Raw genomic sequence first — 57671 nt, forward strand, 5'->3', positions numbered from 1 at the left:
TCATCCTCTGACCATCTTAACGAATTTAATGTTACTGCCAACTCTTTTGATAGCCATTGAGAGATCAATTCGATATTGCTTTATGCCATGTTTTTACTCTGCTGATGTTTTGATACTGTTCAGTAAATTATACTGGGGATATTTATGGCAAAAATTATATTATCTCTTACAGTTAGTACAGACGATCTGACCAAAAGTATAAGTGGATATAGTTATGGCATTGTCAGATACGAAAAAGATTATCCTCTGGCTATTTAAGCAAAATAATTCCTCAAAATAATATACAGGAGCCACCTATGATTGATTTACGTAGTGATACTGTTACCCAACCTAGCGAGGCTATGCGTAAGGCCATGGCATTAGCGGAGGTGGGCGATGATGTTTATGGTGATGATCCTAATGTTAACCAGCTTGAACACGAAGGCGCTGTACTGGCTGGTAAGGAAGCTGCGCTGTTTCTGCCTACTGGTACACAAGCTAATTTAGTGGCGTTGCTCACCCATTGCCAGCGAGGTGATGAATATATTGTGGGTCAGAAAGCACATAACTACCTGTATGAAGCGGGTGGTGCTGCCGTATTGGGCGGTATACAGCCGCAACCGATTGATATGGAGGCGGATGGAACATTGCCTCTGGATGTTGTCGCCAGTGTTATCAAGCCAGACGATGTTCATTTCGCCCGGACCCGCTTACTCAGCATAGAAAATACATTCGATGGTAAGGTACTACCACTTGCATATTTGCAGCAGGCCAGAGTCTTTACGCAGGAGAAAGGCTTGGCATTGCACGTTGATGGGGCGCGTATTCTCAATGCGGCTGTGGCGTTAGATGTGCCACTGAGTACTCTTTCTCAGTATTGCGACACTCTGACCATCTGTCTGTCCAAGGGGTTGGGCGCGCCAGTGGGTTCTTTATTGTGTGGTGATGCAGAATACATCAGGCAGGCACGGCGTTGGCGTAAAATGACTGGGGGTGGAATGCGTCAGACGGGAATATTAGCTGCCGCAGCGCGTTATGCATTGCAGCATAATGTTCAACGGTTACGCGAGGACCATGATAATGCCCAGTGGCTTGCTGAACAATTGAGTGCGCTGGGTGTGGAAGTTTTGGCGCCTGGGGCACAGACTAATATGGTATTTTTACGCATACCAGCGCATGAAGCCGCGCAGTTGGGACCTTGGATGAAAGAACGCGGTGTGATTTTGAGCGTAGGTTCTGTCACCCGCTTAGTGACACACCTTGATGTTTCCCGTGCTGATCTTGAGCGATTGATTACGTTATGGCGTGAGTTTCTTACTGTTGCTGAATCTGATAAGCGTGAGAATGTGACGGAAACTCGTGCTATTTATGGTTAAGATTCTGGTTATAAGCAGTTAAGTAAAGTCAGCTCTGAGGCACGTAGATTCAAATGGGTTTTTGGGGAAGGAGTAGGTAATTAACACTACTGCTACGTTTAGCAAAAAGCCTCCTGAACTGCGTGCCTTGAGTGTTTCATAGTCCTGATTGAGCAGGCTCTTAATAAGTTTATTAGCGCTTATCAACGAGGCAGGGCGGGATTTCACTTTGTTTTCCTTACCATATTTAATTCATTTATCAGCGGTTTTAAGCTCCATTTATTTTATATTGATTTAAACCTGCCATAATCATTTAAAATCATGAATAAAGAGGTATTAAAGCTTTTATATCAATGGCAGATTTAACTCAGTAAATGCAATTTTTCATAAGGATAGTTAATGTCATTTAATCGAAAATCATTAACCATTAATAGCGAGTTGAAAAGAAATTTGCACGTAAAAGAATACTATCTGAATAGATAAGTATTCAGGTGTTTTCTCATTCGTTATTTAACACGGGTCCTGTGGAAGACCCCCCAGATCTGTAAACTTTGTGAATGCTACGAGTTGTCAGTGCACTTAAATGTGTTCAAAACACGGTAGATTGTCGCTTCTCCTAGCTTGAACGCCTTTGCCAACTGACCAATCGTAGTTCCAGACTGACGGCGGAGATAAATGTCCTTTCGTATGGTCTCTGTTAATTTAGCGGGACGCCCGAATCTGACACCATTCTCTTTCGCTTTTGAGAGTGTTTTCCAATAGCTGTAAAAAAGTATACTTTTTGATAGATTTAAATTTGATCAAGTCGTTCGATTCGTTTATATTGTTTGAATCATACCATTATTCAATGAGGGGATTGTCATGGATGCTCTTTCTGCCAATAAAGCCAAAACTCAGTTTGGCGACATGCTACTCAAAGCACAACGTGCCCCAATCCAAATAAATAAAAACGGAAAACCTGTCGCGGTGGTTATCTCAATGGATGAGTACGAAAGTCTTGAAACACTCCGATTAAAATTATTACAGTCAAGAGCGGCGCAGGCCTGCGTTGATATTGAAACCGGTAACACCGCCGATGGCGAAGCCTTCTTGAATGAACTGCGATCAGGTCAGTACGATTAGAACTTAACATATTGAAGAGAAAAAAATGACTGTAGCCGGGCTGAGTGCAGAACAATTACAGCGGGTGAAGCATATTCACGACTGTGTTACCCGTTTTCCTCTTACCGAAATCGGCGATGCGCAATGACTGAAAACGTGTTACGACTATATGGATATATTCAAACAGGTGATAGACAGTGCATCAACTGCCCAATTGGATGATATCTGCCAGCAATACACCGGGTTTTTCCGATTCGGCAAACTGATGGAAATGCTGGCTCAGGGTATTGTTGAGGGCATTATCGACGTTTCCAGGGATCATTAACCATAATGGACATACCAAACTACCGCTTAACGCCTGATGCACAGGCCGATCTTATTGAAATCCGCCGTTTTACTGTACAGCAATGGGGTAAGATGCAATCGGAAAAATACCTGTCAGAACTTCAACAAACCTTTCGTTTGCTGGCTGTTACCCCTGCTCTGGGGAGAGGCAGGCCGGACGTGGGAGCGGAAGTATTGAGTTTCCCTCATGTCAGTCATGTTATTTATTACATAATCCATGAACAGCAACCCGTTATATTTGGTGTACTGCACAAACGAATGGTGCCCGTAAATCATCTGGGCGGACGCGGGATGATTTGACTGTTTGGCCTCACTGAATCCGGGACTCACAATGGAAAATATCAAGCGTATTCACTTATTATCCAGTACAGAAATCGAAGAACTCTATGCCCGTCCCGAATTCAATGATCACGAACAAAACCTGTATTTTTCCTTAAGTCTGGCAGAACGGGCTGCTCTCGAACAGTTCCGTAATACCCAGACCCGTATCCATTTCATCCTGCAACTGGGCTATTTCAAGGCTAAACAACAGTTTTTCAACCTGTCACTTGATGATGTCAGCCATGATGTTCAGTATATTGTGGCCACTTATTATAGCGATACTGATGTGGCCCTGTTCAAAGGCACACTCTCCCGCAAATATATGCGCAGTCAGCGACAGGCAATACTCTCGCTCTTTGGTTACCGAAACTGGTCTCCTCAATATACGGCTGAAATAGAATCTCATCTCGCCTATTTGTTGCGTTACTATCCCAAAGGGCACAATGCGTTTCGTCAACTACTGGCGTACTTTGGGTATCAAAAGTTGATGATTCCGTCCTACCGAATACTACAGGATATGTTCAGCCACGCATCTCCAGCCCGGCTACACGGGTTACCAGAGATGGCTTTACTGGCGCTTCCATGCCGTCATTGCAGAGTATTGAGGCGTAATACTTGCCTGTTGCCGTGCGAGTGATTGTGATGCTTTTCACTTCCCCGTTAATTTCACGATGCAGCCGGGCTTCTACCGGCGGTAATTTCGGTATTTTGATTGCACCGTCAAGCACTTTTACCCCGACACAATGATAGCTGGATTGCTTACCGTGCTTACGTTTAAATGCCGGGAAACGCGCTTTCAACTTCGGATTAAAGAAGTTATCAAACGCGGTATTCAGGTTAATCACCGCCTGCTGCAAGGTAATAGAATCATATTCTTTAAGCCAGACATATTTACGGGATTTTTTTGCCACTGCCAGCAAAAGCTTCAGGTCTTTACGCGGGTTTAAATTTACGCCGTAACGCTGATAAGCGTGTTTTTTGATGTGCAGAGCCTTGTTGTACGCGAAACGGACCGCACCGAACTGGGCGTTAAGATACTCCGCCTGCTCTGATGTGGGGGAGATGCGTATTTTGGTGGCTCTTAACATATTCAGCGCTCATTGATAGAGTGTATTCATTTTAGCCTGTTTTACAGGCAGATATCAATTCAGTCAGGATACGTCGCAGTAGCCAGCCCTAAAGCCCTTTGGGCTTTTCTCCTGGTATCCCCGTCCGCACTGGGCAAGGGTTTACGGCGGTTTTTGCTAACTCTTTTAACTTCCGGGTAATGGTATTTCGTCCCCAACCCAACAGCCGTGCAGCATCCTGCTTATGTCCTTGGGTATGTTTAAGCGCGCAGTTAAGTAAAGTACGTTCTAGCAATGGTAAGGCTTCAGATAGCAGATTCTGTTGACCTTTCTCCAACGCATTTGTTGCCCAGTGAGCGAGTAACTGCGGCCAGTTTTCCGGCATTGTTGTTGTCAATACTGCCATGCTGGTTTCAGGGTGATGGGTTTCAAATAATTCAGATGGCAAATCTTGTACTAATACTTCCTGGCTTGCTGCCATCACAGTCAGCCAGCGGCAGATGTTTTCTAACTGGCGAACATTGCCCGGCCAGGATAAGCGCATTAAAGCAATTTCTGCGTTGGGGTGGAGAATTTTTGCTTCTACGCCCAGCTCTTTGGCAGTCTGTTGCAGGAAATGACGGGTCAGACGAGGGATATCTTCCACTCTGTCACGCAGGGGAGGTAACTGCATACGAATAACATTCAAACGGTGGTACAGATCTTCACGGAATAGGCCTTTTTCTACTAAACGTTCTAAATCCTGATGAGTCGCAGCAATAATCCGCACATCCACTTTCACGGGGGCATAGCCGCCAACCCGGTAAAACTGGCCTTCAGCCAATACCCGTAACAGGCGGGTCTGAATGTCTAATGGCATATCACCAATTTCATCAAGAAATAACGAACCACGATTGGCCTGTTCAAATCGGCCATGACGTACTTGATTGGCGCCGGTAAAAGCCCCTTTCTCATGACCAAACAACTCTGATTCAATCAGATCGTTGGGAATCGCTGCCATATTGAGTGCAATAAATGGTTCATGGGCTCTTGGGCTGTGGCGGTGCAGGGCATGGGCCACCAGCTCTTTACCTGTGCCGGATTCGCCATTAATCAACACACTGATCGAGGAGCGGGAAAGGCGGCCAATGATGCGGTAAACATCTTGCATAGCCGGCGCTTCACCTATCATGTCGGAAACCGGTGTAATGACCTGTGGATTTTTAGCGGGTTGATTCTGTTCGCGGGAGTGGCTAAGTGCCCGTTCCAGCAGTGCGACAGCTTCATCAATATCAAAGGGTTTTGGTAAGTAATCAAAAGCACCTTGTTGATAGGCACTGACTGCGGCATCCAGATCAGAATGGGCGGTCATAATGATGACCGGCAGCAACGGGTGACTCTGCTTGATATTATTCAGCAGGTGTAAGCCGTTCATTCCCGGCATACGGATATCAGAAATCAGGACATCCGGTGTGTTTTGGGTCAGTGCGGTCAGTACACTGTCAGCGTCTGCGAAACTGATGCATTCCGTCCCCGTGTTACTTAGCGCCCGTTCAAGTACCCAGCGGATTGAGTTGTCATCATCAACGATCCAGATTTTTCCTCGTTGCATAGCTATCCTCTATTTCTTGATCGGTAAGTAGATGGAAAATTCTGTGTGCCCCGGCCAACTGGTAAATTCTATTTTTCCAAGGTGCTGATCTATCAAATTGCGGGCAATGGATAGACCAAGACCAGTTCCGCCTTCATGAGCACTGACCATCGGGTAAAACAGGGTGTCCTGAATCTGTGGCGGGATACCCGGCCCGTTGTCTGCCACATCTATTCTAGCGGCCAGACGATAGCGCTTACCATGCAGGGTGATTTGGAAAGCGGTACGGGTACGCAGGGTAATAGTGCCACCCTGTGGGCCCAGAGCTTGTAAGGCGTTACGAGTGATGTTCAGCAGCACTTGCTCAATCTGATCAGGATAGTGAGCCAGTTCCGGCAGACTCGGATCGTAATCTTTTATCAGGGTTACGTTATCCGGCATCTCCAGCGAGACTAATTGATAGACCCGTTCAGCAACATAATGAATGCTTTGTTTAATTTGTTCGCCCGGATGTTGTGGGCCAAGTAATCTGTCTACCAGATGACGCAATCGGTCCGCTTGTTCAATAATCACCTGGGTGTATTCCTGCAAAGCAGGATTGGGCAGCGCTCTTGAAAGTAATTGCGCGGCTCCCCTCAGCCCACCGAGGGGATTTTTAATTTCATGTGCCAGCCCCCGAACCAATTCCCGTGCCGCTATCTGCTGGGCTTGTTGTACCTGCTCTTGGCTTAACCGGCGTTGACTATCCATAGGCGCCAGTTCCAGCAAAATGAACTGCTCGGAAATGGGTTGGGCACTGAGCGACATAATGTGAGAGCGATTATTAACCACTAGCGTCACTTCGTTGTCCGTAAAACTCTGACCGCTGACTAAACTGGAGCGCATCAGCGCTGTATCCAGTGAAAAGTAACTGAACAGTACTGGAAGAGGTGTACCTAATAGTTTACGGGCACTCTGAGCTAATAGTTGCAGCGCTGCATGGTTGGCATAGCGGATCACGAGATCGGTATCCAGCACCAGTACGCTGTTAATCAGTGAGTTTAATATTTGCCCAGTATCGGGTAGATTTTCCGTTTTCATTCACACTCCCGCACCTTTTTGGTGCACTGTATCATATTCGAGCGTAAAACCCAGCCAAAGCCTGAACTCAGAGAATAGGAAAAAGGCCCATCCGAAGATGGGCTAAAGGTTTCACGGCAACAAAAAATGATCAGCGGAAACGGCGCTAGTAATTACACGCTGTAATACAGTTCAAACTCCAGTGGATGTGGTGTCAGGCGGACACGTTCCATTTCACTGTTTTTCAATTCAATATAAGCATCAATGGCGTCATCGGTGAAGACACCACCACGGGTCAGGAACTCGCGGTCAGTATCCAATGCTGCCAATGCTTCATCTAGGGAAGACGCGACGGTTGGGATCTCTTTGGCTTCTTCCGGTGGCAGGTCATACAGGTTTTTATCCATCGCATCACCCGGATGGATTTTATTGATGATACCGTCAAGGCCAGCCATCAACTGAGCGGCAAAGGCCAAATAAGGGTTAGCTGCCGGGTCAGGGAAACGTACTTCAATACGGCGGGCCTTGGTGCTGGCGACAACCGGAATACGGATGGATGCAGAACGGTTACGGGCAGAGTAGGCCAGCATAACCGGTGCTTCATAGCCCGGAACCAGACGTTTATAGGAGTTGGTTGTCGGGTTGGTAAATGCGTTTAGTGCACGGGCATGTTTGATAATACCGCCAATGTAGAACAGCGCCAGTTCAGACAGACCACCGTATTTGTCACCGGCAAACAGGTTGGTGCCGTTTTTGGACAGGGACATATGACAGTGCATGCCGGAGCCGTTATCACCAACCAGTGGTTTTGGCATGAAGGTGGCGGTTTTGCCAAAATTGTGCGCCACATTATGTACGACGTATTTGTAAATCTGGGTTTCGTCAGCCTTTTTGGTCATGGTGTTGAAGCGGGTTGCGATTTCATTTTGACCGGCAGTGCCAACTTCATGATGGTGAGCTTCCACAACCAGTCCCATCGCTTCCATCGTCAGGCACATGGCTGAACGTAAATCCTGAGAAGAATCAACTGGAGGCAGCGGGGCGTAACCGCCTTTTACCGCAGGCCGGTGGCCTTTGTTACCCCCTTCGTATCGAGTTCCAGAGTTCCATGCTGCTTCAATATCATCAATATGGTAGTAGGAACCGGACATAGAACTGCCGAAGCGTATGTCGTCAAACAGGAAAAACTCAGGTTCAGGCCCACACAGGACGGTATCTGCAATGCCGCTTGAGCGCAAAAAATCTTCAGCGCGTTTGCAGATGGAGCGTGGATCACGTTCATAGCCTTGCATCGTGCCGGGTTCCAGAATGTCGCAACGGAGGATCAGAGTGGCATCATCAAAGAACGGATCAAGCATGGCTGTATTTGGATCTGGCATCAGCACCATGTCGGATTCGTTAATACCTTTCCAACCGTGAATTGAAGATCCGTCGAACATTTTTCCATCTTCAAAGAAGTCCGCATCAACCTGATGAGCAGGAATGGTCATATGTTGTTCTTTGCCTTTGGTATCAGTGAAACGTAAATCAATAAACTTCACCTGATGCTCTTCAATCATGGTTAAAACATGTTCAGCGGACATACTCGGTTTCTCCTGGTTTGTGTCGGTCTTGATAAAATGGTTTTAGATTAAGACTTAAAGAAAACACAGTTACATTGTTTTACCTTAACAAGGCTATTTACGCGTTTGCAAACTTGTCGTTGTAAAAAACAATCTTATTAGATGAGAAAAACAATTGCGAAAAGCGTGCCAACTTTCTGACACCTTGCAATATACTGTGTTATGGGTATCCCTATGGGGAGATACTTTAATATTCAGTAAAATCGCACTGTATTGGTGCGATTGTGTTACTGTCCTGCACTCTGTTGGTGCATTTTTATCAATAGTGCATCTTTTATAGGCGTGAAAGGGATCACACTTCCATTGGTATCAAGTTGTTAAGAACAGATTCTTGTGATCCTGTTTAGTCCCTCGACCAATGTGTGTACAATAGCGCGCTATTTCTAAATGCCTGAGGCAAAGTTTGTGATCGAAAAATTGCGTAATATCGCCATTATCGCGCATGTTGACCATGGTAAAACGACCTTGGTTGACAAGCTGCTGCAACAATCCGGTACTTTCGGTGACCGTGCGACAGCGACAGAACGTGTGATGGACTCCAATGACTTGGAGAAAGAGCGTGGAATTACTATCCTCGCAAAAAATACCGCCATTAAATGGAATGACTACCGTATTAATATCGTAGACACTCCGGGACATGCCGATTTCGGCGGTGAAGTAGAACGTGTTATGTCTATGGTTGACAGTGTACTGTTGCTGGTTGATGCCATGGATGGGCCTATGCCTCAGACCCGTTTTGTAACGCAGAAAGCGTTCGCTCATGGTTTAAAACCTATTGTTGTTATCAACAAAGTTGACCGTCCTGGCGCGCGTCCTGATTGGGTTGTCGATCAGGTGTTTGACCTGTTTGTGAACCTGGGCGCGACTGACGAACAACTGGATTTCCCAATTATCTATGCATCTGCATTGATGGGAATCGCTGGCATTGATCATGCTGATATGGCCGAAGATATGACGCCGTTGTATCAAGCAATTGTCGATCATGTAGAACCACCTAAAGTTGACCTTAATGGTTCATTCCAGATGCAGATTTCTCAGCTGGACTACAACAACTATGTTGGTGTTATCGGTATTGGTCGTATTAAGCGCGGTACGGTTAAACCAAACCAGAACGTGACGATTGTTGATAGCGAAGGTAAAACCCGGAACGGCAAAATTGGTAAAGTTCTGGGCCATTTGGGCCTGGAGCGTATTGAGAGTGAGCAAGCGGAAGCGGGTGACATCGTTGCGATTACCGGTTTAGGTGAGCTGAATATCTCCGATACCCTGTGTGACACCAGCGTTGTTGAAGCCCTGCCACCACTGGCTGTTGATGAGCCGACGGTAAGCATGTTCTTCTGTGTTAACACCTCTCCTTTCTGTGGTCGTGAAGGTAAATATGTCACTTCACGTCAGATCCTTGAGCGCCTGAAGAAAGAGCTGGTTCACAACGTCGCACTGCGTGTCGACGAAACTGAAGATCCAGATGCGTTCCGTGTTTCTGGCCGTGGTGAACTGCACTTATCTGTTCTGATTGAGAACATGCGCCGTGAAGGTTTTGAACTGGCGGTATCCCGTCCGAAAGTTATCTTCCGTGAGATCGATGGCCGTAAGCAAGAGCCATTCGAGCAGGTGACTCTGGATATTGAAGAGCAGCATCAGGGTAATGTGATGCAGGCGCTGGGTGAGCGTAAAGCTGATCTGCGCGATATGTTGCCAGACGGTAAAGGCCGTGTGCGCCTTGATTACATTATTCCAAGCCGTGGTTTGATTGGTTTCCGGACTGAGTTCCTGACTATGACCTCGGGTACTGGCCTGTTGTACGCAACATTCAGCCACTATGATGATATTCGTGCAGGTGAAATCGGTCGCCGTCAGAACGGTGTCATGATTTCCAATGGTCAGGGTAAAGCGGTTGCTTATGCGCTTTACAGCTTGCAGGATCGTGGTAAGTTGTTCCTCGGTCATGGTGCGGAAGTGTATGAAGGCCAGGTGATCGGCATTCACTCCCGTTCCAATGACCTGACAGTTAACTGCCTGACAGGTAAGAAACTGACAAACGTCCGTGCGTCTGGTACTGACGAAGCGACAACCTTGTCTCCACATATTAAGAAAACCTTGGAACAGGCTCTGGAGTTTATTGATGATGACGAGCTGGTAGAAGTGACTCCTGTGTCGATTCGCCTGCGTAAACGCCATCTGACAGAAAACGACCGTCGTCGTGCGCATCGCAGTAAAGAGGCGTAATCTTTCCTGCCATGCAAATGCTTAGGGCGCCAATGGCGCCCTGAGTTTTTTAGGATTTATTTATTCAGTTAAATATATCTGAGATTATTTACCCAGCAATTGATAATACGTTGGGTTGTCATCACATTGCCCGCCGCCACACTCCAAAATGGTAGAGATCAAATTTGCTGTAATCAATACGACAAATATACCAATAATAATCTGAACGAAAACAGACTTACTTTCCTTTTCTTCGGTCGTTTTTTCCAGACTTTTCAATATCAGCATGACTGATATGGCGATAATAGCGATAACTGAGGAGATGAGAGCCCAAGTATAAAAATGTATACCAAAAAGTACAGAGCCATAACCGATATCGCCAGGTGTGATATGTAAAAACACTTGTCGGATTGCAATAATTCCGGTCACGATACTGCCGATAAGCGCAATGCCATAATGCGCGCTTTTTATACCAAAACGGAGATTAAACAGGAAACCAAATCCTATCATGATCATGCCTGTCCGCTGTAGCAGACATAATGGGCAAGGGAGTTCGGAAAGGACCAGCTGATAATAGAAGGCAACGGTAAGTGCGGCACAAATACCAAATAATCCAATGATGTTGAATATCATGCCGTAGCTGATCGTCTGTTTTGTTGATAATACCTGATTCATCAAATTGTCTCCCGTTAAAAAGATAGATTTAGCGAATCAGTCGCATGATGAATAAACCAGGCTATGGTTGTCACCAGAAGAAGGCTCCATAAAGCATAGCTAATTTTATTCTTTCCAACCAGGGTGGTTATGACCGCAAATAATGCGATCAAAAACGGTAAAAACATGTACATGGTTCACTCTCCTATAATGCTAAAAATATTCAAAACCTTCACCTGAGTAGATAGTCTTCTTCAGGGGAGGAATTCATAATACCAAGCTTGATATTGCTTGCTTCGATATAAGCGATCAATCATCCAAAGACCGGTTGACCATAAAGAAACACTTTGGTGCCGTTAATGAGGTCAACTCTCTGCTGGTCTATTCGTACCGTGCTGCAAATAATAATTGTAGTCAATTTTTATTGTATTTTCCATCACCTGGAATAATGAGTGTAATGCCATTTGAAAGCGCTGTTTATGCTTTAATTAGCTGTTTTTTATTTAATAGTTAAGTAGGCAATGATTATGGGAGGTGAATTGCATCCCTGCTTTAAGGTTTTCTCATTTATTATCATTACTGATGGTGTTGTCTTTAAAACGTTTCGCGTTCTGGCTGGTGTTGGGATGCCCTTTCAGGTAAGAAGTCATTGGTTGGGTGTTCATCACTTATAAAGAAGTTTTCCCAGTTGTTTACGACAGGGGAAATGATCCTTTCTTTAACCAATTGCTCTGATTGTAGTGTTTTTAACATTATCAAGGAACCTAACCTCAGTGGAAATTAAAACCCCTCGATGTTTTACCGTGAGGGGTTGTTATTAATGTTTTCTTTAGTTTTTACTCATTTAATGCTTCGGCTTCTATATTATCAGAAGCTGATTGAGAGCGGACTTTCGCAAAGAAGACAATCGTTACAATCACCATTGCCGCCAGGCCGATGATGACAGAGACATTCCAATCCAGAGCAAAACCTTCTGGCGCGAATGCCAGATAGGTGAAGCATACTGCGGTCATAAACATGGCCGGCAGGGTGGTAATCCAGTGGAATTTATCGCGGCGCAGCAGCCAGGCTGATGCAGCCCACAACATAACCATTGCCGTAGTTTGGTTCGCCCAACCGAAGTAGCGCCAGATGATATTAAAATCGGTTTTGGTAATCAGATAACCGACAATAAACATGGGCACACTTAATAACAGGCGCTTGGTCATTTGTTGCTGAGGAATATTCAGGAATTCAGCAATAATAAGGCGGGCAGACCGGAATGCCGTATCGCCGGAAGTAATTGGCAGAATCACCACACCAAGGATAGCCAGAATACCGCCGACAGTGCCCAACAATGAAGTAGAAACTTCATGCACAACCAGAGATGCAGTACCTTGATCAATCACTGCCTGCAATGCGTTAGTGTCTTCATAGAAGCTCAGACCCAGCGTACACCAGATCAGTGCGATAATACCTTCACCAATCATTGCACCGTAGAACACAAAACGGCCATTTTTCTCATTCTGCATACAACGCGCCATCAGCGGGGACTGAGTAGCGTGGAAACCCGAAATCGCGCCACAGGCAATCGTGACAAACAACAACGGCCAAACAGGCAGGTCTTTTGGGTTAAAGTTAGTGGTGAAATCCAATCCTTGTGAGTAGAAGGGCTTATCGCTCATAGACAAACCAACCATCAGTGCGACAGACATAAACAGCAACAACGCACCAAATAGTGGGTAGAGGCGGCCGATGATTTTATCAATAGGGACCAGTGTCGCGAGAATATAGTAAGCAAAGATAACGCCAACCCAGATAGCAATGCTATCCCAGCCGATAGACTCTTTTAGTAAGTTGTTCAGTAAGCCTGCTGGACTCAGAACAAATACTACGCCAACCAGCATCAGCAGAATGACAGCAAAGATATTCATGAAATGCTTCATGGCCTTGCCCAGTTCATTACCGACAATGACGGGTACTGATGCTCCACGTGCACGAACACTGAGCATACCAGAGAAATAATCGTGTACTGCACCGGCAAAGATACAGCCGAATACGATCCACAGCATGGCAAGTGGACCATAGAGGGCACCAAGAATCGGGCCGAAAATAGGGCCGACACCGGCAATATTAAGTAACTGAATTAACCAAACTTTTGGGGTGGACATCGCAACATAGTCGACACCATCTGCCATAGAAAGCGCGGGGGTTTTTCTTTCTGGTCGAATGGTGAATATCTTTTCGACAATTTTGCCGTATATGAAATATCCTGCCAGAAGAAGCCCAATACAAAAGAGGAACCACAACATAAAATAACACCTTACTCTATTTTTTTGATCTGGAGGCTACTTTATCGTTTCATAAGAAAAATACCGTGAAGTAATTCGCTTTTTACTTTTCCGTACTGTTTTCTAATTAAAAATACGATTAAAGTAAAAAGTTATTAATTAACCAGGAGGTGGTCATGCTATATATCTTCGATATGGGTAATGTGATTATTGATATTGATTTTAAAAGAGTTTTAGCTGTCTGGAGTAATTTGAGCGGCACACCTCTTGCGACGTTGACTAAAAGTTTCTCTATGGGCGAAACGTTTGAAAAACATGAGCGTGGTCAAATTACTGATCTGGAGTTCGCTGATACTTTATGTCAGGAAATGAATATTTCACTCAGTTTTGAACAGTTTGCTGCCGGATGGCATGCTATTTTTATTGATATTCGTCCTGAAGTCATTCAGATAATGAATAAATTACGTGAAGCAGGGCATCGGGTTGTGGTGTTATCCAACACAAACCGTTTGCACCTGGATTATTGGCCGCATCATTACCCGGAAATTGCGGTATCGGCTGATTACCTCTATCTGTCCCAGGATTTGGCAATGCGCAAACCTGAACCTGATATTTTCAAATATGTTCTTGAGGCAGAAGGTTTCTCACCGGATCAGGCGGTATTTTTTGATGATGTGCTGGAAAATGTAGAGGTGGCCGGTGCGTTAGGCATAAATAGTGTTCATGTTATTGACCGGCAGACAGTCCCGGACTATTTCAAAACAATCGGTTTTTCTGAACAGAAGAGTAATTGAACTGATAATGGGGGATAGTGCACTGATGCTAATATCTAAGGAAAAGTATGATTGCGTTAATCCAGCGAGTAACACAGGCAAATGTTGTTGTTGAGAACGAAATGATCGGGGCAATTGGTCACGGTCTGCTGGTATTGCTGGGTGTTGAAAAAGAAGATGATCAACAAAAGGCAAAACGATTATGTGAGAAAGTGATAGGGTATCGGATATTCAGTGATGAGCAGGGCAAAATGAATCTGAATGTCCAACAAGTTGGCGGCAGTTTACTGGTTGTTTCCCAGTTTACCCTGGCTGCTGATACTCAAAAGGGAATGCGCCCTGGTTTTTCTGGTGGCGCAAGCCCGGATAAGGCTGATGAATTATATCGCTATTTTGTTGAACGATGCCGCCAAAGTGGTATAAAAACAGAAATCGGGCGGTTTGCTGCCGATATGAAAGTCAGTCTGACAAACGATGGACCAGTTACTTTCTGGTTGCAGGTATAGCCACGAAAAGCAGCCAGTAAAGCGCAATTACCCCCGATTACACATCATGATCAAAAGAAAGGGGCAGTTTCTATGTATCATCTGCGAGTACCTGAAACAGAACAAGAACTGGAAGCATATTATCAATTTCGTTGGGAAATGTTGCGTAAGCCATTGCATCTGCCTGTAGGCTCTGAGAAAGATGGTTATGACACCATGGCTCATCACCAGATGGTTGTGGATGAGAAAGGTAACCCGGTGGCGGTAGGGCGTTTATATATCAATGCGGATAGCGAAGGTGCGATCCGTTTTCTGGCAGTACATCCTCATGTGCAAGGCAAAGGGCTAGGAAAACTGATCGCAATGGCCCTGGAATCCGTTGCCCGTCAGGAAGGTGTGAAACGGGTAGTATGCAGCGCTCGTGAACATGCGGTAGATTTTTTCAGTAAACTGGGGTTCGAAAATCGCGGGCCAATTACCAGCCCGCAAACGACCCCGGTTCGCCATTTTCTGATGATCAAACCTGTTGCGACACTTGATGATATTCTTCACCGGCCAGATTGGTGCAATGAACTGCAAAAAGCTTGGTACAAACATATTCCCCTCAGTGAGAAAATGGGGGTGCGGATTTCTCAATATACCGGCCAGAGTTTTATTACCACGATGCCGGAAGCAGGGAATCAAAATCCTCACCAAACTCTCTTTGCCGGCAGTCTGTTCTCACTGGCAACACTAACTGGTTGGGGGTTGATTTGGTTGTTGTTACAAGAACGCCAACTGGGTGGTGATATTATTCTGGCTGATGCTGATATCCGTTACAAAAAGCCTGTTATTGGCAGGCCAAAATCTGTTGCGGATCTTAAAAATATGAGTGGCGATTTGGCTCGTCTTGCTCAGGGCAGCAAAGCGAGAGTGAAGTTGGAAGTGACTGTTAGCGGTGATCATGGGCTGGGCGCCGTGTTTACCGGCACCTATATGGTGCTGCCAAATGCTTACACGGCGATAGTTTAGCGAAAAACGCCGTAGACCCTCGCCCAGAGCGGGCGGTATGATCCGCCTTCATCATGCTATAGGATACAGACTTTGTGTGTTTATTAATCTGACAATCTTGATTTGTGCCCACAATAGTCCTACGATAAGGGCGCAAAAAGTCAGAAGAGGGGTATACTATGAATACGGCTATATTAAAAGTTCGTGTTCCTGAAGAACTAAAAAATGCGGTAGTGAGAGCTGCTCAGGATAACAGTTTGGATATGTCTAGTTTTGTCCGCCTGGTATTAACCAGAGCGACAAAGGAACGCCACATTCCTAATGCCACAACGCAGGCGGCGATCCGTGAGCTAGAAAGTGGTGGTGGTACAAGTGTAGATACCGTAGATGAATTTTGGGATGAAATTTTTAAATAAAATATGCTCAAAATTCGATATTCATCCGCATTTAAAAAGGATTTAAAACCTTTTCAGCATGATAAATCAGCTCTTTCTGTTATTAATACCGTATTAAAACTGCTTGTCACGGGAAAACCACTTCCCCGTGAATATAAAGATCACTCATTGAAGGGGGATTATATTGGGTATCTGGAATGTCATGGAAAGCCGGATTTCCTATTGATTTATAAGAGAACTGAGCAAGAGGTTTTCTTATATCGGGTTGAAAGTCATGCAAAACTATTTAAGCTGTGATCTCATCCCCAATAGCCCAATTTTTGGGCTATTGGGTGTTTACACGGCTATAGCTTAATAACTGAACAGGTTTCACAGCCCATTGTAGATATCTGCCCTTTATTGATGGTTTGAGTTTCTTTGCCTGATTGTTTATCAGTAGTTTCAAGTGTGCCACTGAGGGTACTTTTCACGTCGTCAGCAGAAAGATCGCCTTGTATCCGCAGAGTGAAATTGCCTTTGCCCTGTAATTTCAACGGAACCCAACCCCATTGATGCAAAATAGCTAAATCTGCATCCATTCCCTGAAAATCTAAAGTAAATGGCTTCTGTGTTTGTTGATCTACTGTGCCTTTAACTTTCAGTAACCCATCATCAACAGAGGCATCTAATTGGTCTAGGATGAGTTTATTTCCCTCTGTGTGTAATTTAAGGTAAGGGCGGTTTAATTCAACTTTGTTGAATGTCGCGCTGGTGGCACTCAGATTTGAAGATCCGCTCCAAATCCCCCATTTGCCATCTTTCAGTAATTCCACATTATGGATATAACCATTAAGAGCGGTAAGTTGGAATGGAAAATCGGGATTAATATCAATCAACAGGCTGTTATTGATCGTCAGCTCGTTAATGGAAAAGCCGGATATCCATTCAGGCAATGATTGTTTCAGTAACTGATGCCAGTTTTGCGGCAAGGTATAAGTTAAACCCGCAACCGTTGCATTTGCGATTTTAAACTGCTTTGTTTGGTGGTTCCATTGAGCTTTGATGTGGAATAATCCCTTTTCCCAGCGGGCAGTAAGATTGGAAATATTAAGCTCATTTCCGGCAAAAATAAGGTGACCAATAGCGTCGGTGACATGAAGATCATTCAGCGTAGTATCCATGACGTTGAAATCAATAATTCCTTCTTTCCCTTGCCAGTTCCCGTTAACTAAACCGACATTTTTTACTGAGGCATCCAGATAGTTAGCAGACCAGCTTTTACCTTCCAGCTTGGTATTAGTGAGGCTCAGATCTTTAATGTTCACTACGGGGAGTTTACTGGCTTTCAGCCATAATTCTTCAAGCGTCATTGACGTCTGCCAGCGAATATCACTGATAAGTAAATTATCCCACTGCCAGCTCCCATCGGGTAGACGTTGCCCATTACCGGATACCGAACCGTGTGCCAATGTTGCACCAAATGAATTGATAATCAGTGTATTCTGTTGGCTATTCCCTTGCATAATCACCTTTTCAAGAGAAATATCATTTAGGTTCAGCTTATCGGCACTGAACTGAAATTTCCCACTCCCTGCCAATCCATCTGATTGAGGGTTCCAGGGAGTGATGCCGCCGGTAATATTTTGCCCTTGGATCTCCCAGTCTGCATTTTCTGACTGAATAGACATTTGATTGAGTTGCAGGATATTGGCGCTAAAAGGTAAGGATTTTTGCTGACCTTTTATTGCTAATTGGCCCTGTTGCAATAACAGACGGTGGAAATGACGTGGGGAAGTGAGTTGCTGCCAACTGAAATCGAATGCCGCAACCTGAGCTTCTAAGGTGAAAGAGTGTTGTTTATTGCTAAGGGCAATATTGCTGAATGTCAGGGTGCCGGGTTGTGACCAGTGATGTTCGATATTGCCAATCTGAACCTGATAATCACTGTTATTACTGAGCCATTGACTCAATTGGTGAGCGCCCCAGTTTGTCTGAATAACGACATAAAGAGTGACTACTGTCAGTATTAGCAGTAATGACAGAGTAACCAGCAATTTTCCTAACCATCTCATCATCAGACTCCAGTTTAATCAGCTTATAGCTTCCTTTTATGCCGTAATTTTTGTGTTCACTCAAGAGATAGTGAATAAAAGTTATGAGCAAGGAGAAATTATTATTTGTAACGCTTGCATAATTGAACGATAAAACAAAAATACCAATAAATAACTATATTAGTTGTGAATTATAATAATTTTATGGGGTTGGGTAAGAAAAAAACAAGGAATTATTAGTTGTTGTTTTATTGTATTAAAATAATTTTCAGATATTAATTTTTACTTCATTGTGTTTTTGTATCTAATAATAAGTTGTTTTTTATTAAGGTATTATGGTGCTTGTCTTAATTTGTGAATAATTGTATTGTGTAATTATTAAGTCTATATCTTATCATATGAAAATATAGCCAATGACATTCGAATGAATTAATGTATTGATGGATGGTTATAAGTGGGATAATGATTTTTTTCGTAATTCCTTCTATTACTTTCTCAGTTTGACTGATGATTGAAATAAGGCTTCATTGTTTACTTTCACTCATCTTCCAGCAAATAAATAACGTAAGGAATCTACTATGTCAGAAAGCATGAAGCAAGAATCGTCGAATGAAAGTAGTATCCGCATAACCCGCCCACTTAATGGAAAGGAGTTTCTGGATGGATTGAATGATGGGCGGGAAATCTGGGCTTATGGTGAACGTATCAACGATATTGCCAATCACCCTGCTTTTCAAAATCCAGCCCGCGCGGTGGCGAAACTTTATGATGCTTTGCATGATCCTGCTCATCATGACGTACTGACTACCCCGACTGATACAGGTAGTAGTGGTGTGACACACCCCTTTTTCCGTGTACCGCGCTCACAGCAGGATTTAATTGCTGATCGTGATGCTATCGCTGCATGGGCTCGCATGAGTTACGGTTGGCTGGGTCGAAGCCCCGACTATAAGGCTTCGTTTCTGACCACAATGGGTGCAACCCCAGAAGCTTATGGTGAATTTGCCGATAATGCGAAAGCCTGGTATGCCCGCTCACAGGAAAATGTGTTCTATTGGAATCACGCGATTATTAACCCGCCAATGGATCGCCATTTGCCCGCTGATGAAATTAGTGATGTTTGCATTCACGTTGAAAAAGAGTGTGATGATGGATTAATTGTAAGCGGCGCTAAAGTCGTTGCTACGGGGTCGGCGATTAATCACTATAACTTTATTGGCCATTATGGTTTACCGATAAAGAAACGGGAATTTGCGTTAGTTTTTACAACGCCGATGAATGCTCCGGGGCTGAAATTAGTCTGCCGTCCTTCTTATTCACTGATGGCTAATAAAATGGGCAGTCCTTTTGATTACCCACTTTCTTCCCGCTTTGATGAAAACGATACCATTATTATTCTGGATAAAGTGAAAGTCCCTTGGGAAAACATATTTATCTATGGTGATGTAGATAAAGTCTCGTCATTTTTTTCCGACTCCGGCTTTTTTACTCGCGCTATGCTGCATGGCGTAACCCGGTTGGCTGTTAAATTTGATTTTCTGTGTGGATTAATTATTAAAGGCGTTGAAACTACGGGTACGCAGGGTTTTCGTGGTGTGCAAACACGTGTTGGCGAGGTACTGGCATGGCGCAATCTGTTTTGGGCTATCAGCGATGCGATGGTTAAATCTCCGCAGCCATGGAGTGGGGATGCCGTATTACCTAATGCTGACTATGGGATGGCCTATCGTTGGTTTATGACGGTAGGTTATCCACGGGTAAAAGAAATTATCGAGCAGGATTTAGGGAGTGCTTTGATTTACGTTAACTCTCATGCCAGCGATTTTGCTAACCCGGAACTTTCTCCTTATCTCAATAAATATATGCGTGGCTCAAACGGTTACAGTGCCATTGAGCGTACAAAGTTAATGAAACTGATTTGGGATTCGATCGGTACTGAATTTGCCAGCAGGCATGAATTATATGAACGCAATTACGCTGGCAACCATGAAACGACAAGAGTCGATCTGCTATTGTCTGCCCAAAAGTCAGGTTTAGCGGATCAATTTAAGGGATTTGCCGAACAGTGTATGAGTGAATACGATCTTGATGGTTGGATCGGTGATGATTTTGTTTGGCCTTCCAGCTGCTAGGAGATAAATCATCATCACGCATGTTAAGTTATTGATATATATGCGTGATGATTGATTATTTGTAGACGGATACCCGATTTTTGAGATTATTTTTCTTGTGGAAACAACAGATTAAGAATGATAGCTGTCAAACCACCAGCGGTAATACCGGAAGAGAGTAACGTTTTCAATCAATTAGGAGAAAACTATAAAATTAGCGGCTGTTGCTCTCACTACCATCTTTACCTCCAAAGGGTACTCCCGCCGACATCAGGCGGGAGGGGAATTTGGACGGGCTTGAAAAGCCCGTAGAATCATCAGCCACGCTGATGTTGAATGTATTGTTTCACCACTTCCAGCGGTGCTCCACCGCATGAACCCGCAAAGTAGGAGCGAGACCAGAGAACTGCCTTTCCGTATGCTTCGCGTAAGTCCAGAAACTCATTACGTAAGCGACGGGAGGTGACTGCTTTCAGCGAGTTAACCAATACCGATAGCTGAACGGTCGGTGGATACTCAATCAGCATATGAACATGATCTAAATCGCCGTGACTCTCTTTAAGTTCTGCGCCGAAGTCACGGCAGATTTCACCTGCATACTGATGAAAGGCGGCAGAGTGTCGCTCGCCAAGAATCTTTCTACGGTATTTGGTCACAAACACGAGATGTACATGCAAAAGAAAGGCGGCATGTCGTGAACGATTAATTTTGTATTTTTGCATTGAAGTTAGCCTAAAGCACAGTAAAATAGAGAACAAACCTACTACACACTGAATGATAATGCTAATACTGAAGGCCTACAAGTTCAGACTAGAGCCAACTGAAGAACAGTCGCCGCGTTTGCGGTAGTTATGCGGGTGTGCTCGTTTTGTCTGGGATCACGGACTTGAGGTAACAAAACACATTCTGGATTCTGGTGGAAAACTTCCCTCCGCGTTTGAACTAAACCGCATGCTCACGGGGTGGAAAAAAACACCGGAATACGCCTTCTTACAGGAAGCTTACACCGATAACCTTCAGCAAAAACTTAAAGACTTACATGGGGCATGGCGGCGTTGCTTCGATAAAACACTGGCAGCGAAAGCGCCTGTATGGAAACGAAAAAATGACGGCAGGGATTCAATCCGGTTCGTCAATTTTGAAAAATATTGTCTCCTTGAAAATCGCCGAGTCAGGTTTCCTTCTGGGCTCGGATGGATAAAGTTCCGGCAATCGCAGGAGGTGAACGGCAAAATCAAAAATGCCACGATCAGCCAGTCAGCGGGTCAGTGGTATGTGTCGTTTCAAGTCGAGATAGAAGCCGCTGAGCCCCACCACGAAAATCGGAAATGTTAATTTTCTTTGTGCTTTTAGGGTGACGGAATTTTCTGGGATTCCGGCGTAGGTGTGCCACGAATGCACCCTGTGGCAAATAAAGGGTGCAATGCTGTGCGAGAGATGAGGGTCGGCCCCTCGGAGGCGGTGTCCAGACGCAGCCTTCAAACTACCCTGAGCTGCTGCCGTTAAGAGCGGTGGTGGTGAGCGTCAGGGAAAAGGCGCAGTCAGATGCGCCATGTATGTGTTGTGAAGATGAACGAGAGTGAACTGTAGATGCAGTGTCGAAAGGAACAAGATGATGTCAAAAACGCGCTTTCTAAGCGGCGTGTGATAAGTCCAGCGGTTATCTGGTTACTGGCTGGGCGGCATCCGGCATATAGACAGCATGAGCACAACACAGGCTCTGGCATGGAACGTGGGAACCTGTCGTCCCGATGTGAAGGGAGCGGCGTCAAGCAGAAAACCGGCAAGCGCCTGAGTACCGATGCGGGGCACAGGGGCAGATGGCTCCGTAGTAGTGATGAGGCGTCTGTAATGGACGTGGAGCGAAGGGGGCCAGTCGTTGGGGTTGTATTACGGGTCAACTGCACAAGTGGGAGGAACCTGTGAGCCAGTCCAAACCGTTTGCGTTTTCCAGACAGGCTGTCTGGAGAGCGTACAAGAAGGTAAAAGCCAACAAAGGCAGCGCTGGAATCGATGGTCAATCGATTGAGGAATTTGAGAAGAACCTCCGGGGAACTTGTACAAACTCTGGAACAGAATGGTCTCGGGCAGTTATATGCCGCCAGCGGTTCGGCGTGTTGAGATACCAAAGGCGACGGGGGGAACGAGACCACTGGGGATACCGACGGTAGCGGATCGCATCGCGCAGATGGTGGTCAAAGACATGCTGGCGCACTGACTGGTTGCTGGACGTGGACATCAAGGGGTTCTTCGATAACATCGATCATGAACTCCTGATGAGAGCGGTGCGCAGGCATACGGATTGCAGAGGGGTGTTGCTCTACATTGAGCGATGGCTAACCGCGTCGGTGTACATGCCGGATGGAACGGGAATTTCCCGTCGTCCGGTTCGAGCGGTACGCCGATGATAGTGTGCCACGAAGGCGCGCATAGGGCGTTAGCCCCGGTGCGCGCCATGCTTCACAAGAGATGGAGGCGGGCCCTCCGGTGTCGGTGTACAGGCGCAGGCACCAAACCCCCCACTGCTGCTGCGTTTAAGAGACGTGGTGGTGAGCGAGAGGGGAAAAGGTCGGGCGTGACCCGATCAGGTAGGGATCGAAGAGACGAACGAAAGTGAACCGTTGATGATGTGTCGAAAGCGTATAGATGATGTCAAAACCACAGTGGAGTCGTTCCTGTGGGATAAGTGCAGGAGGCAACCTGTTTACTGCCTGCGCGGCATCCGGCATAAAAGCGGCGTGAAGTCGATCCAGGCTCTTGTGGGGAACGTGGGAACCTGTCACTCCGATGCAAAGGGAGAAGCGCAAGTGGAGGCCCCATGAGCGCCAGAGTACCAATGCGGAGTACAGGGGCGGAGCAAGCCGTAGTAGCGATGAAGGACCGTAATGGGTCCAGAGCAAAGGGCTTGCCCCATTGCGCTGATAGCGGGGCAGCAACCATCGGCGACGAAGCGGGTGGGAGGACTGCTGCAAAATCGGCAAAGCCATTTCCTGTCAGTAAGCGGCAGGTATGGGAAGCGTATAAGCGAGTGAAAGCCAACCGCGGAGCAGCAGGCATTGACGGACAAACACTGACCGGGTTTGATGAGAATGTGACAGACAATCTCTACAAGCTGTGGAATAGACTGGCTTCCGGCAGTTATATGCCCCCGGCGGTCCGGCGTGTGGAAATTCCCAAAGTTGATGGTGGAGTGCGTCCGCTCGGTATTCCTGCCGTGTCGGACCGGATCGCCCAGACGGTTGTTAAGCAGGTTCTCGAACCTGTGCTGGAACCGCTGTTCCATACGGCCCCGTTTGTCGAAGAATCGTTGGGGTAAGACCTTCGTTAACTTCAGTCCGGCGATAAGAGCCAGGGCAGGGAAAGCAATCCGTCAGGAGGTAAGGAGCTGGAAGCTGCAAAATCGCAGTGACAAGTCACTTTCCGATCTGGCGCATATGTTTAACGCCAAAATCAGAGGCTGGGTAAATTATTACGGTGCATTTTATAAGTCGGCACTGTACCCAACGCTGAGGCAGATCGATCGCAAACTCGTGTTATGGCTGACCCGCAAACATAAGCGTCTCCGTGGCCATAGACGACGAGCCAGCCACTGGCTGGCGAGGGTGGCGCGGAAGGAAACGAAGTTGTTTGCCCACTGGGAGCATTTGAACAGAAACTTACGGTTTAGCTATTGATACGGTATCCAAACCATCGTTCCATCCAGAGTCACCAGCTGCTCATTATGCCGATAGTTCAACAGAGTATTAAAAAGTGGTGTACCGCTGGCAACACCGCTGAGCTAGCGCTAGAGAGGTATGCTCATGCTCCAGTAACCCGGCCAGTTGCAAATGTACCTCTCGCACACTATCCCGTACCGGAGTATCATCCATATCCAACCGCAACGGCAGGGTATTGATAAACAATCCCATGTCACTGTCAGAGCCTTTACCTGCCTGCATGCGCCGCAGGTACGCGATAACACTTGCGCCCAAGCCAGATGACACAACGTCGCCAGACTGACGTTCAGACGCCGGGCTTGATTGCGCAGACGGTCATTCAACTCAGGTGCCAACATCCTATGGGATTCCGCTTTCTGAGATCCATCACGATGCACGTCCGCCAACCCGAACAGCAACGTGGGTTCATCCACCGCCGCCAACATATCGGTAAAGAAACGGGTATGTGCTGCCTGACTCACTCCGAGCCGAGCTTCAGCCACCAGATTACGGAATGGCACCGGCGTAGGTAGGCAGTCCTCCTGTCCTGCAAAATACGCCTGTACTTCATAGTGCATCACTTCCATTGTTTCATGGTCACCGATCAAGTGATGCTGCAATTCCAGTAAAAACCAGCGGCCATCAGTTTCCTGAGCGATGACAAAATGTAGTAGCGGTGCTTGACTTAGGTCGAGACGATGGTGACTCGAATCAAAACGCCGGGTTAACTGGTCAATGACAGAACCGTCAGCCGGATCTAGAGTCAATTCCGTCACGGGCAACTGTGCCCGACGCCAAACCACCTGCGCTGGAACTGATAATCCTTCCCAGATAAAAGCGGTACGCAGGATGTCGTGACGATCAACCACCTGTTGCACCACCGCCAGATAACGGTCCAGCAGAGACCGGTCGGTAAAGACAACTGGATAAAGCAACAGGTACGGGTCGCCTTCCTTTTCCAGCACATGGTGGAACAGGATTCCGTCCTGTAACGGCGACAACGCATAAATATCCTGAATATTGGCAACTCCATCTGGCACCAGCTCGACGATGCGGTCAATGTCAGCCTGAGTCAAATCAATCAACGGCAACATCGGCGGCGTCAGCGCCGTCGTAGTCGGTGTAATGATATTGGCTGGTATCCTCACGGCCTGATGCCGCCCCAACGTTTGGGCCAGTGCTGACAGCACCGGAGACTGGAACAAATCACGCGCCGCCAATGTTAATCCCTGATGACGCAGACGTTCAATCATCCGCACACCAAGCAACGAATGACCACCCAGCGCAAAGAAGCTGTCATGCCGGCTAATCAGCTCAATGCCCAACAACTCACCCCAGAGGGTCGCCAGAGCGATTTCAGCCTCCCCTTGCGGGGCTTCGTAAATCAAAAGGGTAAACGGATAAAAACACAGCCCGGAGCCCCATTGGGTGTCAGGTTAGTGGTAGTCAGACTCAGTGATGATGAAGGCAATATGCTGGCCCGCTGGACATTACTGACTCATGTTGGTGCTGAAATCCCGTGTGATGAAATCGCGCGATGGTATTACTGGCGATGGAATATTGAGTCCTTTTTTAAGTTGATAAAAGGGGCAGGTCATGACATTGAATCGTGGTTGTAACGCAGAGCACCTGCGGTGTTACGCCGGTTACTGGTAGCGAGCATGGCCTGTGTTCTGACAACGTGCAGAGGGAGAAGAAAATACCCGGGCCCGACAATGGATTTGCAGGCTCTCAGGCAGACAGCAAAAACGGGGAAAATGAGAGAGTGCTCCGACTCTTCTTGCGGGATTATCTGTCCTCTTAAACACACTCATGTTGCTATCGGAATATCCACCTGAAGAACTGACCCGATTAGCGGCGGGCATATTAGGTCAGTTCGAAGATGTGTAGATACCTATGCCTGAAAGAAAGGGGCTTCCCGCGAAAAGCATGGTGATAAATCAATTCACTATCTGGTTTTCTCGGGGATATTGTTGCAGCTTGTTCAGGGGATGAAGTGAACATGGAGTGAAATTCCAAACTGACAAAAAACGCATTTTAATGATCAACTGCGCAAAAGCAATCGTTTGCGTAAAAATTCTGTTATTTGTCATGATTCACTCTGGTCACATTTTTATATGTTTTAACTTGTGTTTGTTGCAGATTTTTTTTCTAATCCAGCGTTGCCTGCTTTTGGCGTTTTCTAAAGGATGAGTTTAACGTCGTAATAATTTACATAATTTTAACAATATAGCTGGGGTACATAGATGTATCATCTTGATGTTTATGGCACGCTCGTTGCATCCGCATTAGTACTATTACTAGGGCGTAAACTTGTACAATCGGTTCCATTTCTTGCAAAATACACTATTCCTGAACCTGTTGCGGGTGGCTTGTTAGTTGCTTTTATACTTTTAGTCCTTAAGCAAACGACAGGTTGGGAAATCAGCTTTGATTTGTCTCTTAAAGACCCCTTGATGTTAACTTTCTTCGCCACTATCGGCTTGAACGCGAATCTTTCCAGCCTGAAAGCGGGTGGTAAGGTTCTTTTCACTTTTGTCTTCGTTGTTGTTGGCTTGTTGTTGGTGCAGAACACCGTGGGTATCGCGCTGGCTGAATTGCTGGGCCTGGACCCACTAATGGGCTTACTGGCGGGATCTGTTACCTTATCTGGTGGTCATGGTACGGGAGCCGCTTGGGGTAAACTGTTTAGTGAGCGTTATGGTTTTGAAAATGCGACAGAAGTGGCAATGGCCTGTGCGACTTTCGGTTTGGTGCTGGGTGGTTTGATTGGTGGCCCGGTTGCCCGTTTCTTGGTGAAAAATACAAAAACCCCAGGGTTGAAGGCAGATGATACCGAAGTGCCAACGGCGTTTGAAAAACCTTATACCGGCCGGATGATTACACCGCTGGTCATGTTAGAAACTATCGCATTGATCTCTATCTGTCTGATGGCAGGTAATTTTATTTCTGAGCTTCTGCAAGGTACATGGTTTGAATTACCAACATTCGTCTGTGTGTTATTTATTGGGGTTATCCTCAGCAACAGCCTGTCGGCGTTAGGTTTTTACCGGGTATTTGATCGGGCGGTTTCTGTCTTGGGTAACGTCAGTCTTTCGTTGTTTCTGGCAATGGCGTTGATGAGCCTGAAATTGTGGCAGATGGCATCTCTGGCATTGCCAATGTTGACAATTCTTGCGATACAGGCAGTTGTCATGGCGTTGTATGCAATTTTTGTCACCTATCGTGTGATGGGTAAAAACTATGACGCTGCGGTTCTGGCGGCGGGTCACTGTGGTTTCGGCTTAGGGGCGACACCGACTGCTATTGCGAACATGCAGGCGATTACCGATCGCTTCGGCCCATCTCATGTGGCGTTTCTGGTGGTGCCGATGGTCGGCGCGTTCTTTATCGATATCGTTAACGCGATTGTGATTAAGCTCTATCTGCTGTTACCGGTATTCCCGGCGGTGTAGGGGAAATTAGCAAGATACTGCGCCAGCTATTCAATTGGTGCAGTATTGTGATTGTGTTTCAGCCTTTCCAATTCCTTATCTATGATGTACCTGAATTGGTTTACTCTGACATGGAGTTGTTCCGTAAGGAACACTTTGTTACATTGTTCCTTGTAGCGCAACGAGGAGCGGTAAGGAATGATAAAGAGTTTCAGGCATAAGGGGCTGCGCCAGTTTTTTGAAAAAGGTGTTTCTGTTGGAATTAACCCTCAGCATGTAAACAAACTCCGTCAACGACTTGCTGTTATTAACGATGCAGAGGATGTAGGGGAAATCAATTTTCCTGGATACAACTTACATCCTTTGACGGGAGATAGGAGAGGGCAGTGGGCAATTACTGTTTCTGGGAACTGGCGTATTACATTCGAATTTATCGACGGTGATGCGTATATCGTTAACTATGAGGATTATCACTAATGAAAATGTTCAATCCCCCTCATCCAGGCGAAATTATTGCTGATTCTTTGGAAGAGCTAGGCTTGGGAATTCGTGATCTTGCGCGGGCATTAAATGTTGCTCCGTCTACGGCTCAACGTTTAGTTTCGTGTAAAGCGGCAGTCACGCCAGAAATGGCGGTAAAGTTATCTAAAGTACTTGGTAGTTCTCCACGGTTGTGGTTGAAACTGCAAGAATCTTATAGCCTTGATAAAGCAGAAAAGACGGTTGATATTTCTAAATTGACCCCGTTATTTAAACCGCATGTGTCTCATGTCTAATATTTAGACATATATATGCAGGGGTTATTACCTAATCGATGGTCGGCGCGTTCTTTATCAATATCGTTAACGCGATTGTGATTAAACTCTATCTGCTGTTACCGGTATTCCCGGCGGTGTAGGGGAAATTAGTAAGATACTGCGCCAGCTATTCAGTTGGTGCAGTATTGTGATTGTGTCGCGTCTGTTTCCAGAAGAGGAATCGCTACCAGGCTGTGGGTAATTTTCGCTACATTGGCAGGTAGGATTGCTACACCAAGGTTAGCGGAAACAAAGCAAATCATATTCGCAACTAGGCGGCCACCAAGGGCCGCGCATGTTGCAGCTTGTCAGCCAAAACTCCGGTGTGGTTCCTAAAACCTTTGCCAGTAAAAAGGCAGTTTCCGCAGTCACTCCACGCCGACCACCGCACAGCTCATTGACGGTCTTCCGGCCTACGCCCATAGCTTTTGCCAGTTCGCCTTGGGTGACTTTTCACCGCGAAAGTAATAATCATCCAACCACTGATCCCTGTACTGCTTCGCATCTGCAAAACTGCGCTCTATCGTCTCTGGCGGGAAAGTCAGGGGAGGTGGTCTTTTACTGTGTTTTACTTATAATTTATCGAATTCGAAATAGTAAAAAGGATGAGCAACAATGAAGCTTTTCAACGCCCTGGGATTTCGTTGGGATCGGTCTGCGGTTCCTCTTATTGTTCCGATCTATTCTATTGAGCGGGTATGCTTCCGTTTTCACCGGATGTTGCCAGAATTTGTTTGGGATGCCAGCGTGCTTGAAGGCAATCCTTTTACTTTCCCCGAAGTGAAAACATTGTTGGACGGTGTAACTGTCGGTGGTAGGCAAGTTTCTGATCAGGAGCAAGTACTGAATCTCGCAGAAAGTTCCAGGCGACTGTTATTTATGGTAAAAAAAGGTCAATTTGAGTTGACCAAAGCTACATTTACTGAACTTCACAGCATAGTTGCCCGCAATGAAGCCTTGGAGTGGGGACAGTTCCGTGGAGAAGGGCAGGAGATAAATTACACTCCAGATGTCAGTTTGGGTGAGTATGGTCGGCATACTCCGTTACCTACCGTACCCGATGCACCAGAATTGAACCGCATTTTTCAAGCCGGTATGGCTGCATTGGATGAGTGTCAGCCTTTAGAAAAGGGGGTCGCATTTTTCCTTTTTGGGGCATTACAGCAATTCTTTTTCGACGGTAACAAACGTACTTCGCGTTTCATGATGAACGGTATCTTGATGTCGAATGGCATCGATGCAATCAGCGTGCCTGCGGCAAAACTACATGAGTTCAACGAAAAGATGGTGCGCTTCTACTTGAGCAAAGATGCTTCTGAGATGATGATGTTTCTTATGGATTGTCATCCGGAAGCAGAGCAAATTCGTGCGGCGAATACACGAAATTAGCGATCACTGCGCCTAGCCTGTTTGGGATTCGTCCCGATATGTATTCAATCATGCATTACCATAATGTGTACTTCGGTAACTAGCGCTCAATCCATGTTCTTTCCCCACGCTTGACAATAAAAAAGTCATTTTGTTTTTATCGTCAACGCTTGGTTTTTTGATCTAAAAGAGGTCTCTGCTATGAGTCCGTGGCGGGGATTCCACTTCGTTTACCCTGCCATGTGGTAATTCATCTACCAGCGATTCTATACTCCACTTATAGCAAAGAATTTTTATTGCATTACAAATGTCATGCAATAGAATGCAATACAAATGTCATTACAGGAGATAACGTTATGAGTACTATTCAGATCAGAGTTGATGAAGAACTTAAAAAAAGTGCGTATCAGACATTTGAGAAACTGAACTTATCGCCATCCGATGCGCTGCGTCTCTTTCTGCGCTATGTTGTAGAGAATGAAAAGCTGCCGTTCGCTGAAGTTTCCGTTATGGTGGCAGATCATGATGAAGATGCAGACATCTTAGCAGTGGTACGTGACCGTCTTAAAAATCCCGCTAGACGTATCAGGGTAAACCTTGATGATATTCCAATAAAGTAAAAATAATTCAATGAGTTGTCTGGTTTCTGGCTCTTCTTTACCTTTGCTTTTTTCGCCTGTTGGTATAACGCGATCCCCGAACTGGCATCATAGGTACTGACGACATGAAGTGCTTGAGTCAGCGTACCTGCGGCGAAAATACATGAGTTCAACGAAAAGATGATGCGCTTCTACTTGGGCAAAGATGCTTCTGAGATGATGGCGTTCCTTTTAAGCATCTGATAAAAAAGTTTAGCAGCTTATTTTATTGCGAATTAAATTAAAGTGCCCCACGTTTTATGCTCTTCATTATAGATGGTTATGTGGATCTTGCGTCTGATGCAACACCGCCAACACTTCAATACCCGTCGGAACTTCCCGGTAGTAAATGATGTGGCTCTCTACGGGGAAACTCAGCACACCAAAATAAAGATCCTCACTGCGATCACGACCGGGGGATGGGTGACGATCAAGAATTTTCGTCATAGTCACACGTAACGAAGTTGAATAAGCTTCCGCAACATTCGCCCCCCATCGGCGCATAGAATAGAGTTTGATTGCACGAATATGCTCTCTGGCTTTCTTAGTAAACCGGACACTCATCCCTAAGCCTTACCCTCAAGTTCATCAACCGTCAACGGCGCAAATACATCATCAATACTATGTAATTCGCCACGATCAGCTTGTGCAATAGATTCAGCCAGAACGGCTTTTAAATTCTGTAACTTGAGCTGTGCGAACTGATCATACTCTTCAGGAGAGATAACCACGGCCACACGCTTACCATGCTTACTAATTTCCACAGGCTCACGCTGAACTTTCATAAGCAGATCACCAAACTGGTTCTTAGCTAGTTGTGCGGGAATAATTTCCATACATCACCTACCGTCTAAAATGGCTCGAATAGCTATTATAGCTAAAAGTGCATGGAGCTACCAGTAATCAAAATAGCTAACCGCCAACCAAGATGACTTTTGGGTGCCGCTCGTCAAGTGAAAGAGTTTCTGGCGGGAAAGTCTGGGGAGGTAGTATTCTTAATATAGCGGCAAGCTCCATTTGGTGAACGAAACTTAATTAAAACAAAGTGCTGAATAAAAAACCAGCACTTTGTCAATAATCTGAAATTAATACAACAAAATTTTGGATGATCTAGGCTTACAACTCCTATAATTCTAGGGATTTTCAGAGCGCATTTCAAATGAGTGCACACAATGATGAATTAAAAAATTATCTACGTCGGCGACACAGTGTCAGCAGGTTAGTTGTCCATTTAATCTTTACAACAAAATATCGTCGTCAGCTCCTTGATGGAACGATGATCCAACAAATCCGAGAGGCTTTTTTATCAGCAGCCGCCATGTCAGAATTTTAAATACGCATTTATCTCGTCAGTCAAAAACCAGTGCACTATGGTCACGATCTTATTTTGCATGTAGTGCAAGTGGCGCAACGATTGAAATGTTGAAAACCTATGTCAGATCGCAGGAAACCCCTGGTTATCTCCCCTTATATCGCCGCCCGATTGGGCGACGGTTTACGGGGCAATTGCTAAAGCTGCCATGATATCGGAGTGAATACCCGGCATAACACAGACGATATCCGCAGCTTTTAACTTGCTCTTTGCTACCGTTATCACTGACTTTGTAATAACGACATATTGATCACCTTTAATCTCAATCACTGGCGTTAACGCTTTGACGCGTGAATTTTTATCTGACAGCAGAGCAATTGGCATTATTACCCGTGAATCATAATCGTTTAATAAGCCATTCTGAATGTCGATAATGAAAGGGTATTGCTCCCTCGATTTAGGGGATTTGTTGCGGTAAGCAGCGTACTGAGCCATCAAATAACCCCGTATTCATCATCATCGGTAAATAGCCCTGTACCGCGCTCAAATTCATTGAAAACGTGGATACCGGCTTTGTTTTCAGTTTTCCATAGCTGTTTTCTTTTCTCGCGAACAACATCGGACAACATTTTGTCTAGTGTCGCTGATAAGTTGATCCCTAAATCACGGGCTTCATCTACCACTTTAGCGGTCAAATACACATTTGTACTACGTTTACCGGATTGTTTTCGTTCTACGGTTGAGACGCATTGTCTTTTCATCAGATACCTCATCTATGCGCATAAAACTATAGCAGATAGTGAGCATCATCAAGGGGTTCTAAGCTGAAAGAGCATAGTGAATATGATTAGTTAATCTATTAAGTATTATTTTGTTATTATCGTCCATTAACCAATAGCTGAGAAAAATATAATAATTCAGCTTATCGAGTATTCATTTGAAATCTCATCACTTCCGCTCTCTACGAAATAGTTTGGAACGTAAATCTTAAAAAAACCAAAATAACTCACTTTTTTATAAACAGAAAAGATATTACGCCATCCTTGGTGATTTTTATGCTTTGCTTTACGGTTAATACTTAGTAAATTAAGTTACATGTTTGCGTATTAATAAAAGTAGCAGTAAAGATGTATATCCCCCCTAAATTCTGTTTCCCAAGTCTCATAATTTTAATTTTTACGCTTTATCGATAAAAATAATCAACAACAAACTACCAAAAAATCAATTTAGTATTAACCTATAGGTATCAGTCGATAACTTTTTTCTATTATCTGATTCATCAAATATTGGTGCTAAACACCCAGTCTGGAAATTCTGTCAGCGGAAGTTGATAAAACAACTGATTAATTATAAAGAGGCTGGAAATATCTTTATCAATCAAGCAGAAAAACAAGCATTAGGGGAGAAAGTAGCAAACCGTTGAATATAAATAGCTCAGGAATGGAGATTCCATTCCTGATTATGGTGATTTAATTTTATCTAACACTCAATTAAATCGGATGACAAGCTCTCATTTATTTCTCTTGATGAGGTATATTGGTGCCACTATCTTGTATATAATCATCAAAAATAATAATAAAACTGTTATGAGAAGCAGAATATGATTTTTCAATACCTCTCTGTATTACTGACAATATAAAACCATGCGTATCGGATAGATCCCACACCTTGACATCTTCACAATCAAGAGCTAAATATTCCTCTCTACCTTCCTCTCCACATTTATTAACCGAAACTTTAACCGGTTCAGTTGAGAGATTTTTAACATAAATCATAAATCCTCCACTATATCAATAATGAATATTTGCATTTAATTCAATGGAATACGAAAAAATTAAATTAAAAAAACTAATGCGATAATAAACTTTTTTAGACAGATGGTATCGAATATAAAGAATTTATCCGGCTGCCGTTATTTTCAACTGAGTTATCATAAATAATTATGTAGCCGTTTAATCTTATTGAATATAACAATGTAACACTATTTTTTCGTGCTACTGACATTAAAAAACCGCGCTGATCTGATCTATTCCATTGAGCCACCTCTCCTGGATTAATTTCAAAATATTCGTCATTACCTTCTTCACTACTCCATTTGCTAATTGCAACTTTAACCATATTCTCTGAAAGACTTTTGACATAAATCATATTAACCTCTCCATTATATCAACGTAGATTTATTTAGCTCTAATTTAAAAACATCCTAACATGTACCATAATGAAATATAAGTATAGGATAAAAAAGACCAACAAAACTATTATTTGTGTGACCCCCATCAAGGTTTTATACTTCGAAAAGAAAATATTTAAAATTACATTCATTGGGTTAATAGAAATATGTACTATTTAAATTTAGTAATTCAATATTACATTGATGAGAATTTCCTATCATAGATTTATCTATTGTATTTTCTGGGGATATATTTTAACGCTGGTGCTAATTTAGGAATAATTGTAGTTCTATTTTCCATTCCTTTAGCAATAATACATTAACAATTTAATAGAATAATTAAAAGAAAGCTCTATAGCAGAGCATCTTAATGATTGGATAAAACCAAATATCCCTATTTTTGGCAGAGTTGAAAAACAAAAAAACTGCTCTGATATATACCCTATGGATTTCAAGATGGATCGCGACGGCAAGGGAGCGAATCCCCGGGAGCATAGATAACGATGTGACCGGGGTGAGCGAGTGCAGCCAACAAAGAGGCAACTTGAAAGATGACGGGTATGTTCTCAATCACGCATTACCATAATGTACCCGTTCCGGTAACCAGCGTTCAATCAAGGCACGGGCATGTTCAGGATAGTGTTGGTGAATATGCCGGGCAATACGCTGAACTTCCGGCAACATTCCCTGATCTCTTAGTAAATCAGCTACCTTAAGTTCCGCATTCCCAGTTTGGCGTGTTCCTAATAACTCCCCGGGGCCGCGAATTTCCAGATCTTTTTGTGCGATAACAAAACCATCGTTACTGTCTCTAAGCACTTGCAGGCGAATTCTGGCGGTACTGCTCAGCGGCGTTTTGTAAAGTAGAACACAATGAGAAGCGATAGCGCCACGGCCAACTCGGCCACGTAATTGATGAAGTTGCGCCAAGCCGAGCCGTTCCGGGTTATCAATAACCATCAAACTGGCATTCGGCACATCCACGCCCACTTCGATAACCGTTGTGGCGACCAGAAGCTGTAATTCTCCACATTTGAAAGCCTCCATCACTGCCTGCTTTTCTGCGGCTTTCATTCGGCCATGTACCAACCCGACTTTTAATTCCGGCAAGGCGAGAGTCAGCTCTTCATTGGTGACTTGCGCGGCTTGAGCTTCCAGCACATCGGAATCCTCAATTAGCGTACAAACCCAATAGACTTGTCTATTTTCATCAAGACAGGCATTTTTGATCCGTTTGATAACCTCTTCACGGCGTGTATCCGGGATCGCGACAGTGGTTACTGGTGTCCTTCCCGGTGGCAATTCATCAATAATAGAAGTATCGAGATCGGCATAAGCGGTCATGGCTAAGGTACGGGGAATCGGGGTTGCCGTCATAATCAATTGGTGGGGATGAAAACCCTGTTCACATCCTTTTTCCCACAAAGCCAGACGTTGATGAACACCAAACCGATGTTGCTCATCAATAATCACCAGCGCCAGACCGGAAAACTTCACTTGTTCCTGAAACATGGCATGCGTACCAACAATCATGGCGACCTGACCGCTGGCAATGGCTTCCTGTTGTTTCTGACGCGCTTTCCCCTTTTGCTTACCGGCTAGCCAGCCGATCTGAATCCCCAAAGGTTCCAGCCATTGCCGGAAGGTATTTGCATGCTGTTCTGCCAGTAGTTCAGTCGGTGCCATCAGGGCAACCTGTTTGCCATGAGCAATAACCCGTAACGCAGCCAGAGCAGCAACTAGGGTTTTTCCTGAACCTACATCGCCCTGAATCAATCGCATCATCGGAACATCTTTTGCCAGATCTTGCTCAATTTCCGCTACAACCCGTTGCTGCGCATTAGTTGGAGAAAATGGCAGACGGTTGAGGAATTGCTGTTTTAACTTGTTTTCAGTCGGCAGCGACTGAGCATGATGGTGTTGTGCACCCGCTCTAACTTCTAACATACTCAAATGATGAGCCAGAAGTTCTTCCAGGATCAGACGGCGGTGAGCCGGGTGTTTGCCGGTTTCCAGATCAGCCAGCACAATATCTGGTGTGGGACGGTGCAGAGTATGTAATGCTTGTGGCAGGCTGATCATAGAACGGCTTAACTCTCCCGGCAGGAGTTCGTTGATCACACAGGTATCAAGCAATTGCAGGGCCTGCTCAATCAGCTTACGGAGAGCCGCCTGACGAACACCTTCCGTCATAGGATAAATAGGCGTTAATGTTTCTTGAAGACGTACATTTCCAGCATAATTTTGAATCTTATATTCAGGATGAATAATCTCCGCTCCCTGACTACCTCTTTTGATTTCACCGTAAGCAACAACCTGCTTCCCTTTTGCCAGATTGTTTTTCATTGCCGCAGAGAAATTAAAAAAACGCAGTGTAAGTACACCAGTGCCATCACTGATTTGGCAGGTCATCATCCGGCGGCGGCCAAAAATAACATTGGTATGGAGAATTTCACCGGTGACTGTGGCATGGATACCCGGTAAAAGATCATTAATCGTATAAAGGCGGGTCTGGTCTTCATAACGAAGAGGGAAGTGCAATAGCAGATCCTGCAAGTTGATCAGGCCCATTTTTGCCAGTTTAGCTGCCTGACTTGCTCCGACGCCATGCAGGGAAGTTAAAGGGATGGCATCAAGCAGTTGGCCTTTCATACAATTTCTTCTCTCCATTGATTGCTTGACAGTTCGTCATGTTTCATTAGTTGCGAACCGGTCTTGCTTATTTTCCATAATAATACAGACCGGGTTAATGTAATCAACGTAATATTTTCCTAATAATTGGTTGAAAATCATGTCAATACACTGCGGGTAAGCATCTGTAATCATCAAGGTTATCAACCAAATTTAACAGCACGCTCCCGTAATGATGAAAAAATAATCAAAAAAAGGTGTTTAAATCCTACCTCTCATCTGTATAACCCTCTGTGGCCCCGGTGAACAACATACCATTTGGGCAAATTAATGGTGTGTATTTTATTCCCAGGTTCTGTCTGTTGCTGGCTTATGTCTCGAAGTTGGGAACGATTCTGTCAGGGGGAATAATAGCCGGGTTATGCTATCAATATGTTTGGAGAAATAGTCATGGGCCAAAGAAAATATCTGACTCAGTCGGAAGTAGAAAGCATGCTGGAAATGGCGAAAGTCGGTGCTAATCCAGAGCGGAACTATTGTCTAGTGTACATGAGTTTTATCCATGGTTTTCGTGTCAGCGAAGCCAGACATTTACGGTTATCTGATATGGAATTGAAAGAGCGATGCCTGTATATCCGGCGGTTAAAAGGAGGATTTTGTACTAACCATCCTCTGTTGCTCCGTGAAGTTCGGGCGATTAAGTCATGGCTCAAAGTGCGCAAAACTTTCTTGGGGGCAGATAGTGATTGGTTGTTCTTGTCACGCTCTGGGAAGCCACTTACGCGTCAGCGGATTTACCAGATTATTAGTCGATTAGGGCAATTGGCGAATATTGCTGTCGTTCCGCATCCGCATATGTTGCGTCATGCCTGTGGTTTTGCCCTTGCAGACCGGGGAGTGGATACCCGACTGATACAAGATTATCTTGGACATAAAAACATTCGTCACACTGTACGTTATACAGCGAGTAATGCTGAACGTTTTCAAGGAGTTTGGGGCGTGAAAGGCAAACGTTAATCACTACAATTAGGACCATTTTGACAATTGAGATACATCAACCACGAAACTATACTGAAACTTTTCTAATAAAGAAAGATACAGAATTGTATATCTTTGTAAAGCATTATGTATTCTAACACAGCTATACCAAAATAACCTAATTTTTCCCTGCAATACCTTAAAATACCTCCTTTCCCAGGTTCCTTTTTTGAAATTGTTGCTCTTATTTTTAGGATTCAACAATAAAATATTCTTAAATTTTGTGAGTGGTCATTGAATTATTTTATATGTGGCGAATTTTTGAACATAAATTCTAATGTGTATCTCAATTGTCAAAATGGTCCTAATTGACAATTTTATGTACAGCTAAGTGTTGCTGATAATCAGCAAATGGTATGTAAAGTTAAGTCTGATTTTTGTTCTATAGTTAAGCGGGATTAATGAAATGAAAAAGATATTAAAGATAAGCGTCGTGGCGGCGTTGGTTTTGGGGGCAGCTTCGGCTGCTTTGGCAGATGAGGTGGTGAATAAAGGGGGGCATAATGCCACAGTAACTGTTACTGGTACTGTCTCGGATGTGACATGTGACATTACCAGTGGTGTAAAAAACGGTGATGTGAGTTTGGGTAACCATAAGCCAGATGAATTCAAGACTGGTGCGGATAAATTTGCGGGCATGCGTGTTGTTAATGGATATGAAACTTTTACTGTTGGTGTCAGTGGCTGTGATGGTACTGTTACGGCAAAAAAATCACTTAAGCTGCTGGTGTCAGGGACTACGATAGCAACAAGCACTGACATATTTAATGATGGTCAGGGTAATGCGGAGGGGCAAATTCCAAATGCGGGTGTTGCATTAACCTATAAGGTTGATGGTTCTGCTGATGGAACGGAAGAGCTTCTTAAGAAAGACAGCCGTATCGTATTAGCTTCACCAAGTGGTACAACTCCTCAAGCGGCAGACTTTAATAACAAGTCTGTGGTCTTTAAAGCTTATATGGCGTCAACGGTTGATAAACCATCTCCTCAGCACATTCATGCTCCTCTTAACTTTTCCATAGCGTATGAATGATTGTTGATTCAATAACCAGCCTGAGGAGCCTTTCTTCAGGCTTCTTCGATGAAAAATCCTAGATGATTGGATGATGCCTTTTATTAGGCAACTACTGGCTGGTTGAGCCAAGATATGAGAAACAAAAAATGATTAATAAACTCCGACTTCCTAACATAATAATAAAAGGCTTGGTATTGAGCGCGTTTTTGTTCGCGCCACAGAGTCTGGCTGAAGGCGGGTTTGGCATCAATGCTACACGTATTATTTTTCCACAGGATAAAGCTGAAACAATAGTCTCGGTGCGCAATACAACAACCAATATCCCTTACCTAGTGACAACTAAAATTACTCGCACCGTTGATGGCAAGGGTAAAACACCATTTTACGTCACGCCTCCTTTATTTCGTTTGGACCCTAAAGGAACCAATGTCCTGCACATCTTAGGTGATACCAGCAAGTTGCCGACTGACCGGGAGAGTGTCTTTTATTTTAATGCTGCTGCTATTCCCAGCAGTAAGCCTTCTGGGCAGCGTCTTGAAGGTGACAAGATTGCGGGTGGAGTAGTCTATGCCATCGGCAATACCATCAAACTATTTTATCGGCCAACGGGGTTAGTGGGTACGCCAGAGCAGGCATACAAAGCGCTGCGTTTTACCCATGCTTCCGGGGGCGTTCAAGTTAGTAATAATTCGCCTTATCACATCAGTTTTACCCAGATTAAAGTTGATGGTGTGCCGGTGAAGTTTTCTGACAGTCATCCACAAATGTTGGCACCTTTCAGCACCCATGTTTATCCCGCTCAGAATAGTCAGAATAAAAAGAAGGTGGAATGGGCGGTGATTAGCGATCTCGGCGGTGGAGAGAACTTCGATGGTGAAATTCAGTAAAGCCGATATCTCAAGGGTTCAGCATCTACGCAGGTACCTGAATTACATCGGCATGGGTGGGGTTCTGTGGCTCTCTTCTGGTCCCTTGTGGGCAGCGAATTCTGTTGGGGCCACATTTAGGGCCGAAATTACGCAAGGCACGTGTGATGTCATTGTGGACAGCAATAATATCGAGCTGGGCATAGTGCAGTTTGCAGACTTGGTATTAGGAAAAGTTAACAGGGAAATTCAGATTACGCTGAGAAATTGCACGAGTGTGGTCAATAGCAACAGTATTACTCCCACGATTACCGTTACCGGAAATCATGTTGGTACGAATGATAAGAGCTTGTTTCGTGATAAAGGGGCAGATGAAAAAAACGAAGCTTCAACGGCAGTGGGCATCACTGTGCAATTGAAGAAGTTTAGTGGAACAGAATGGTCCCCAGATTTAAAGGACGATGAACCGTTTCATCTGGCTAATAAAGGCACAATCGTAAACGATAAAACGCCTACTGTGCCGGTGAAATTTTCACTGGTATGTGCTTTGGCAGGCGGGCAGACGGTAGCGGTCTGCAAAAAGGCAGGAAAAATCAAGGCTACACTGACGTTTACGTTTAATTATCGTTGATGTATCGGCATTGCAGCGTGATATCGCGTTAACAGAAGAGTGATAGGGTTAATTTGAGGTGAGCACGATGTTTGGGACAGCGACAGAACAAAAAAAAAGCAGGCTGAATGACCCGTCGACCTTCCTGCCCAAGGGTAGAAACCCGGTATTGCAGGTTGTGATGCGCTGCTTCTGCTGGAGTTCTGTAATGGTTCTGCTGTTCTTGGCAAGCAGCGTCATGGCTGATGACTCCAAGACCGGGCCCAAGTACCCACCGACGATCACGAGTGGGGTAGACGTAATACTGCGTGTAAGTGTTTTTCCTGATCCTTGTGACATAGAGATCGGTGGTGGTGATATGAAGGGTTCGGAGCTGAATTTTGGTTCCCTGCTGGCGGCGGAGGAGTTTAGTCATGAAGGGGATGTATCAGCCCCCAAGTCATTTAAGCTGAAATTAACGAATTGTGGCGATCCGGAGAGTCTCGGCCTTACACCCAGGATCACTGTATCTGGAAATACCATCGACGGTGAATATGGTTCAATATTTAGTGATCCTAGTTCCGGTGATTCTGGTACCTCTGAGGGGCTGGGGTTTATTATTTTAATCGAAGAAAATGAGAAGAAGAAAATAGGGCTGAATGATCACTTGTCAATCAATCATCAGGAAATGGAGTTCCCGTTCCAGGTTGAATTTGATGAGGGCAGTGTTGAGATGTATGTAATGGTAGCAATCGCACGTGGAAGAGATAGTAAGATTATTCAACCCGGCACGCTGATTGCGCACGTCACATTTACATATTCTTATCCGTGAGGTGTGATTTATCACGGATGATAAAAATTGGGAGAGGCGGAAAGAATTAGATGAAAACGAAAAATAGCAACCTTATAAACAGTGAATTAATGGCATATCACAGCAGGGCAAAATATGTGTTGCTCTTCATGATGCTGATTGGATGGACCATCGGTTGTGTGACGACTTTTCCAGTGCAGGCGAAGGATCCAGATACGAATCGTACAATCAATTTCAGAGGCATGTTATTGCCTCCGACCTGTGTGTTGAGTGTGAATGGATCCAGCTTTGCCGGGGTTTATGATGATGGTTTCGCTCCGGTCTATGCCAGTGAACTCAGAAATAGCAAATATATCGCAAGAGATCCCTTAGAACTGAACTTTATGTTTAGTGACTGTGATCTAGGCGAATCAAAACCCGCTTTCTACATATGGAGTGATGCGCCTGCCATAACAGATCCGGAGCTTTTCATGGATGGTTCTTCTACTGCCAAAGGAGTAGGAGTTAGGATATTAGACGAAAAAACTAACAAGTTTGTACAGGTAAGGGATGAGACTGACCCGTATAGGGTAGACCTCTCAGACAGTGTAAAAGGAAATGGTGGGAAATTGGAGGGAACAATGAGGAGGTTCAGGGCGTATGTGGGAGGTGTGGGCGATGAAAAGAATCCAGCAACGTGTAAAACAGAGAGTAACGATACCAATGTATTATGCGGAGGAATAGCGAATGTGAGTATACATTTTGAGTTCGTGTATCAGTAGATGGTGTTAAGCCGGGTGTATTCAAGGGATTTTATCTGATTCTCTGAGATGAAGTGGGATATATGAAAAAGATGATAGTCATGGGAATGCTGGCGATATGGGCGGTTATGGCATCGTCACCAGCACATGCGGGTCTTATGTTGAGGAAGACACGTATTATTTATCATCAGGGCGACAAGGTGCAAAGCATGTCATTGCAGAATTCAGGCGATGAGGTGTATCTAATACAAGCTGCTGTGACTCCGGGAGATAACTCAAATACCCGTTCATCGGAGTTTACCGTGTTGCCTCCGTTGTTTCGTATGGAGGGTAATAGCTTGAACGTGATGCGAGTTATACGTACCGGCGGTGATTTCCCAGCTGATCGTGAGTCTCTGTTTCGTTTTCGTATTAATGCGATTCCGGCGAAGAAAACACTAGATGAGAGCAAGGCCAATGGCAATGGAAAACCAGGAGAGATTGGTGCATCTCTGTCTATTGCGCTGGGGATGAATATTAAACTTATCTACCGGCCAGATAAGCTGCCGATGACACCGGAGCAGGCCTATGGCCGACTGACATTTATACGAGCAGGCAATACTGTCGTAGTGACTAACCCAACACCGTATTACCAGACTTTTGCCCAATTGAAATTTGATGGCAAGGCAGTAGATCTTAACAAAGCCCCGTCAATGTTGGCCCCTTTCGGCCAGATGACTTTTTCCTTGGCAGGTACGGCGGGAAGTAAAGTGACATGGTCGATGATCACCGATGCCGGTGGAGTGAGTAGACTACAGAGCGGTACGTTACGGGCCGACTAAGTATGTTTTTATATTTTGAAATTGGAAGAGCATGACATGGTGGAGCGTAATATTTCAATAAAACAGATCGTTATAACTGTGTCATGTGTTCTGGCAATAATATTACCGGTATTGCCACTCAGGGCAGCAGAGAGTCTGAAGGGGTTGTATCTCAATGACACTCGTGTGATTTATCCTGAATCATCCAGCAACGGAGTCTCTTCGACACTCATTAATAACAGCGACAACAATTATCTCATTCAGTCAATCGTACAAGAACTAAACCCAGAGACCGGTTTACCGCTGGGGGCTAAGGCACCATTTATCGTTATTCCGCCGATTGCGAAGGTGGGGGCAGATGAACGGCTGGTGTTGAAAATTCTTCGTATTGGTGGGGTTTTGCCGAAAGATCGAGAATCTCTGTTCTTTCTGAATCTGCATATGTTGCCTTCTGAGAAACAATTACCAGTATCTAGAGATGGCTCTGGCAAGATGAAAATGGTGACAGCTCTGGCGGTGAAATTGTTCTACCGTCCTGAAGGGATACCAAAAGAGGGGGTTGCCGGTGCGGTGAAACAGTTAAGCGCGTCAGTAAAAGAGGATGTCGTGATGCTGACTAATCCGTCACCGTTTTGGATAACGTTGCAGACTTTGCATGTAAGTTCGTTTGCTGTACCGGGCAAGGATTTGTTTAGGATGGTGCCACCCTTTGGTCAGCAGAGCTGGTCGCTGCCGGCAGGTAAAGTGTCTCCTGGTAGTCATGTCACTGTATCGTGGCGTGCTATTGATGAGTTTGGGTTAGACACTGATGAAGAGAGTAGATCTATTGCCGTATCCGGCAGTGGTCAATAGCGATGTTGCAAGATATCGACAGAATAGATATGAGCAATGAACCTCTATATGTTAAATAAGAGATGGTAATTAAGAATGAAAGTGTTGATTCCGGCAATAAGTTGTCGTTCAAAACGGCCGTTTACTTGTTGTCGTTGTGTAAATCAAGGTATTTCTACTTCTCTTACCCTATCAAAGCACCAAATGGGGGGTTCTCTCGTTTTTTGTCGGGTGATGCTGGTATTTCTGACGGGATGGAGCGCTCAGGCAACAGCGCGTGATTATTTTGATCCGGCTTTATTGGGCTTTGGTTCGAATTCCGGTCAACCGGTAGACTTATCACAGTTTGAGACCGTAGGAGGTCAGGCGCCGGGAACTTACCGTGTTGATATCTACGTGAATGGTACTTTTTTTGATACGCGTGATATTACGTTCCAGCGTCATAGCGAGGGTAATGCCGAGCTGACGCCGGTACTTACCCCAGATTTGTTGGAAGCGGCTGGTGTTAATATCAGCGGCATACCAGCGTTGAAAGCATTGCCGGTGGATAAGCCGATAGAGAGTCCGTTGGGTAAATTGATTCCCCAAGCGGCGGCCCGCTTGAACTTTTCCCAGATGCGGCTGAATGTGAGCGTACCCCAAATAGCGATGAAGCCTTTAACGAATGGCCTGGTTGATCCGAAGTTATGGCAGGAGGGCATTCCGGCTTTTTTGCTGAACTACAGCATCAATGGCAGCCAGAATCAACGCTCACAATTTGGTAATAAACAGACTAGTCAGAGTCTGTTCGGTAACTTCAATTCTAGATTGAATCTGGGGGCTTGGCGTCTTCGTAATACGGCTACTTATTCTTATAGCAGTCAAACTTATAACCGGTATGACTCATTCAATGACGCAGTGAAAAAAACGACCGAATCCCAGCAACATTGGAACTTTCAGCAAACCTATTTGCAGCGGGACGTGGTGGCGTTACGCAGTGATCTGACGATAGGGGATACCTCGACCGGTAGTGTGGCAGGTCAGGTATTTGATGGTTTTCCTTATCGTGGTATTGGGCTTGCCACCAGTGACCCGATGATGCCCGGCAGGCTGAGTGGTTTTGCGCCGATTATCAGTGGGATAGCTAAATCCAATGCTCAGATTACGGTGACGCAGAATGGCAGTGTGATTTATCAAACCAACGTGGCACCCGGTCCATTTCGTATCACAGACTTAGTGGGCAGCAGTGTCGGAGGCGACTTGCAGGTAACGATAACTGAGGCCGATGGTACTCACCATGGGTTCACTCAGGCTTATTCCAGTCTGCCTATGATGTTGCGGCAGGGGCAATTCAAGTACGAAGTGGCCGCCGGGCGTTATTACAGTAGTGGATATGGCAGCGGTATACGTAAGCCGGTGTTTGGTATGGCCTCGATGATTTACGGTCTGCCTGGTAACGTCACGTTATACGGTGGTGGCCTGGTGGCGCAATCGTACCAATCCGCGGCGCTGGGAACCGGGCTCTCTCTGGGCATGATGGGGGCGTTATCTGCGGATATCACGACTTCCCGGACCCGGTTACAAAATACGCCTGACATCCTGCGTGGGGAATCTTACCGCGCTAAATATTCGAAAAGCATGCTGACCACTGGCACGACGGTGGATTTAACCGCGTACCGCTATTCCACACGTAATTACCTGAGTTTTTCGGATGCGAATACTCAAGGCTACAGTGTTTGGGGAGAACTCCCTTCTTGGATGTCTGAGCGGCGACGCAGTAGTTGGCAGATGCGACTGAGCCAGTCATTGCCCGGTAACTATTCTCTGTGGCTCAGTGGTCAGCGGGATAACTACTGGGGAAGCTCTAAAACTAACACCACCCTATCGATGGGATTGAATGGTTCCTTCTACCGTGTGGGCTGGGGGCTTAATTACAGCATTGATCGCATGCGCGGTAACGGCGACTGGCCTGAAAACCGGCAAATTTCGTTGAACGTAAACGTTCCACTGAGTCTGTTTGGCTCCTATGCGGCGCTGAATAATGCGTATGCTAACTATAGTTTTTCCCGTGATAGTACGGGACGCAGTAATAACCAGTTGGGCATAGGCGGATCGGTGCTGGATGATAATAGTCTGTCTTGGAACGTATCGCAGAGTCAGGCGAATAAAGGGAGAGGGCGCAGCGGGTCAGTGTCAATGGGATATCTTGGTTCCTTTGGGCAAGCCAACTTGGGATACAACTACGATTCATGGGGGGGACGTGGTGTGAACTACGGGTTTAGTGGAGGGCTGATTGCACATCAGCATGGCGTTACTTTGGCATCGCGTATTGGTGATGCTGCTGTATTAGTGCGGACATCGGGGGTTGCAGGTATTCGTGTGATGAATTCCAGCTCGGTGACTACTAATCGCTGGGGATATGCGGTTGTGCCTTATGCCCAGACGTACAGCCGTAATAGTATCAGTTTAGATCCGTCATCGCTGCCGGAAGGGGCTGACATGGCACAGGGTAGCAAGAACGTATTCCCGACGAGTGGTGCGGTTGTGATGGTGGATTACCCCGTGCGTATTGGGCAGCAGTTGCTGATGAATTTGACCTATAACGGTAAGCCTGTGCCGTTTGGGGCAATGGCGGGGCTTAAAGGGGATACAGACACAAATCTGGCCGCGATAGTCGGGGAGGGTGGACAAGTGTATCTGAGTGGTATGCCACCCAGCGGGGTACTGAAAGTGAAGTGGGGCAGTACACCGGACAAGCAGTGCGAGGTGGCATTTAACCTGGGGCCCCCTCCGGTAAAGGCGAAGGCAGATAAACGCTGGAATCCAATGAGGCAATTGAACGAAACCTGTCGTTAAGATGAGGCAATGTGTTGTGGTTCTGCACTGACAACCTAATGGGGAAAACCATAATTATTAGGAAGAGGACCCTCTGAAAGGCGGATGTAATCTGGTCGGGATGGGGTGTATCAACGAATGAAAATTTCTAACAGGACAACTGGGAAGTTACTCCCGGTTGGGCAGCCGATGAAGACGAATAAGACATTTATTAACAAGATAAAACAGGATATGAGTTGGATGGTGGTTCATTGTCGCTGGTGGTCGATGCCGATATGGGTGGGGATGATATGCCTATCCATGGGTATCTTTTCTTCTCCCACACTGTTCGCCGCGCCGACAATAAATTGGAATGCTGATCGCGCCATTGACGCTCTGGGGCCTGCTCGAAAGGTAAAGTGGAGTGACGGAATAATCACTTATCCGGCAACGGGTAAAGCGACCTTAAAAGATGTGTTTCCAACACTGTCTATGCAGTGGGGTAGTAGTAAAACGTTGGATCAGGTCAAGTTCCGGCTCAAAGCAGGGCATGGGGAAATTTTTAAAGTCCCGAGAGTGGTTTCAGGCCGTTACGAATGCTCAATTGAAGCCAAATTTACAAATGGTCGTCCAGGAGTAGCCATTCCCAAGGAAAACATGGCGGTGGATATCGATGGTACAGGGACAAAGTATTCTAAATCACCAGTAGCGCTCGTGGCGAGAACTACTGGTAATCAGGATGATGAGAGTGTAGCAAAGGCAGAACTAAGTGACCTTTCTTTTGATGTGTCTTGTCAAGGGGTAAATTTTTCATGGGAGCGAAAGGCCGATGAAAAAGTTGAATTCGAAACCCAGAATGTTCATGCACCTGTGGGTATTTTAATTGATGGAGGGGATTTTATGTGGTGGTCCAGACCAATTCTTCCGACTATCAAAGACCCTGTAACAGTGATATCCCCTCCGGAGTGTATTTTTGAAAGTCAGTCTAGTGAGGATTTTGATTTAGGAGAGATTCGCCGGGAGCCGTCGGACGCGATATTCCCAAAAGAGTTACACCGGGCAACGGTAGAGACAGCTGATGTATTGATAAGTGTTGTATGCGATACACCCAATAAGGACGATACAGGCGTAGCCATTGTGAATTTTTCTACCGAGTATCTCGGTGTTGATGGTAAAAGTATAGTGATGAACACCAATGATAAGACTGGGGGGGGTAAGGACTTCGGTAACGCGTTGGAGATAAAAGTGTTGCCGCGAGTTCTAGGCATACAGACTAAGCTTGTAGGCGGCAACCAGATTGGTCAGCCAGTAACATTTGGTTCAGCGACTGCCCCTAAAAGTGTGCTGGTTTTTAATGTAGATGATAAGTCAGCCGTGAAAAAAATTAAAAAAAATGTAGTGTATTATTCTCATCATTCTTTCAACAGGTTTTCTGTGCAGCTTTGGCAAACGAAGGCGATAGACCCCAAGCTTTCTGGTGAGTTCAAAACGTCTATGGAGGCAACTCTAGTCATGAAATAACGCTGTGCTGGCAAGGTATTTAAATATGGCATGGTGGCTTAGCCGCCATAGGTACTTCATCTCAATAAATCACACTATTTCATTTCTCATGTGGTAACAAATTGACCCGTTAGTCACCAGTGGAGATTAAAATGACAATCAATGTTAATGATTCAATGCTGCTTCAGATAAGCGGCAGCCAGACCGATTTGCCTGGAGGTCAGACTATTACCGGCAAACAAAGTAATCATGGGGATTTTCGGCTGCCAGCCTGTTTGTCTCATTTGAAGGATACACCGTTGTACATGGCAGTCGCGTATTGGGGATTATTGAAGGGGAGTGGATTTACCAAAAGTGAAATCAGCCAGGTGTTCCGAGTGACAGAACGCCGGGCAACAGATGTGATGAATTATATCTACAATGAGCGACGTGATGTGATCGCCTGTGAAAAAGTCTTCTTTCGTGAGAAGCAAGGAAGTCGCCGGCAGATGCTGATTGTTACGGCCGTCGTTGAACCCATGCCTCAGAAGGGTCAGGCGTCGGTAACGAAAACGGTGAAGTCGACGCGCTCCCGGACATCATCACAAGCTAATCATATGCGTACTTGGTTTTTGCAGCGGGCTAGTGGTCCGTTTATCTTCTGAGTCGTATCACACATGAGGCTGTCTGGCGGGACCATGATGGGAGATGAGGTTTTATCGGTTCTGTGTGTGATGCCTTATGGGATGCTGATAAGTCGGATGGTACTGGTTATCGGGATCATATTGTTGGCCGTCTGTGGGTTTTTATTGGGCAACAAAATTCGCTACTCGCGGTATCCCCGTATGCTGTTAGCGTATTGGTGCCGAACATGGATCTTGCCACTGTTATTTATCGCTATCGGGCTGGTATTGATGTTTGGTGTGGATGGGGAGGGTTGGTTAGACCGCATACTGGATGAGGTTGATTCAGTATTGATTGGTCTGTTCTTTGATAACCAGGATGATATGCCGCCAGCCCCATATCCGGCGACGTCATTACCGGTAGATAGCGCTGCTGGCTGTTGACCTGCTGATTTGCACGAGCTATCCGGTTTAGTTTCTGTTACGACTGACTCGCATCACATCCGGCATGATCCGAATTTTGCGCATAATATTCGCTAACTGAATACGGTCTTTAGTCGTGAGCCGGATAAAAGCACAGTAAACCCGGCCGTCTTTCTCTTCGGTATTCATACTCTGAATATTGGAATTGGCTGCATTAATGGCGGCGGTCAGATTTGCCAGCGCCCCTTGATGGTTAAACATGTCCACTTTTATTTCGGCGGTGAAATCGTTATTGATCTCGTGATCCCACTCGACGGCCATAAATTTTTCGGGTTCTTTCTGATAACCACGGATATTACGGCAAGACTCATGGTGGATAACCAACCCTTTGCCGGGACTGATATGGGCGATGATAGGGTCACCGGGGATGGGCCGGCAACATTTGGCAAACGTAATCAGCACACCGTCAGCGCCTTTGATGGGTAATTTACGGGCGCCATTGTTGTGATAGGTATTTGTGGTATTTTCTGGCGGCGCGCCTAGCAAATTACGGGCGACGACGATACTCATGGTATTGCCAAGCCCGATTTCAGCCAGCAGATCGTCTATTGTCGAGAGTTTCATTCTCGTCAATTCTTTATTGATACTTTCCGGTGGAATATCAACCAGTTTTTTCCCACTACCCAACGCGTGATTTAACAGGCGACGCCCCAGCCCAATGGAGTCTTCCCGCTTAAGATTTTTCAACAGTTGACGAATTTTAGCGCGGGCTTTTGAACTGACGACAAAGTTCAGCCAGGCGGCATTTGGCCGGGCACCCGGCGCAGTAATAATTTCAACGGTTTGGCCGCTGGTAAGAGACTGAGATAATGGATATGGCTGGCGATCAACCCGTGAGCCAACGCAGGCGTGACCAATATCGGTATGTACGGCGTAAGCAAAATCAACCGGGGTGGCACCGGCGGGTAATTCCACAATGCGCCCTTTTGGGGTAAAAACGTAAATCTCATCAGGAAACAGATCAGATTTAACACTTTCGATAAATTCAAAAGAGCTACCGGCACTTTGCTGTAGTTCCAGCAGACTTTGCATCCAGCGTTGAGCACGAACTTGCGCGGCGGTACCGGATTCACCTTGTTCTTTATAAGCCCAGTGTGCCGCGACGCCCATTTCAGCCATTTGATCCATATCTTCGGTGCGGATCTGGATCTCGACTGGCACCCCATGAGGGCCAATCAGGGAAGTGTGCAGGGATTGATAGCCATTGGCCTTAGGGATGGCAATGTAATCTTTGACTCTGCCCGGGCGGGGTTTATACAGGCTGTGCATCTGCCCCAAAACCCGATAGCAGATATCAACATTATTAACGATGACCCGAAAAGCATAGATATCCATAATTGAATGAAAACGTTGCTCTTTGAGGTGCATTTTCTGGTAAATAGAATAGAGATGTTTTTCCCTGCCGCTGACTTTGCATTCAATGCCGGCTTCAGTCAGCCTACCTGCGATTTCAGACAGAATTTTCTGGATCATCTCCTTACGGTTACCCCGGGCCGCTTTTACCACTTCTTTGATAACCCGGTAGCGGTTAGGGTGAAGGGCCTCAAACCCCAGCTCTTCTAACTCTGTTTTCAGATGATGGATACCCAAACGATGGGCTAAGGGGCTGTAGATCTCTAACGTTTCCCGGGCGATACGGCGGCGCTTATCTGGGCGTAACGCGCCGAGCGTGCGCATATTGTGGGTACGGTCTGCCAGTTTGATCAAAATGACGCGGATATCCTGCACCATTGCCATGACCATTTTGCGGAAATTTTCCGCTTGTGCCTCTTTTTTATCGCGGAAATTCAGCTTATCAAGTTTGGAGACCCCTTCGACTAACCCGGCAACCACAGGGCCGAAAGGCTGGGCGATATCCTGAAAGGTGGCGGGCGTGTCTTCAATAACATCATGCAACAAGGCGGCCATCAGCGTTTCATGGTCGAGACGCATCTCGGCTAAAATGCAGGCAACTGCGACAGGATGAGTAATGTAGGGCTCACCGCTGGTACGGGTTTGCCCTTCATGGGCATCCCGCGCAACAGAGTAAGCCTGCTTGAGGAGCTCAATCTGAGCCCCGGGCAGGTATTTTTGGGCAAGCTGATTCAGGCTTTCGAACAGATACAAGGCAGACCTACCGTAGATTAACGACGACTTTCCGCGATAGCGGAAACCGCCTGCATTTCTGCGGCTTCCTGCTCTTGTTGTTCCTGGCGTTCACGTACGTCCAGAATTTTACCGTTGATCAGGCCCTCTTCCACTTCACGCAGAGCGATAACCGTGACTTTATCGTTCTCTTCAGCAACCAGAGGATCTTTACCACCTGTTTGCAGTTGACGTGCTCGACGAGCGGCGACCAACACCAGGTCAAAACGGTTACCAATTTTTTCTACAGCGTCTTGAACAGTTACGCGTGCCATATGTGTGCGACTCCACAGGTAAAGAAATGACTGGGCATCATACTGAAACTTGGTTCAGTCTGCCAATAATTTGCTGATTAAAGCATCATGCCGTTGTGCCTGGCGCTCCCGATGCAGGCGTTCTGAACGGATGATGGTGTGCAGATCGGCCAATGCAGTATTGAAATCATCATTAACGATTAAATAATCATACTCGTTATAGTGAACCATTTCTGCAACGGCTTGATCCATGCGTTTTTCAATAATATCTTCACTATCCTGCCCTCGACCGCGCAGACGGCGACAGAGCTCTTCCTTTGACGGCGGCAGGATAAAAATGCTGCGGGCAGAGGGCATTTGTTTGCGGATCTGCTGTGCTCCTTGCCAGTCGATATCAAGAAAAACATCAACACCACTGGCAAGCGTTTCTTCAATCACTTTCCGGGATGTACCGTAATAATTATCAAAAACACGGGCGTGTTCCAGAAATTCATTATTATCGATCATCTGGCGAAAGGCTTCTTCGGTGATAAAAAAATAGTGTTCACCCTGATTCTCACCGGGACGCATTGCACGTGTGGTATGGGAAACAGAAACCTGAGTATCATACAGAGGTTGAGTCTTTAACAAAGCCTGAATCAGGCTTGATTTACCCGCTCCGCTTGGCGCGGAGACAATATATAACGTGCCTTGGATCATGGTGGTATCTTGGTTGATTGGATAATAATTAAATAAGGCAGAATAAAATTCTTATAACAGTATACACGTACCCATTCACACATGTCGCGTTGCCGATGCATTTCCACCGAAATTTTCTTAGGGGAAAAATTGCCAATGGATATTTTGTATCGCCAAGGGTTGACTTCTTTAGTTAAAATTTTGCTCTATGTATTATCACAACTGTTGTTTAATGAAACAAAAATGTTGTATTTGCTGTTTTATGTGTCACCATCGTTTGGTCGAAAAGGAGGCATGGATGAAATACAGTGAGTTCCGCCGATGGCTAATTTCTCAAGGAGTTTTAATTGTTAAGAAGCACTATAATATCCGACGCATTGAGATGAAAAAGCGCGTTATTTTGAGCGTTTTTACTGTCTTAAAAGGGCAGCGCTAACCGCGGCAAGGCCCGATTACGTCTGGCGGCAGTCCATGAGCGGGCGGATCTGGCAATGCCCTTTCTGTCGAGTCGAACATGACCGCGATATCAATGCGGCGATCAACATCCAGCGCAAGGGCATAACAGCATTATAGGCGGCGGGACTTGTCGTTTCTGCCCACGGAGGCCAGCGTAAATCCGTCATAAAGACGGTTGCGGCCTGAGAAGTGGGAAGCCTCGCCGTTTTTTACGGCGGGGAGCAGTCACCGGGTTACAATAAAGAGTATGGCTTAATCGGCAATTAATCGTATTCACCATGTGCTTTAATATCCCCGCCTCCCCAGCCAACTCGTTTGCCATTTGTTCGCAAAGCCGTAAAGGCGCTCCCCGATGAGTCTACGCTGACAATATCCTGCAATTTAGCGATTTCGGGTGGAACAAACCCACCGGTACTTGGCTTCCCCCAGGCAACGACACTACGGTCCGCCCGCAGGGCCGCGAAAGCAGAATTTGTTGCACTCAGGCCGACGATATCGTTCAGTTGAGCAATATCGAGTGGGAGTATGCCACCATTATCTAGATCTCCCCAAGCAACGACACTACGGTTTGCCCGTAAGGCCGAGAAAGCAGAATTTGTCGAACTTAGGCTGACAATATCATTCAGCCGGGCAATTTCTGATGGGATATGCTTCCTATCACTCCTTCCCCAGGCAACAACGCTGCGGTTTGCCCGTAGGGCAGCGAAAGCATCATCATTTGCACTTAAACTGACAATATCATTCAGCTGAGCAATTTTTGATGGGACATAAGTGCTATAACCCTCTCCCCAGGCAACAACGCTGCGGTTTGCCCGTAGGGCAGCGAGAGCATTATCATTTATACTTAAACTGACAATATCATTCAGCTGAGCCATGTCTGATGGGACATAACTATAACTACTGGTCCAACTAATAATGCTGCGGTCGGCTCGCAAGGCGATGAAACTATCATATGCTGAACTTAAACTGACAATATCGTTCAGTTGAGTAATATCAGGTGGGAGTTCGCCACCGTAGCCTGCACTCCCCCAAGTAACGACGCTGCGGTCAGCTCGCAAGGCGGCGAAAGCAGCATATGTTGAACTTAAACTGACAATATCGTTCAGTTGAGCAATATCAGGTGGGATTTTGCCACCGTAGCCCGCACTCCCCCAAGCAACGACGCTGCGGTCGGCTCGCAGGGCGGCGAAAGCAGCATATGTTGCACTTAAACTGACAATATCGTTCAGTTGAGCAATCTCAGGTGGGAGTTCGCCACCGTGGTCCGTATCCCCCCAGGCAACGATATGACCATTTTGTAATAATATGGCGGTTCCAGAGTTATTAGAGTCTATGACGCCATTGCTATCATAGCTGATAGCTTTGCTTCCAGATCGTTGTTTGAGAAAAGTGTCTTTGGTCTCTGTGCTGAATGAGAACTCGTTATGTTGATTCATATTGCTCTCCTGATAAGGCTGTATCGGATTTATTTGTAGGAATTCTGTGCCGCAAAACCTATTTCTTCCCCGTCAAACTGGGTTTCTGCTTAAAGGATGTAAGCACCTGTATTGCGGTATTTGATTTGCTGGCGGTCAACGCAGTGTGTTAACCCGTTCATAACAGGTGAAGAGATTATGAGGATTAACTCAATTTTCAGGCCAGCGTCTCTCCAGCTAAAAAACACATTTACTGATTAATCGTATTCACCATGTGCTTCGGCATCTCCTCCTCCCCAACCTGCCCTGCGGCCATCTGCTCGCAAGGCTGCAAATGCAGAGTTTGATGCGCTCAGGCTAACGATATCCTTCAACTTGGCAATTTCCGGTGGCACATAACCACCGCGACTTGGTTGTCCCCAGGCAACGACGCTGCCATCTGCCCGCAGAGCTGCGAAAGCACTACATGTTGCACTCAGGCTGACGATATCGTTCAGTTGAGCAATCTTAAGTGGTAATGTTCCACCGGTGTCGATGTTTCCCCAGGCAACCACACTGCGGTTTTCCCGTAGGACTGCAAATGAGCCTGTAAATCGCGATAATGAACCTGTTGTTGAGTGTAGGCTGACGATATCTTTTAATGCGGCAATTTCGGGGGGTGGGATTAGGCCACTGCCCATATCATCTTCCCAGGCAACGATGCTGCGGTCGGCTCGCAAGGCTGCAAAGGCATACGGTGTGGCACTTAAACTGACAATATCCTTTAATGCAGCAATTTCGGGTGGAACCACTATTCCCCCCCAGGAAACGACGCTGTGGTCTGCCCGTAGGGCGGCGGCATAATCATAATTGGTAGTTATGCTAACGATATCTTGTAATTTGGCGATTTCTGGCGGGATAATTTCCACACCCCAAGAGACAACGCTGCCGTTCGCTCGTAGGGCCACGAAAGTATTATTTGTTGAGTGTAGGCTGACAATATCCTTTAATGCGGCAATTTCGGGTGGGGTTGGCAAAAAATCCAATCCCCAGGAGACGACGCTGCCATCTGCCCGTAAGGCGGCAAAAGATTGCTCTGTTGTGCTTAGGCTGATGATATTGTGTAGCGATAATCCACACATTCTTGGCAGAGCCGTGTTTAAAAAATCCACTGCTCCCCAAGAGACTATGCTGCCGTCCGCCCGTAGGCCCGTGAAAACATCTCTTATTGGAATTGAACTCACGCTGACAATATTCTTCATCTTATCCACTGATTCTGAGGGGAGTAGGCCATTGATGAATATACCCCAGGTAGACACGCGGCCATCTGCCTGCAAGCCTGCAAATGCAGAGTGTGTTGCGCTTAGGCTGACGATACCTTGCAATTCGGCAAATTCGGCAATTGGTGGCGGGGCTTCCTGTGTATCAAACCGTTTTTTCCCCCAAGTGATCACTCTGCCATTTTGCAATAACATGGCGGTTTCCAATTTAATAGAAATGTTATTTTCCGGTAACGAATCGTCTGCCAATTCAATAGAGACGATGGAGGTATTGCCACCAGAGTTACTTTCTCTGCCTGATTTTAGGTTTTGCTGGGTAAAACGATCACCGGTAGCCATGTTTGATGAGAGATGGTCATTTTGGTTCATATTGGTTCTCCTAAATAAGGTTAATATTGGGTTTGCTTTTACCTATAAGATAAAATCGGTTTATCGCGAGTTAAGCTAGATTTATATTGCCACTGGGTAGCATTACCTGTTATTTGAATAAAAAGATAATAGAAAAACACGATCAGTTTATAATTTTGTGGATGTATTCCAGTAAAGAAAATATCACATAAATTGAGGTGTTATACGAATGAAAGTATTGAAAGGATAACATGAAAAAGTAAACGAATAATATGATTGAACGTGAATGATGTGACTCAGAAGAGTTAAACCCGACGTAATGATATTAAATGGTTAGTGTAAATATTAACAGTTACAGTAATTGGTTATTTACTTCTTATTTGACGTGAGAAGTTATCGCTTTTTTAATTTTTATTGGAAAATCAGTATAATAACTGGAATTGAATATTGTGATATTTCAGGTTGATAAAAAACAAGGTGAATGATAACTCAGTATATTATCCGTATTCATTGGATATTCAACCGGGGATTGTTCCCCGGTTGTCTGGTTAAAGATTTTCATTGTGTTGCTATCGCTTCATCCCAGATAAATGACCTTTACTCTTACTGCCTATCCCAATAGAGCTATTTTATTTGCCCTTCTTTGCCATAAAGAGCGAACCTGGGCAGTGCTCAAAATCCTCACGTACTACGTGTACGCTCCGGTTTTTCCGCGCTGTCCGTGTTCACTGTTCATTGATAAGAATGGCCTGCAACAATTACGCCTATTGAGATAGGCTCTTAGTTTCTGCTGGTTATTATTTTATTCATTGGGTAAAAGGATGGCAGGATCTTTAAAATTGGGATTTAAATCAACGGGTGCAGACCAGAGCACAAGGCTATAGATCACATTTTGCATATCTTGGCTGTCTTGCATTATAATTAACGGCACCCCATTTTCCCAGTTATTTTCGAATTGAACTTGCTCTTCAGGTTTTCGCTGCCATGAAAAACCCGTTCCTTCGCAAGATACTTCGTAACACAGATCGAGTAGCTTAGACTCCATTACGTTACTGTCCCCTTTGAACCATTGGGGCTCATTATTTTCAACGATTGCATCCGTATAAAGTGTTATGGTGGCCTTTCCTGGCAGGCCATCTTTGCGGGAGGCTATTATCTCACAAGTGTACTTTCCTGTAACAACATGTGGAACAATGAAGATTCGGTTTTTCGTTTTAATCCAGAACATCATATCTTTTAACACTGCGGTATCAGGTAAACGTGTCCCTGGAAAATCGAAATGTGGATCACCTTTAGGAAAGACTAAGGTACTCGTCCCACTTTCCGGATAACGAACCAATTTATCGTTATTCTCTTTCCCATATATCTTCGGGTTTCCGAGAGCTAAAATGGCTTTTTCAGGAACCCAGTCTATGATTTGAGGGTTACTCGTGATTTGAGGTCGACTAGGTTGTGTATACGTATGAACATAATATTCTTTAGAAGTTTTCATTTATTGCTGTAATCCCCTCCCGGTTAAATTATATCGACCTTTCAGAGATTCTCCTTTTTCCGATTATTATTTTCTGTATCCGGGTACCCGTGCAAGCTGTCACTATACTTTACCTCATTGGATTTTAGCTCTTACTGCCGTCAGTTTTTACTGGCGGTATTTCTACCGATAAGGTAAAACCTACTCTTGTGAGTTAAGCCGGATTTATATTGTCACTGAATAACATTACCTGTTATTTGCATAGAAAGATAGTAGAAAAAAGTGATTGGTTGATAATCTGGCGGATGTATTCCGGTAAAGAAAATATCACATACATTGAGATATCATACGAATGAAAGTATTGAAAGAGTAACGCGAACGAGTAAATAAATAATAGGGTTAAGCGTGAATGCGGCAGGTCTGGAGGAATTAATGTTCGAATGGTAATATTTAAATGGTTTACGTAAAAACTGACCGTTATGGAAACGGGTTATCTATTTCCAATGTACTTCGAGTGCTCAACCGGGGATTACTCCCCGGTTGTTCTATTAACGATTTTTATTTATTGCGGCTATCTGCCCTTCTCACCCCGGATAGATTATCTGGGTTATCACAGGGATCTGGCTTCGCTAGGTTAGCACTGCCCGTACTGCCCGTATTTCCCGTACTAGTAGGTTTCTGGATGGCTGGGTCTTTAAACCTATTATTCGGATTGTTGTCTGGTGGTGTCCAGAAAGCAACATTATGAATCCAATTGCAGGTGTCTTGCATTTCAATTGACGGTACCCCGTTTTCCCACTTACTTTCCAATTCAAATTTCTCTTCGGGTTTACGCTCCCATGAAAATCCGGTCCCTAGGCAGTTTACTGTGTAAGTCAGGTCGTTCACGTTAGATTCCATAACGTTTTTGTCTCCCTTGAACCAGTAGATGTCTGGATTGACAACGATAGCATCCGTATAGAGGGTCACTGTGGCTTCCCCTGGAGATCTATCTTTACGTTTGGCAACCATCTTACAGGTATACTTACCTGTAACCACATGTGGCACCTTGAAGATTCTGTATTGTGCTCTAACCCAGAACATGCCGTCTTTTAGCATCATCTCTTTTCCTATCGGTTTTGGAAAATTATGATTTTTTACTATCGGAAAGACATTCAATAAGGTACTGGTACCCACTTCTGGGTAACGAATTGGCTTACCGTTGTTGTCTTGCCCATTTAT

At 45.4% G+C, this 57671-nt stretch carries 57 protein-coding genes and 5 pseudogenes (1 of these 62 only partly in view); 36 read left to right on the forward strand and 26 right to left on the reverse strand.

Going from position 1 to position 57671, the window contains the following annotated elements; all coding sequences use genetic code 11:
* Positions 1–296: 296 nt before the first annotated feature.
* Positions 297–1355 carry a low-specificity L-threonine aldolase gene (gene ltaE / locus VY86_RS09070; protein ID WP_046974729.1) on the forward strand — a complete coding sequence of 353 codons (1059 nt, stop codon included), beginning with the start codon at positions 297–299 and terminating at the stop codon, positions 1353–1355.
* A gap of 539 nt (positions 1356–1894) precedes the next feature.
* On the opposite strand, the gene VY86_RS26280 is transcribed toward ltaE, so the two are convergent.
* Positions 1895–2110 (reverse strand): helix-turn-helix domain-containing protein, encoded by a 216-nt coding sequence (locus tag VY86_RS26280; protein WP_082111303.1) that lies wholly within the window; start codon positions 2108–2110, stop codon positions 1895–1897.
* 85 nt (positions 2111–2195) lie between these two features.
* On the opposite strand from VY86_RS26280, the gene VY86_RS09075 reads away from it, so the two are divergent.
* The 4 genes from VY86_RS09075 (at position 2196) to VY86_RS23255 (ending at position 3738) form a co-directional block, all read left to right on the forward strand.
* Positions 2196–2456: a type II toxin-antitoxin system Phd/YefM family antitoxin gene (locus VY86_RS09075; RefSeq protein WP_046974730.1), complete on the forward strand. Its 261-nt coding sequence runs from the start codon at positions 2196–2198 to the stop codon at positions 2454–2456.
* Positions 2457–2604: 148 nt separating this feature from the next.
* Positions 2605–2760 (forward strand): arylsulfatase, encoded by a 156-nt coding sequence (locus VY86_RS25760; RefSeq protein WP_228939879.1) that lies wholly within the window; start codon positions 2605–2607, stop codon positions 2758–2760.
* A 5-nt stretch (positions 2761–2765) separates the two neighbouring features.
* Positions 2766–3080, forward strand: a complete 315-nt coding sequence (locus VY86_RS09085) for a type II toxin-antitoxin system RelE/ParE family toxin (RefSeq protein ID WP_046974731.1) — start codon at positions 2766–2768, stop codon at positions 3078–3080.
* Positions 3081–3111: 31 nt separating this feature from the next.
* Positions 3112–3738, forward strand: a complete 627-nt coding sequence (locus tag VY86_RS23255; protein ID WP_071881002.1) for a DUF4158 domain-containing protein — start codon at positions 3112–3114, stop codon at positions 3736–3738.
* Here the strand turns inward: VY86_RS23255 and VY86_RS09090 are convergent.
* The 4 genes and pseudogenes from VY86_RS09090 to glnA all read right to left on the reverse strand — a co-directional run.
* Positions 3632–4189, reverse strand: a pseudogene (locus tag VY86_RS09090) (RNA-guided endonuclease InsQ/TnpB family protein); the annotation flags it as partial. The gene VY86_RS23255 and the pseudogene VY86_RS09090 sit on opposite strands and share 107 nt — an antisense overlap.
* An 88-nt stretch (positions 4190–4277) precedes the next feature.
* Positions 4278–5759 carry a nitrogen regulation protein NR(I) gene (glnG, locus tag VY86_RS09095; RefSeq protein WP_228939878.1) on the reverse strand — a complete coding sequence of 494 codons (1482 nt, stop codon included), beginning with the start codon at positions 5757–5759 and terminating at the stop codon, positions 4278–4280.
* Positions 5760–5768: 9 nt separating this feature from the next.
* A complete protein-coding gene (glnL, locus tag VY86_RS09100; RefSeq protein WP_046974732.1) occupies positions 5769–6818 on the reverse strand; it encodes a nitrogen regulation protein NR(II) in 1050 nt (349 codons plus the stop codon).
* A gap of 152 nt (positions 6819–6970) precedes the next feature.
* A complete protein-coding gene (gene glnA / locus VY86_RS09105) occupies positions 6971–8380 on the reverse strand; it encodes a glutamate--ammonia ligase (protein WP_046974733.1) in 1410 nt (469 codons plus the stop codon).
* Positions 8381–8806: 426 nt separating this feature from the next.
* On the opposite strand from glnA, the gene typA reads away from it, so the two are divergent.
* Positions 8807–10645 carry a ribosome-dependent GTPase TypA gene (typA, locus tag VY86_RS09110; protein WP_046974734.1) on the forward strand — a complete coding sequence of 613 codons (1839 nt, stop codon included), beginning with the start codon at positions 8807–8809 and terminating at the stop codon, positions 10643–10645.
* Positions 10646–10729: 84 nt separating this feature from the next.
* On the opposite strand, the gene VY86_RS09115 is transcribed toward typA, so the two are convergent.
* The 3 genes from VY86_RS09115 to VY86_RS09125 all read right to left on the reverse strand — a co-directional run bounded on the left by VY86_RS09115 (position 10730) and on the right by VY86_RS09125 (position 13569).
* Complete coding sequence (locus VY86_RS09115; protein ID WP_046974735.1) at positions 10730–11299, reverse strand: disulfide bond formation protein B; 570 nt, start codon at positions 11297–11299, stop codon at positions 10730–10732.
* A 14-nt stretch (positions 11300–11313) separates the two neighbouring features.
* On the reverse strand, positions 11314–11472 hold the full coding sequence (locus VY86_RS25765) for a DUF5993 family protein (protein ID WP_324251538.1): 159 nt from the start codon (positions 11470–11472) through the stop codon (positions 11314–11316).
* 642 nt (positions 11473–12114) lie between these two features.
* Positions 12115–13569, reverse strand: coding sequence for a carbon starvation CstA family protein (locus VY86_RS09125; RefSeq protein ID WP_046974736.1), 1455 nt, complete (start codon positions 13567–13569; stop codon positions 12115–12117).
* 155 nt (positions 13570–13724) lie between these two features.
* Here VY86_RS09125 and yihX point away from each other — a divergent pair, with 155 nt between their 5' ends.
* The 5 genes from yihX to VY86_RS09150 all read left to right on the forward strand — a co-directional run bounded on the left by yihX (position 13725) and on the right by VY86_RS09150 (position 16488).
* A complete protein-coding gene (gene yihX, locus VY86_RS09130; RefSeq protein WP_046974737.1) occupies positions 13725–14342 on the forward strand; it encodes a glucose-1-phosphatase in 618 nt (205 codons plus the stop codon).
* 47 nt (positions 14343–14389) lie between these two features.
* Positions 14390–14827 carry a D-aminoacyl-tRNA deacylase gene (gene dtd, locus VY86_RS09135; protein ID WP_046974738.1) on the forward strand — a complete coding sequence of 146 codons (438 nt, stop codon included), beginning with the start codon at positions 14390–14392 and terminating at the stop codon, positions 14825–14827.
* A 72-nt stretch (positions 14828–14899) separates the two neighbouring features.
* Positions 14900–15817 carry a fatty acid biosynthesis protein FabY gene (fabY, locus tag VY86_RS09140; protein WP_046974739.1) on the forward strand — a complete coding sequence of 306 codons (918 nt, stop codon included), beginning with the start codon at positions 14900–14902 and terminating at the stop codon, positions 15815–15817.
* 158 nt (positions 15818–15975) lie between these two features.
* On the forward strand, positions 15976–16212 hold the full coding sequence (locus VY86_RS09145; RefSeq protein ID WP_036768272.1) for a type II toxin-antitoxin system RelB/DinJ family antitoxin: 237 nt from the start codon (positions 15976–15978) through the stop codon (positions 16210–16212).
* Positions 16213–16215: 3 nt separating this feature from the next.
* Positions 16216–16488, forward strand: a complete 273-nt coding sequence (locus VY86_RS09150) for a type II toxin-antitoxin system YafQ family toxin (RefSeq protein WP_046974740.1) — start codon at positions 16216–16218, stop codon at positions 16486–16488.
* Between the two features lie 47 nt (positions 16489–16535).
* Here the strand turns inward: VY86_RS09150 and VY86_RS09155 are convergent, their stop codons facing one another.
* Complete coding sequence (locus VY86_RS09155) at positions 16536–18245, reverse strand: AsmA family protein (RefSeq protein ID WP_238591602.1); 1710 nt, start codon at positions 18243–18245, stop codon at positions 16536–16538.
* 554 nt (positions 18246–18799) lie between these two features.
* On the opposite strand from VY86_RS09155, the gene VY86_RS09160 reads away from it, so the two are divergent.
* Positions 18800–20353 carry a 4-hydroxyphenylacetate 3-hydroxylase family protein gene (locus VY86_RS09160; RefSeq protein WP_082111204.1) on the forward strand — a complete coding sequence of 518 codons (1554 nt, stop codon included), beginning with the start codon at positions 18800–18802 and terminating at the stop codon, positions 20351–20353.
* A 296-nt stretch (positions 20354–20649) separates the two neighbouring features.
* On the opposite strand, the gene tnpA is transcribed toward VY86_RS09160, so the two are convergent.
* Entirely contained in the window at positions 20650–21054 is a 405-nt protein-coding gene (tnpA, locus tag VY86_RS09165) for an IS200/IS605 family transposase (RefSeq protein ID WP_046974742.1), read from the reverse strand.
* A 58-nt stretch (positions 21055–21112) separates the two neighbouring features.
* On the opposite strand from tnpA, the pseudogene VY86_RS09170 reads away from it, so the two are divergent.
* The 4 genes and pseudogenes from VY86_RS09170 to VY86_RS25785 all read left to right on the forward strand — a co-directional run.
* Positions 21113–21649: pseudogene (locus tag VY86_RS09170) on the forward strand (RNA-guided endonuclease InsQ/TnpB family protein); the annotation flags it as partial.
* A gap of 273 nt (positions 21650–21922) precedes the next feature.
* Entirely contained in the window at positions 21923–22258 is a 336-nt protein-coding gene (locus tag VY86_RS25370) for a hypothetical protein (protein WP_238591525.1), read from the forward strand.
* An 892-nt stretch (positions 22259–23150) separates the two neighbouring features.
* Complete coding sequence (locus VY86_RS25780; RefSeq protein WP_238591603.1) at positions 23151–23648, forward strand: RNA-dependent RNA polymerase family protein; 498 nt, start codon at positions 23151–23153, stop codon at positions 23646–23648.
* Positions 23626–24006 (forward strand): group II intron maturase-specific domain-containing protein, encoded by a 381-nt coding sequence (locus VY86_RS25785; protein ID WP_228939656.1) that lies wholly within the window; start codon positions 23626–23628, stop codon positions 24004–24006. Before VY86_RS25780 ends, VY86_RS25785 begins: the two co-directional genes overlap by 23 nt.
* Positions 24007–24029: 23 nt before the next feature.
* Here VY86_RS25785 and VY86_RS09195 read toward each other — a convergent pair.
* Positions 24030–25424, reverse strand: a pseudogene (locus VY86_RS09195) (condensation domain-containing protein); the annotation flags it as partial.
* A 27-nt stretch (positions 25425–25451) separates the two neighbouring features.
* On the opposite strand from VY86_RS09195, the gene VY86_RS24620 reads away from it, so the two are divergent.
* The 4 genes from VY86_RS24620 to VY86_RS09215 all read left to right on the forward strand — a co-directional run bounded on the left by VY86_RS24620 (position 25452) and on the right by VY86_RS09215 (position 28237).
* Positions 25452–25646, forward strand: a complete 195-nt coding sequence (locus VY86_RS24620; RefSeq protein ID WP_052760803.1) for a hypothetical protein — start codon at positions 25452–25454, stop codon at positions 25644–25646.
* A 627-nt stretch (positions 25647–26273) separates the two neighbouring features.
* Positions 26274–27482, forward strand: a complete 1209-nt coding sequence (gene gltS, locus VY86_RS09205; RefSeq protein WP_046974744.1) for a sodium/glutamate symporter — start codon at positions 26274–26276, stop codon at positions 27480–27482.
* A 177-nt stretch (positions 27483–27659) separates the two neighbouring features.
* Entirely contained in the window at positions 27660–27938 is a 279-nt protein-coding gene (locus tag VY86_RS09210) for a type II toxin-antitoxin system RelE/ParE family toxin (protein WP_046974745.1), read from the forward strand.
* Positions 27938–28237: a HigA family addiction module antitoxin gene (locus VY86_RS09215; RefSeq protein ID WP_046974746.1), complete on the forward strand. Its 300-nt coding sequence runs from the start codon at positions 27938–27940 to the stop codon at positions 28235–28237. The genes VY86_RS09210 and VY86_RS09215 overlap by 1 nt, the downstream gene beginning before the upstream one ends.
* A gap of 261 nt (positions 28238–28498) precedes the next feature.
* Here the strand turns inward: VY86_RS09215 and VY86_RS26480 are convergent, their stop codons facing one another.
* On the reverse strand, positions 28499–28681 hold the full coding sequence (locus VY86_RS26480) for a helix-turn-helix transcriptional regulator (protein WP_052760804.1): 183 nt from the start codon (positions 28679–28681) through the stop codon (positions 28499–28501).
* 192 nt (positions 28682–28873) lie between these two features.
* Here VY86_RS26480 and VY86_RS09225 point away from each other — a divergent pair, with 192 nt between their 5' ends.
* Both VY86_RS09225 and VY86_RS09230 read left to right on the forward strand, forming a co-directional pair.
* Positions 28874–29647, forward strand: coding sequence for a Fic family protein (locus tag VY86_RS09225; protein WP_046974747.1), 774 nt, complete (start codon positions 28874–28876; stop codon positions 29645–29647).
* A gap of 335 nt (positions 29648–29982) precedes the next feature.
* A complete protein-coding gene (locus tag VY86_RS09230) occupies positions 29983–30246 on the forward strand; it encodes a type II toxin-antitoxin system RelB/DinJ family antitoxin (RefSeq protein ID WP_046974748.1) in 264 nt (87 codons plus the stop codon).
* Between the two features lie 288 nt (positions 30247–30534).
* Here VY86_RS09230 and VY86_RS09235 read toward each other — a convergent pair whose 3' ends face one another.
* Both VY86_RS09235 and VY86_RS09240 read right to left on the reverse strand, forming a co-directional pair.
* A complete protein-coding gene (locus tag VY86_RS09235) occupies positions 30535–30828 on the reverse strand; it encodes a type II toxin-antitoxin system RelE/ParE family toxin (RefSeq protein ID WP_046974749.1) in 294 nt (97 codons plus the stop codon).
* A gap of 2 nt (positions 30829–30830) precedes the next feature.
* Positions 30831–31100 (reverse strand): type II toxin-antitoxin system Phd/YefM family antitoxin, encoded by a 270-nt coding sequence (locus VY86_RS09240; RefSeq protein WP_012776389.1) that lies wholly within the window; start codon positions 31098–31100, stop codon positions 30831–30833.
* A gap of 323 nt (positions 31101–31423) precedes the next feature.
* On the opposite strand from VY86_RS09240, the pseudogene VY86_RS24075 reads away from it, so the two are divergent.
* Positions 31424–31719: pseudogene (locus VY86_RS24075) on the forward strand (transposase); the annotation flags it as partial.
* Between the two features lie 40 nt (positions 31720–31759).
* Here the strand turns inward: VY86_RS24075 and VY86_RS22540 are convergent.
* The 5 genes from VY86_RS22540 to recG form a co-directional block, all read right to left on the reverse strand.
* Entirely contained in the window at positions 31760–32071 is a 312-nt protein-coding gene (locus VY86_RS22540; protein ID WP_052760805.1) for a CcdB family protein, read from the reverse strand.
* Positions 32071–32337, reverse strand: coding sequence for a type II toxin-antitoxin system CcdA family antitoxin (locus VY86_RS09250; RefSeq protein WP_046974750.1), 267 nt, complete (start codon positions 32335–32337; stop codon positions 32071–32073). Before VY86_RS09250 ends, VY86_RS22540 begins: the two co-directional genes overlap by 1 nt.
* 753 nt (positions 32338–33090) lie before the next feature.
* Positions 33091–33351, reverse strand: a complete 261-nt coding sequence (locus VY86_RS09255; RefSeq protein ID WP_046974751.1) for a hypothetical protein — start codon at positions 33349–33351, stop codon at positions 33091–33093.
* A 94-nt stretch (positions 33352–33445) separates the two neighbouring features.
* Positions 33446–33724: a hypothetical protein gene (locus VY86_RS09260; RefSeq protein ID WP_046974752.1), complete on the reverse strand. Its 279-nt coding sequence runs from the start codon at positions 33722–33724 to the stop codon at positions 33446–33448.
* A 592-nt stretch (positions 33725–34316) separates the two neighbouring features.
* The gene (recG, locus tag VY86_RS09265; RefSeq protein WP_046974753.1) at positions 34317–36398 is read right to left on the reverse strand and encodes an ATP-dependent DNA helicase RecG; all 2082 of its coding nucleotides are present in this window, start codon (positions 36396–36398) and stop codon (positions 34317–34319) included.
* Between the two features lie 429 nt (positions 36399–36827).
* Here recG and VY86_RS09270 point away from each other — a divergent pair, with 429 nt between their 5' ends.
* From VY86_RS09270 to VY86_RS09325, 12 genes are all read left to right on the forward strand, one after another.
* Entirely contained in the window at positions 36828–37394 is a 567-nt protein-coding gene (locus tag VY86_RS09270) for a tyrosine-type DNA invertase (RefSeq protein ID WP_046974754.1), read from the forward strand.
* A 427-nt stretch (positions 37395–37821) separates the two neighbouring features.
* On the forward strand, positions 37822–38448 hold the full coding sequence (locus VY86_RS09275; RefSeq protein ID WP_046974755.1) for a fimbrial protein: 627 nt from the start codon (positions 37822–37824) through the stop codon (positions 38446–38448).
* Between the two features lie 128 nt (positions 38449–38576).
* Positions 38577–39317, forward strand: a complete 741-nt coding sequence (locus VY86_RS09280) for a fimbrial biogenesis chaperone (protein WP_046974756.1) — start codon at positions 38577–38579, stop codon at positions 39315–39317.
* Entirely contained in the window at positions 39301–39927 is a 627-nt protein-coding gene (locus VY86_RS09285) for a fimbrial protein (protein WP_238591608.1), read from the forward strand. Before VY86_RS09280 ends, VY86_RS09285 begins: the two co-directional genes overlap by 17 nt.
* A 67-nt stretch (positions 39928–39994) precedes the next feature.
* Complete coding sequence (locus VY86_RS09290) at positions 39995–40717, forward strand: fimbrial protein (protein WP_046974757.1); 723 nt, start codon at positions 39995–39997, stop codon at positions 40715–40717.
* Positions 40718–40767: 50 nt separating this feature from the next.
* Positions 40768–41457, forward strand: coding sequence for a fimbrial protein (locus VY86_RS09295; RefSeq protein WP_046974758.1), 690 nt, complete (start codon positions 40768–40770; stop codon positions 41455–41457).
* 62 nt (positions 41458–41519) lie between these two features.
* Positions 41520–42257, forward strand: a complete 738-nt coding sequence (locus VY86_RS09300) for a fimbrial biogenesis chaperone (RefSeq protein WP_228985051.1) — start codon at positions 41520–41522, stop codon at positions 42255–42257.
* Positions 42258–42293: 36 nt separating this feature from the next.
* On the forward strand, positions 42294–43088 hold the full coding sequence (locus VY86_RS09305; RefSeq protein ID WP_046974759.1) for a fimbrial biogenesis chaperone: 795 nt from the start codon (positions 42294–42296) through the stop codon (positions 43086–43088).
* 75 nt (positions 43089–43163) lie between these two features.
* Complete coding sequence (locus VY86_RS09310) at positions 43164–45902, forward strand: fimbria/pilus outer membrane usher protein (protein ID WP_238591610.1); 2739 nt, start codon at positions 43164–43166, stop codon at positions 45900–45902.
* Between the two features lie 117 nt (positions 45903–46019).
* A complete protein-coding gene (locus VY86_RS09315) occupies positions 46020–47381 on the forward strand; it encodes a hypothetical protein (protein ID WP_046974761.1) in 1362 nt (453 codons plus the stop codon).
* Positions 47382–47512: 131 nt separating this feature from the next.
* The gene (locus VY86_RS09320; protein ID WP_046974762.1) at positions 47513–48004 is read left to right on the forward strand and encodes a CaiF/GrlA family transcriptional regulator; all 492 of its coding nucleotides are present in this window, start codon (positions 47513–47515) and stop codon (positions 48002–48004) included.
* Between the two features lie 33 nt (positions 48005–48037).
* Positions 48038–48406 carry a hypothetical protein gene (locus VY86_RS09325; RefSeq protein ID WP_046974763.1) on the forward strand — a complete coding sequence of 123 codons (369 nt, stop codon included), beginning with the start codon at positions 48038–48040 and terminating at the stop codon, positions 48404–48406.
* A 27-nt stretch (positions 48407–48433) separates the two neighbouring features.
* Here VY86_RS09325 and spoT read toward each other — a convergent pair whose 3' ends face one another.
* Genes spoT through gmk form a run of 3 tightly spaced genes read right to left on the reverse strand, consistent with a single transcriptional unit; the run spans position 48434 to position 51522 of the window.
* Positions 48434–50551 (reverse strand): bifunctional GTP diphosphokinase/guanosine-3',5'-bis pyrophosphate 3'-pyrophosphohydrolase, encoded by a 2118-nt coding sequence (gene spoT / locus VY86_RS09330; RefSeq protein WP_046974764.1) that lies wholly within the window; start codon positions 50549–50551, stop codon positions 48434–48436.
* 17 nt (positions 50552–50568) lie between these two features.
* Positions 50569–50844 (reverse strand): DNA-directed RNA polymerase subunit omega, encoded by a 276-nt coding sequence (gene rpoZ / locus VY86_RS09335; RefSeq protein ID WP_011144672.1) that lies wholly within the window; start codon positions 50842–50844, stop codon positions 50569–50571.
* Positions 50845–50898: 54 nt separating this feature from the next.
* On the reverse strand, positions 50899–51522 hold the full coding sequence (gene gmk / locus VY86_RS09340) for a guanylate kinase (RefSeq protein ID WP_046974765.1): 624 nt from the start codon (positions 51520–51522) through the stop codon (positions 50899–50901).
* 459 nt (positions 51523–51981) lie between these two features.
* Here gmk and VY86_RS23275 point away from each other — a divergent pair.
* Positions 51982–52143: pseudogene (locus VY86_RS23275) on the forward strand (zinc ribbon domain-containing protein); the annotation flags it as partial.
* 77 nt (positions 52144–52220) lie between these two features.
* On the opposite strand, the gene VY86_RS09345 reads toward VY86_RS23275, so the two are convergent.
* The 4 genes from VY86_RS09345 to VY86_RS09360 all read right to left on the reverse strand — a co-directional run.
* Positions 52221–53393: an RCC1 domain-containing protein gene (locus VY86_RS09345; RefSeq protein ID WP_046974766.1), complete on the reverse strand. Its 1173-nt coding sequence runs from the start codon at positions 53391–53393 to the stop codon at positions 52221–52223.
* Positions 53394–53629: 236 nt separating this feature from the next.
* Positions 53630–55000: an RCC1 domain-containing protein gene (locus VY86_RS09350; RefSeq protein WP_046974767.1), complete on the reverse strand. Its 1371-nt coding sequence runs from the start codon at positions 54998–55000 to the stop codon at positions 53630–53632.
* Positions 55001–55781: 781 nt separating this feature from the next.
* Positions 55782–56471 (reverse strand): hypothetical protein, encoded by a 690-nt coding sequence (locus VY86_RS09355; protein ID WP_046974768.1) that lies wholly within the window; start codon positions 56469–56471, stop codon positions 55782–55784.
* Between the two features lie 537 nt (positions 56472–57008).
* Positions 57009–57671, reverse strand: the 3' portion of a protein-coding gene (locus VY86_RS09360; protein WP_238591613.1) for a hypothetical protein. 240 nt of this gene lie beyond the right edge of the window; only the last 663 of its 903 coding nucleotides appear in the window; the start codon falls outside the window, past its right edge; its stop codon occupies positions 57009–57011.

The organism is Photorhabdus thracensis, from assembly GCF_001010285.1.
Taxonomy (GTDB): domain Bacteria; phylum Pseudomonadota; class Gammaproteobacteria; order Enterobacterales; family Enterobacteriaceae; genus Photorhabdus; species Photorhabdus temperata.

Coding starts and splice junctions, on each gene's coding strand:
- VY86_RS09310 (WP_238591610.1), top strand. CDS start 43,164: ATGAAAGTGTTGATTCCGGCAATAAGTTGTCGTTCAAAACGGCCGTTT.
- VY86_RS09075 (WP_046974730.1), top strand. CDS start 2,196: ATGGATGCTCTTTCTGCCAATAAAGCCAAAACTCAGTTTGGCGACATG.
- VY86_RS09345 (WP_046974766.1), bottom strand. CDS start 53,393: ATGAATCAACATAACGAGTTCTCATTCAGCACAGAGACCAAAGACACT.
- VY86_RS09235 (WP_046974749.1), bottom strand. CDS start 30,828: ATGAGTGTCCGGTTTACTAAGAAAGCCAGAGAGCATATTCGTGCAATC.
- VY86_RS25760 (WP_228939879.1), top strand. CDS start 2,605: ATGGATATATTCAAACAGGTGATAGACAGTGCATCAACTGCCCAATTG.
- VY86_RS09285 (WP_238591608.1), top strand. CDS start 39,301: ATGGTGAAATTCAGTAAAGCCGATATCTCAAGGGTTCAGCATCTACGC.
- VY86_RS09300 (WP_228985051.1), top strand. CDS start 41,520: ATGAAAAAGATGATAGTCATGGGAATGCTGGCGATATGGGCGGTTATG.
- VY86_RS09225 (WP_046974747.1), top strand. CDS start 28,874: ATGAAGCTTTTCAACGCCCTGGGATTTCGTTGGGATCGGTCTGCGGTT.
- VY86_RS23255 (WP_071881002.1), top strand. CDS start 3,112: ATGGAAAATATCAAGCGTATTCACTTATTATCCAGTACAGAAATCGAA.
- VY86_RS25370 (WP_238591525.1), top strand. CDS start 21,923: ATGCAGTGTCGAAAGGAACAAGATGATGTCAAAAACGCGCTTTCTAAG.
- VY86_RS09215 (WP_046974746.1), top strand. CDS start 27,938: ATGAAAATGTTCAATCCCCCTCATCCAGGCGAAATTATTGCTGATTCT.
- VY86_RS26480 (WP_052760804.1), bottom strand. CDS start 28,681: ATGGGCGTAGGCCGGAAGACCGTCAATGAGCTGTGCGGTGGTCGGCGT.
- VY86_RS09150 (WP_046974740.1), top strand. CDS start 16,216: ATGCTCAAAATTCGATATTCATCCGCATTTAAAAAGGATTTAAAACCT.
- yihX (WP_046974737.1), top strand. CDS start 13,725: ATGCTATATATCTTCGATATGGGTAATGTGATTATTGATATTGATTTT.
- rpoZ (WP_011144672.1), bottom strand. CDS start 50,844: ATGGCACGCGTAACTGTTCAAGACGCTGTAGAAAAAATTGGTAACCGT.
- VY86_RS09275 (WP_046974755.1), top strand. CDS start 37,822: ATGAAAAAGATATTAAAGATAAGCGTCGTGGCGGCGTTGGTTTTGGGG.
- VY86_RS09125 (WP_046974736.1), bottom strand. CDS start 13,569: ATGTTGTGGTTCCTCTTTTGTATTGGGCTTCTTCTGGCAGGATATTTC.
- VY86_RS09270 (WP_046974754.1), top strand. CDS start 36,828: ATGGGCCAAAGAAAATATCTGACTCAGTCGGAAGTAGAAAGCATGCTG.
- gmk (WP_046974765.1), bottom strand. CDS start 51,522: ATGATCCAAGGCACGTTATATATTGTCTCCGCGCCAAGCGGAGCGGGT.
- VY86_RS22540 (WP_052760805.1), bottom strand. CDS start 32,071: ATGGCTCAGTACGCTGCTTACCGCAACAAATCCCCTAAATCGAGGGAG.
- VY86_RS09115 (WP_046974735.1), bottom strand. CDS start 11,299: ATGAATCAGGTATTATCAACAAAACAGACGATCAGCTACGGCATGATA.
- typA (WP_046974734.1), top strand. CDS start 8,807: ATGCCTGAGGCAAAGTTTGTGATCGAAAAATTGCGTAATATCGCCATT.
- VY86_RS09350 (WP_046974767.1), bottom strand. CDS start 55,000: ATGAACCAAAATGACCATCTCTCATCAAACATGGCTACCGGTGATCGT.
- VY86_RS09260 (WP_046974752.1), bottom strand. CDS start 33,724: ATGATTTATGTCAAAAGTCTTTCAGAGAATATGGTTAAAGTTGCAATT.
- glnG (WP_228939878.1), bottom strand. CDS start 5,759: ATGCAACGAGGAAAAATCTGGATCGTTGATGATGACAACTCAATCCGC.
- VY86_RS09230 (WP_046974748.1), top strand. CDS start 29,983: ATGAGTACTATTCAGATCAGAGTTGATGAAGAACTTAAAAAAAGTGCG.
- VY86_RS09280 (WP_046974756.1), top strand. CDS start 38,577: ATGATTAATAAACTCCGACTTCCTAACATAATAATAAAAGGCTTGGTA.
- VY86_RS09255 (WP_046974751.1), bottom strand. CDS start 33,351: ATGATTTATGTTAAAAATCTCTCAACTGAACCGGTTAAAGTTTCGGTT.
- VY86_RS09155 (WP_238591602.1), bottom strand. CDS start 18,245: ATGATGAGATGGTTAGGAAAATTGCTGGTTACTCTGTCATTACTGCTA.
- recG (WP_046974753.1), bottom strand. CDS start 36,398: ATGAAAGGCCAACTGCTTGATGCCATCCCTTTAACTTCCCTGCATGGC.
- VY86_RS09160 (WP_082111204.1), top strand. CDS start 18,800: ATGTCAGAAAGCATGAAGCAAGAATCGTCGAATGAAAGTAGTATCCGC.
- VY86_RS09290 (WP_046974757.1), top strand. CDS start 39,995: ATGTTTGGGACAGCGACAGAACAAAAAAAAAGCAGGCTGAATGACCCG.
- fabY (WP_046974739.1), top strand. CDS start 14,900: ATGTATCATCTGCGAGTACCTGAAACAGAACAAGAACTGGAAGCATAT.
- VY86_RS09315 (WP_046974761.1), top strand. CDS start 46,020: ATGAAAATTTCTAACAGGACAACTGGGAAGTTACTCCCGGTTGGGCAG.
- VY86_RS09250 (WP_046974750.1), bottom strand. CDS start 32,337: ATGAAAAGACAATGCGTCTCAACCGTAGAACGAAAACAATCCGGTAAA.
- VY86_RS09240 (WP_012776389.1), bottom strand. CDS start 31,100: ATGGAAATTATTCCCGCACAACTAGCTAAGAACCAGTTTGGTGATCTG.
- glnA (WP_046974733.1), bottom strand. CDS start 8,380: ATGTCCGCTGAACATGTTTTAACCATGATTGAAGAGCATCAGGTGAAG.
- ltaE (WP_046974729.1), top strand. CDS start 297: ATGATTGATTTACGTAGTGATACTGTTACCCAACCTAGCGAGGCTATG.
- glnL (WP_046974732.1), bottom strand. CDS start 6,818: ATGAAAACGGAAAATCTACCCGATACTGGGCAAATATTAAACTCACTG.
- VY86_RS09295 (WP_046974758.1), top strand. CDS start 40,768: ATGAAAACGAAAAATAGCAACCTTATAAACAGTGAATTAATGGCATAT.
- gltS (WP_046974744.1), top strand. CDS start 26,274: ATGTATCATCTTGATGTTTATGGCACGCTCGTTGCATCCGCATTAGTA.
- VY86_RS25765 (WP_324251538.1), bottom strand. CDS start 11,472: ATGTACATGTTTTTACCGTTTTTGATCGCATTATTTGCGGTCATAACC.
- VY86_RS09210 (WP_046974745.1), top strand. CDS start 27,660: ATGATAAAGAGTTTCAGGCATAAGGGGCTGCGCCAGTTTTTTGAAAAA.
- VY86_RS09085 (WP_046974731.1), top strand. CDS start 2,766: ATGGACATACCAAACTACCGCTTAACGCCTGATGCACAGGCCGATCTT.
- VY86_RS09355 (WP_046974768.1), bottom strand. CDS start 56,471: ATGAAAACTTCTAAAGAATATTATGTTCATACGTATACACAACCTAGT.
- tnpA (WP_046974742.1), bottom strand. CDS start 21,054: ATGCAAAAATACAAAATTAATCGTTCACGACATGCCGCCTTTCTTTTG.
- VY86_RS09145 (WP_036768272.1), top strand. CDS start 15,976: ATGAATACGGCTATATTAAAAGTTCGTGTTCCTGAAGAACTAAAAAAT.
- VY86_RS25780 (WP_238591603.1), top strand. CDS start 23,151: ATGAGCGCCAGAGTACCAATGCGGAGTACAGGGGCGGAGCAAGCCGTA.
- dtd (WP_046974738.1), top strand. CDS start 14,390: ATGATTGCGTTAATCCAGCGAGTAACACAGGCAAATGTTGTTGTTGAG.
- VY86_RS09320 (WP_046974762.1), top strand. CDS start 47,513: ATGACAATCAATGTTAATGATTCAATGCTGCTTCAGATAAGCGGCAGC.
- VY86_RS09325 (WP_046974763.1), top strand. CDS start 48,038: ATGATGGGAGATGAGGTTTTATCGGTTCTGTGTGTGATGCCTTATGGG.
- VY86_RS09305 (WP_046974759.1), top strand. CDS start 42,294: ATGGTGGAGCGTAATATTTCAATAAAACAGATCGTTATAACTGTGTCA.